A 57,671-nucleotide genomic window follows, 5' to 3' on the forward strand; every position below is an offset into this window, starting at 1 on the left:
GGGGAATTCCGGAGATGAGACATTGGAGTATCCCGGCTATTATCAGAATGTATTGGGAGTGGCTTCAACTGATGCTGCCGATAAAAAATCGGGGTTCTCGAGTTATAATTATCGTGTCCGGATCTGTGCCCCCGGCAGCTCAATTTATTCCACTTATACCGGCACAAACGGATATTCCACTTTAAGCGGCACATCCATGTCAACTCCATGTGTTGCAGGCGCTGCAGCAGTTGTCCGTTCATATTTTCCCGGCTATAGTGCTTTACAAGCCGCTGCTAGATTGTGTGTTACCGCAGATGATATTTACGCTCTTAATTCCACTACTTTAAAAAACAAGCTTGGTTCCGGACGTGTAAACCTGTACCGTGCATTAAGTGATCCCGCGATGCCCTCTGTATCGATGACCACCAGGAATATCACCGATGGAAATGATGACGCTATTGTTGCCAATGATACGGTTAGTGTAACCGGCATTTACACTAACTTTTTGGCTCCCACAACCAATCTTACCGCAACCCTTTCAATTGTTGCCGGAACAGGGGCTGTAACCCTGCTAACCACCGGCCCGATAACCCTGGGAGCAATCCCAACTTTAGGAACCGCGAACAACAACAGCATCCCCTTTAAGATCCGGATCAAACCAACAGCCGGATTAAACACTGCCGTTACCTGCAAGATAACTTATAACGATGGCACATACACATCATTTGAAACATTTGAGATCGTAGTGAATGTTGATTACCTGAATGTAACGGTGAATGACATTGCCACATCTGTTACCAGCAAAGGCATGGACGGCTGGAACAACAGCCCTCCCTCACAGGGACTGGGCTTCAAATACGGCGGAACCAACCTGATGTATGATGCCGGATTTATGATCGGGGTTCCTGATTCAGCCGTATCTGATGTGATCAGGGGAATGGCAGGCACTCCGGACAAAGATTTTAACTCTGTGGTCAATATTAAGCGAATAATAACAGGGGCCATTTCCGATTTCGACACAGAAGGCCTGATGAATGATGCAGCCGCGTTTAAACCATTAAATGTACTTATACGTCATAAGTCATATGCGTGGTCAACCCCGGCAGATAAGAAATATATAATGTATAAATACATTATTAAAAACAACGGAAGTTCTACCCTGAGTAACATGTATGCCGGCATTGCTGCCGACTGGGATATACAGGGTGTCGGAGGCGACAGCAACAAAACTTCGTTTGACGCTGGTACGAAAATGGGCTACACGTATTATACCAAAGCAAACGGTTATTACGCAGGCATAAAATTACTGAGCAAAACAGCTCCGGTAAATGCATACGCCTTCGATAACATTGACGGTGGCACAGGCATCAACCCCAATGCGGGCTTTAGCAATAAGGAAAAGTACATCGGGTTATCGACCATGCGCACGGATGCAGGCTTGATCAAACCTCCCGGGAATGATGTATTGAGCCTGGTAAGCACAGGTCCGATCACCCTACCCATCGGCGACAGTGTTGAAGTGGCTTTTGCACTGATAGCCGGTGATAACCTGGCGGATCTGAAAACCAGCGCCATCAATGCGCAAATAAAGTACGATCTGTTCACTTCTGTTCCTTCAACTCATCCATCGGATTCTTACTCTTTACGATCATATCCTAACCCTTCGTCAGGAAATACAACTATTGAAGTTAATTTGCCACAATCCGGGCGCATGGAACTTAAATTGTATAATATGATTGGCCAGGATATCACTATTATAGCGGCGGGCGAATTTACATCGGGCAGGCACCAGTTCAATTTAGATGCATCGAGGCTTAACAGCGGAGTTTATTATTACCGGCTTATTGCGGGTGATAATAAAATTGTACGTAAACTTGTTGTTTCAAAATAACAGATAATAGAAAAATTAAATTTATTTTATTTAAAAAAGCAAAAATCATCTTCTATGAATAAACACTACAAGTTTGCTACGGCTGCGGCGTTTGCAGCGGTCTTCATATTTACCGGCGCTGCCGCTCAGTACAACCTGAAGTCAACAACCCCACGCTACGAAATTGCTGCCGATGCCCGTGATGGCCAGGACTACATGAGCAAAGCCATCATTTTTAAAATGAAGCCTCAATACCGCTCCCTGTGCACAACTGAGGACGTTAATTACGCTCCGCTTAAAGCGCTTATGCAGCAAATGGGTGTTCAATGGTTCGGCAAAATATACCCCAACGAAGAACAGCCTATCCGGCCATATAATGGAAGAGGCGAAAAACTGGTTGACCTTTCATTAATGTATGAATATGTTTATACAGGCGAATTGTCATTACAACAGGCACTGGATAAAGTTGCCTCTTTGGGTGTTTTTGAATATACCCAACCATCCTGATCTGAAAAATAACATCAAGCATAATTATGCTGACCCGATCGGTGGAGGTGATAACGACGGAGACGGGTATATAGATAATTTCAGCGGATGGGATGTGGGAACATCTGTTTTTGGGGGAAGTAATGGAGACAATGATCCTACCTGGCAGGGTGATGCACATGGCGTACATGTTAGCGGTATCGCCGCTGCTTCAACCGATAATAGTACGGGTATTGCAGGCGTTGGTTTTAAATGCAAATTCATGCCTGTTAAAATTGCTGATGCTACAGGTAAACTTACTTATTCCTATACAGGTATACAATATGCTGCTGCTCATGGCTGCAAAGTGATTAGTTGTTCATGGGGCGGTACAGGAGGCGGTCAATACGGACAGGACATTATTAATTTTGCAACTTTCAATAACAATGCGTTGGTTATTGCAGCTGCCGGAAATGACGGAGATGAAAGAATATATTACCCTGCGTATTATATGAATGTGATGGGTGTGGCCAACACCACATCAACCGACGTCAAGAACAGCACATCAAATTATAATTACCGTGTTCGCATTTGCGCCCCTGGAACTTCCATTTATTCCACATATAGTGGCACCTCATATACTTCACTTACCGGCACCTCAATGTCAGCTCCTTGTGTTGCAGGTGCCGCCGCAGTTGTCCGTTCACATTTTCCAACTTATTCGGCATTACAAACTGCTGCCCGTTTATGCGTTACAGCCGATAATATTTATTCTCCAATCAATTCATCTACTTTAAATAATAAGCTTGGATCAGGACGCGTAAACCTATACCGTGCCGTGAATGATCCGGCCATGCCTTCAATATTAATGACCACCCGGAATATGACCGATGGGAATGATGACGCTTTTGTAATAAACGATACAGTTAAGGTAACGGGTATTTACACTAATTATTTAGCTCCTACTACAAACCTTACCGCTACAATGACGATAGTCGCAGGCACAGGAGCTGTTACCTTGCTCACTACCGGAGCTATCCCATTGGGCGTAATTTCAACTATGGGAACCGGAAATAACAACAGCACTCCTTTCAAGATCCGAATTAAACCCACTGCCGGATTAAACACTACAATTACATGTAAAATAACCTATAACGACGGTACATACACGTCATTTGAAACATTTGATATTGTTGTGAATGTTGATTACCTGAATGTATATGAAAATGATATTTCAACATCGGTAACCAGCAAAGGAATGCAGGGCTGGAACAACAGTCCTCCTACACAAGGCCTGGGTTTTAAATATAATGGAGTTAACCTTATGTACGATGGCGGATTTTTGATCGGCGTGCCCGACTCTTCTGTATCTGACGTACTCAGGGGCATGGCAGGTACCCCTGACAAAGATTTTAATTCAGTAGTTAATATTAAGCGCGTAATGACAGGTGCTATTTCCGACTTTGATACAGAAGGCCTGATGAATGATGCAGCGGCGTTAAAACCGTTAAATGTACTTATACGTCATAAATCATTTGCCTGGTCAACCCCGGCAGATAAGAAATACATCATGTATAAGTATATCATTAAGAATAACGGAACATCTACTTTAAGTAATTTATTTGCAGGCATTGGTGCCGATTGGGATATACAGGGTGTTGGAGGTGACAGCAACAAAACATCATATGATGCAGGTACCCGAATGGCCTATACTTATTATACGAAGGCGAGTGGGTATTATGCGGGTATAAAATTATTGAGCCATACTGCCCCTGTAAATGCCTATGCCTTTGACAATATTGATGGAGGAACAGGCATCAATCCGAACGCCGGATTCAGCAATCTCGAAAAATACGCCGGTCTTTCAACCATGCGCACAGATGCCGGTTTAATTAAACCTCCAGGGAATGATGTATTGAGTATGGTAAGTACAGGACCAATTACCTTACCTGTCGGCGACAGTGTTGAAGTGGCTTTTGCACTGCTTGCGGGCGATAACCTGGCGGATATAAAAACCAGCGCGAATAATGCTCAAATAAAGTATGATCTGTTTACTTCAGCTCCTTCAACCCAGGCATCGGATTCATACTCTTTACGATCGTATCCGAATCCTTCATCAGGGAACACAACTATTGACGTTAATTTGCCACAATCCGGGCGTATGGAACTTAAATTGTATAATATGATCGGTCAGGATATCGTCACTATCGCAGTAGGTGAATTTACATCGGGCAGGCACCAGTTCAATTTAGATGTTTCCAGGCTTAACAGCGGAATTTATTATTACCAGCTTATCGCGGGAGATAATAAAATTGTACGCAAATTAGTGGTTTCAAAGTAGAATTGACCAATAATGATTTAAGTCTTATTCTACAGACCATCGTAGTAGTTTTTATTGATATCCAATCCTATGTACTCATTGGATATTTATGACCCAAAGGCCCGTTTCCCCTTTTTTGATTGAACCTGTCAAAGCCCTTCTCATTTCGGAGAAGAGCTTTGACAGGTATCTTTAATACCTCCCATATAGGTTCATCTACAAACTTATTCATTTATTGACCCCTAATGATCTATAATAATTGATTAGTTTATTGGAAGATGGATGGCGAAATTTGGTACACAAATACCTTTAACACCATTTCAAAAACCATCTCTCATGAATAAATACCACCAAATTAATATGGTTGCTGCGTTTGCAGCAATATCAATGTTTACCGACGTTACTGCTCAGTATAATATTAAGTCCGCCACCCCCCGTTTTGAACTTCCCGTCAATATGCGTGATGGTGAAGATTATATAAGCAAAACGATCATTTTTAAAATGAAACCACAATACCGCTCCCTATGCACGATCGAGGACATTAATTATACTCCGTTAAAGTCAGTTATGATGCAAATGGGTGTCCGGTCGTTCAGTAAAATATATCCAAATGAAGAGCCCCCGATCAGACCATATAATGCCATGGGTGAAAAACTGGTTGACCTTTCATTAATGTATGAATATGTTTATACAAGCGAATTATCGTTACAACAGGCACTGGATAAAATCGCAGCATTGGGCGTTTTTGAATATGTCGAGCCTCATGTTATTCCGAAGTTATTATACAATGTAAATGACCCATCAGCCTCAAGCCAGTATCACATCGCAAAGATCAGCGCGCCCCAGGCATGGAATATATCAAAAGGTGATACAAATGTGGTTATTGGAATTGTTGATACCGGAACAGAGCCTAACCATCCCGATCTGAAAAACAACATAAAACACAATTATGCCGATAAAATTGACGGGATTGATAATGACGCAGACGGATATATTGATAATTTTAGCGGATGGGATATAGGTATGGGCGATAATGATCCCACGTGGCAAAGCGAGCCGCATGGCGTGCATGTTAGCGGTATAGCCGCTGCCTCAACCGATAATAGTACGGGTATTGCAGGTGTTGGATTTAAATGCAAATTTTTACCCGTTAAAGTGTCTGACGCGTCAGGAAAATTGACAGGTACCTACATTGGCATACAATATGCCGCCGCACATGGCTGTAAGGTAATCAGCTGTTCCTGGGGAGGGACTGGTGGTCAATACGGACAGGACATTGTAAATTACGCAACCATAAATAAGGACGCTTTGGTAGTGGCGGCTGCCGGAAATACCGGAGATGAAGCATTACTTTATCCTGCATATTATCCGAATGCACTGGGTGTAGCCGGAACTACATCAAGCGACACTAAAGCAGCTTTTTCAAGTTATAATTATCGTGTTCGTATCTGTGCCCCCGGTGCCTCTATTTATTCCACCTACAGTGGCGGCTCATACGTTTCAATGAGTGGAACATCCATGTCCACGCCATGCATTGCGGGTGCGGCTGCAGTTGTTCGTTCGTATTTTCCAGGCTATTCGGCGTTACAAACTGCCGCACGCCTATGTGTTACTGCCGATGATATTTACGCGCTTAATTCTTCCGCATTAAAAAATAAACTTGGCTCGGGGCGTGTAAATCTATATCGTGCATTAAATGATCCGGCAATGCCTTCGATATCAATGACTACCCGAAAAATGACAGATGGAAATGATGATGCCTTTGTGATAAATGACACGGTTAGCGTAACCGGCATTTACACCAATTTTTTGGCTCCTACAAACAATCTTACCGCCACTCTGTCAATTGTGGCCGGAACAGGTGCCGTTACACTACTAACTGCCGGACCTGTAAATTTGGGAGCAATTCCAACTTTGGGAACCGGAAACAATAACGGTCTTCCTTTCAAAATCAAGATAAAACCAACTTCCGGATTAAATACGGTAGTTACATGTAAAATAACTTACAGTGACGGCATATACACTTCATTTGAAACATTCGACATTGTGGTAAATGTTGATTATCTGAACGTATATGAAAATGATATATCTACATCTATTACCAGTAAAGGCATGAACGGCTGGAATAACAGTCCTCCGACTCAGGGTTTGGGGTTTAAATATAATGGAGTTAACCTCATGTATGATGCCGGCTTAATGATCGGAGTTCCGGATTCAGCTGTATCGGATGTGATACGTGGAATGACCGGTATCAGCGATAAAGATTTCAAATCGAGGGTTAATATAAAAAGAATAACAACGGGTGCTTTATCTGATTTTGATACGGATGGCTATATGAGCGATAGCCTGGCCCTTAAACCATTGTGGGTGGGTATCCATCATAAATCGTATGCATGGTCAACCCCGGCAGATAGGAAATATATAATGTATAAATACATTATTAAAAACAACGGAGTTTCTACTTTGAACAACCTTTTTGCCGGAATCGCGGCCGATTGGGATATACAAGGTGCGGGGGGTGATAGCAACAGAACATCTTATGATAATGTTAACAGGATGGGCTACACTTACTATACGAAAGCCAATGGCTATTATGCCGGTATAAAATTATTAAGCTATTCGGCTCCTGCCAGTGCCTATGCGTTTGACAATATTGATGGTGGAACCGGGATAAACCCTAACGCGGGTTTCAGTAACCTCAAAAAATATACAGGGCTTTCAACCATGCGTACCGATGCAGGCCTGATTAAACCGCCAGGAAATGATGTAATGAGTCTGGTAAGCACCGGGCCTATCATGTTACCTCCAGGCGATAGTGTTGAAGTGGCTTTTGCACTGCTTGCGGGGGACAATTTAGCTGACCTGAAAACCAGCGCGAATAATGCTCAAATAAAGTATGATCTGTTGACCGCCGCCCCTGATTTGAGATCAATAAAGGAATATAACTTGCGGTCATATCCTACCCCTGCTTCGGGTACTACAACTATTGACATTAATTTGCCAAAGGCCGGGCGTGTGGAACTTAAATTGTATAATATGATCGGTCAGGATATCGCCACTATCGCAGCAGGTGAATTTACATCGGGCAAACACCAGTTCAATTTAGATGTTTCCAGGCTTAACAGCGGGGTTTATTATTACCAGCTTATTGCAGGCGACACTAAAATTGTACGTAAAATGGTGGTATCAAAGTAAGATAAACCATAATATTTAATGCAGGCGCCCAAAATCAGTTGAGCGCCTTTTTTACCGGATATCGTTTAACCCTATACAGGAGGTTTTGCAGCTTGCTCAAAAATCATTACGTTTGCGTATAAATAACAAAACTGATCATGGATTTAAGCGGTATTATTTCGATTGCAGGAATGAGCGGGCTATACAAAGTAGTTGCTCAAACAAAAAACGGGTTGATCGTTGAATCGATCGTTGAAAAAAAACGGGTTCCCACTTATTCTACCCAGCGTATAAGCGCATTGGAAGATATCAGCATTTTTACCACAGGTGAAGATATGCCCCTTAAAGATGTCCTGAAAAAAATTTCGGATAAATTAACAGGAGGATTTGCCCTTGATCATAAAGCGGCTGATGACGCATTGAAAGCTTTTTTTGCTGAGGCTGTGCCCGAATATGACAAAGAGAGGGTATATATTTCCGATATCCGAAAAGTGATTAATTGGTACAATGTTCTTCAAAAGAATGATCTTCTTAAAGAAAAGGCAAATAGCAATGATGCTGATCCCGAAAAAACAAAAGTAAAAATTGCAGCCGAGGAAAAAGCGAAAACATACAGCAAACCTGTAGTTAAAGACTCTATGTCCAAACCCCTGAAAACGGCAGCACCAAAGAAAACCCAAACCACAAGAAAAACCGGTGCCGCATAGCCCGTTTTCGTACCGCTATTTATCTATAGATGAATCACCCGGACACAGTCCCTATCAAACTCAGGCGCCAGTTACTGCCTCAGCAATTCAAGGTTGAAACCTGGGAACAACTTGCACCTTATTTTAAAGAGTTAAAAGAACGACCTGTTCATGCTGTTGACGAACTCGAAAAATGGCTGTTGGACCTCAGTGAAATCACAGCCATCCTGAGTGAAGAGAGAGCCTGGCGTTATATCCGTATGACCTGCGATACAGCAAATAAAAAATACAGGGAAGCCTACACCTTTTTCTGTGAAGAAATATCGCCTCACATTGAATTATATTCCGATTCATTTAATAAAAAGCTGATGGATTCCCCCTACCGGGATCAGTTGGATAAAGAGAAGTACAGGATATATTTAAGAGACGTTCAAAACGACCTGGAATTATTCCGGGAACGAAACATCCCCCTATATACCCAGCTTGACATTGAAGAACAAAAGTATGCTGCATGGTCGGGTGAGATGACAATTAACTTTGACGGGAAAGAACTCACTTTACAACAAGCAGTAGTTCACTTAAAGAACAATGACCGTCCAAAGCGCGAAAGAGTATACTTGCTTATACATCAGCGAAGGATGCAGGATCGCGAAAGGATGGATGAATTATTTAACGGGCTTATAAAACTGCGGCAGCAGATAGCAACGAATACCGGCTTTGACAACTTCCGCGATTATATGTTCAAAGCGATGGGGCGCTTTGATTATACCATACAGGATTGTTTCGGCTTTCATGATGTCATCAGAACCGAGGTAGTTCCTTTGATCGCTCAGATGGACGAACAACGCAAGAGAAAACTGAACCTTAACAGCCTCCGTCCATGGGACCTGGACGTGGATCCCGGGCAGTTGGAACCTCTTCATCCGTTCAATGACGCTGCAGACCTGATAAACAAGTCCATTCAATGTTTTTATAAAGTGCGCCCGTTTTACGGCCAATGTCTTGAAACAATGAAAGACCTCGGCCGGCTTGACCTGGATTCACGCAAAGGCAAGGCTCCAGGCGGTTACAACTATTCGCTGAACGAAACAGGTGTGCCTTTTATTTTTATGAACGCGGCCGGCGTTCACCGTGACCTGGTAACAATGGTACACGAAGGCGGCCATGCGATACATGCATTTTTAACCAATCACCTCGAACTTAACTCATTTAAAGATTATCCGTCCGAAGTGGCCGAACTCGCTTCCATGTCTATGGAACTTATATCGATGGAACACTGGGATGTTTTCTTTAACAATGTGAATGATTTAAAACGTGCCCGCAGGGAACAGCTTGAAAAGGTTATCCGCATGCTCCCCTGGATAGCTGTAGTTGACAAGTTTCAACATTGGATATATACAAACAAAGATCATACAACGGAGGAGCGCACAGCTGCCTGGGAGTCCTTACTTAAGGACATGAGCAGCTCCGTAGTTGACTGGACCGGCATTGAAGAATATCGCGCGCACAGTTGGAAAGCGCAACTGCATATATTTGATTCGCCCTTCTATTATATTGAATATGGCATGGCACAATTGGGTGCGGTAGCTATGTGGAAAAATTACAAAACCAACCCTGAGAAAGCCCTTGATGGCTATGAAGCGGCTTTAAAACTAGGTTATACCCGGTCAATACCTGAAATTTACGCGGCCGCGGGGATCAAATTCGATTTCTCAAAACAATATGTACACGAGCTGCTTGAATTTGTGAAGCAGGAACTCAAAAATTATACAGAGTAGAATTTTACAATCCCGTTCAACAAACAGCTATTTCTATGATCAGACGTCCTCAACCCGCCGATCATCCGGCCTATTACGAAGCTTATATAAAACTGGTGAAAGAAGATGATGCATTAAAAGCCCTTGACAATGGTATATTTAAAATGCCTGCTCTTTTATCCGAAATTGATGAAGAAAAAGAAGACTACGCGTATGCACCTGGCAAATGGACCATTAAAGAAGTAATAGGACACATTATTGATACCGAACGCATAATGGCCTACCGTGCGCTTTGCTTTGCACGTGACGATGCCCAGGAGCTGCCAGGTTTTGATGAGAACAACTATGTGAAAAATGCCAACTTTTCAAAACAACGGCTCATTGACATGGGACATGAGTTCAGTGTGCTGCGTAAATCAAACATCTATCTTTTCAAAAGTTTTGATGAAGGTGAGCTAGACAGGAAAGGTATCGCGAATAAAAACAAAATGAATGTACGTTCTCTCATCTACGTTATTGCCGGCCACCAATTGCATCACATGAATGTAATCAGGGAGAGGTATTTAGAATAAGGTGGATATTCTGTTCACGCTAATAAAAAAAGGATAAGAGTTGTTCTTATCCTTTTCATCCAAAAAAAACACTATTTACTCTATTATCAGTTTCTGATTATATATCTGTTCGGCTGAACAAAACTTTATTAAATATATACCCTTACTGAGCCCTGTTGCCTGAACAGGTAATGTACTCATCTTTTTAACCGAATTGTTATAAACCAAATGCCCGGCAAGGTCATAGATCTCAAGTATTCCGGAAGTTTCCTTGCTGAACTCCATTGTAAAGAATCCCCTGGCCGGGTTTGGGTAAATACTGAACAGATCGTTGCTTAAATGATCGTAAACACCAGTACTGTTGGCTACCTGAAAAGTTGGCCCTTTTACAAATATTGAATCATACTTATCGCAACACATAAAATAACTATCGTAGGTACCAATGGCCAAACTATTAGAAAATGTTTTTGTCCCGTTACCGGAATTAGGAACATAGTTCCAGGTTTCATAATTAGCCCCCTGGGGCGTAATCCCTTGGTTGTATATACCGATCCAGTCTGTTGTGGATACCGCATTTGTATAGGTAAATACAATCTGTACACCCGGAGCATAAACCGATTTGTCGCATGTAAGCGTTTTCTGAGCCGTTGCACTCAAAAAAGGGGAGGTCAGCAATAAGCTAAATAGTAGATTTTTTTTCATTTGTAGCTGGTTTTATGTGTTCAAATACCGATAACAAGGCATATTGTTTCTATTTGCTCTAACGTTATCTAAAACAAATATAATCTGTTTGCTTGAATGAAGCAACCTCAGTAAAATAGTATTGCGGGGTATTTATAAAAAAACAGGTGTTTCAGAAATCACCTTTTTCTTACCTGCTGTTGGCGTTGCTTAGCCATTTCCTCAAGGCGTTTCTGGAAACTGCTTTGCTTAACAGGCTTACGCTTATTCTCCTGTATTTTAGCATGCAGTGCTTTTTCATCAACAAATTTGCGCATCACATACGTTTGTCCGAAAGTGATCATGTTGGCCAGAAAGTAATAATAACTTAAGCCTGCGGAATAATTATTGAACACCCCTAAGAAAATAACCGGCATGGCATACATCATAAATTTCATTCCGGGCATTTGTTCAGTTGAACCCATCAACTGGCTGTTGGAGTATGTATAGAGTATTGTAGATACCGTCATGAGCAATGTAAATAAACTAACGTGATCGCCATAAAATGGTATTTTGAAAGCAAGATCATATATAGAGTCGTAAGTTGAAAGATCGGTGGCCCATAAAAAACTTTGCTGGCGCAATTCGATCGCGGATGGAAAAAAGCTGAAAAGAGCTGCCAGGATAGGCAACTGAAGAAGCACAGGTATGCAGCCTGCCAAAGGGTTCACCCCTGCCTGTTTATATAAAGTCATGGTAGCCTGCTGCTTTTTCATGGGATCGTCCGTTCCGAATTTTTTATTTATCTCATCTATCTCCGGTTTAAGTATCCGCATCTTGGCAGATGACAGGTATGTCTTGAAAGCGATAGGGAACAAAATTATTTTAATGAAAATGGTAAGCAGCAAAATAATGATCCCGTAGTTCATGTTAAACTGACTCAGGAAATTAAAAGTTGGGATAACGATCCATTTATTCACAAACGCGAAAATGCTCCAGCCCAGGTAAATTTGCTTCTCCAGGTCATGGCCATAGCTTTTAAGGGTTTTATAATGATTAGGACCAAAATAAAACTGCATATCAAAACCTTCAGCGGGCATATGGTTGAATGGAATACTCAGGTCGGCTGTGAAGGTTTTTATCCGGGTAGTTGATGCAGCGTCACCAAGTGTTTCAATATCTGTTGGCTTTTCAAACCCCTTTTCAGCCATCAGCACCGAGGTGAAAAATTGCTGCTTGAAACCCACCCACTCTATCTTTGCCTCAAGTGATTTCTTCTCATCCGCAGTCTGGTTAATATAATCCACTTCATCATCAAGGTATTTAAAGTAAATGGTAGATGCATTCCGTTGCGTTTCAGGGTCTTTTTCCTGCGAAGGTGTTTTCATACTCCACTTCAGGTTGACTTCTGAAGCATTCGCGGCCACAATGTCATTCATACCTTTAAAATTCACATCATACTTTAACAGGTAACTATTTCCTTTCAGGCTATATACATACTCAATGTATTTCAACTTATCATCCGAATACAGCCTCAGCACAAGCGAACCGGAGTCCCGCCCGCTTACAATTACCGGCTTTGTTTCAGGGGTAAAATAAAAATCGTTCGTCGAAAAGAGATGAGAGTTCGCTGTATTAAATTCCAGTGCCTGGATAGTAGAGTCTTCCGTGAAAAGCACAAGCGGCTTACCTGCAGAGGTTTTATACTTCTTTAAAACCACACTCGCAACATATCCACCATGTGTTGATACTGTGGCCTTCAATAATTCATTCTCTATTGTCAGTTCCTTTTTTTCGCCCTGAGAAGCAGCTGCAAAAACGCCGTAGCGTTGTTTGATCTGAAGAGCTTCTAAAGAATCGGGGTTGATTACGACACTGTCTACAGTTGCCATACTGATCGTAGCAGGGGCTAAAGTCTTTATAGAATCCTTACCGGAAGCTATCTTTGCAGCCAGGTCTTTTTGCCTAGCCTCTTCCTTACTCTGCACAAGTTCAATTGAATCGCGTAATTTTTTCTGGCGTTCAAGCTCTTCTTTTGATGGCTGGCTCATAAGCATCCAACCCAGCATTATTCCAGTAATAAGTACCAGCCCAATAATCGAATTTCTATCCATTGTATTATTCTAAATTTCTTTTACCTGTTTTCAAAACCGCATTCCACCCTTAACAACGAACAGCTAAACGGTATATTCCTTGGTTGGCAAAGATACTTGTTTATACTAAATGCCATCGGGTCGATTAAAATATTAATACGACAGGCCGGGGTTGCCTTATTGCTATGAATTCCATAAATAAATGCAGAGCTAGTGTACCAGTGAAGCCACATGAACAGCGGCCTTTACAAAGTTCACGAACAAAGGATGGGGATTCTCAACAGTACTTTTGTATTCAGGATGGAACTGCACACCCACAAACCACGGGTGGTCTTTTAATTCAACGATTTCAACTAAACCCGCATTGGGATTGATACCACTGGCTACCATACCTGCCCGTTCAAAATCACCCAAATATTCATTGTTAAATTCGTAACGGTGACGATGGCGTTCTGATATCTCAGCGGTTTTGTATGCCTCGAGAACTTTCGTGCCCTCAATTATTTTGCAGGTATAGGCTCCAAGGCGCATTGTGCCGCCTTTATTGGTTATCTTTTTCTGCGCTTCCAACAGGTCTATAACCGGGTGAGCTGTTTCGGGATTCATTTCCGTAGAGTGAGCACCTTTCAAACCCATTACATTACGGGCAAATTCAATGACGGCGCATTGCATTCCCAGGCAAATACCTAAAAACGGGATTTTATTTTCACGGGCAAATTTAATAGCATTGATCTTTCCCTCAATACCACGGTTGCCAAAGCCGGGAGCAACAAGAATGCCTGTTAATCCGTTAAGTTTGGAACCTACATTTTCCTCAGTAATTGTTTCGGAATGTATCCATTCCAATTTCACTTTACACTCATTGGCCACACCGGCATGAATAAAAGACTCGGCAATTGATTTATACGAATCTTTCAGTTCAATATACTTTCCAACCAAACCTATACGCACCTCTGTTTTAGGGGTTTTAAGAGCGGCGAGGAAATGTTTCCAGCTTTCTAATTTAGCTTCTCCTTTAACAGGAAGACCCAGCTTTTCGAGCACAACAATATCCAGCTTTTCGGCTTCCATGAACAATGGAACTTCATAAATTGTGCTGGCATCAATGGCTTCAATAACAGCGCGAGCTTCCACATTACAGAAAAGGGCGATCTTATTTTTTAGCTCTTTGCTTATTTTATGTTCGGCGCGACACACCAGGATATCGGGCTGAACCCCATATTCAAGCATTAACTTAACTGAATGCTGAGTAGGTTTTGTTTTTAATTCACCTGTGGTTGACAGGTATGGAATAAGTGTAAGATGAATAACTATGCAATCTTTTCCAAGCTCCCATTTTAACTGACGGATCGCCTCTATATAAGGAAGCGATTCAATGTCGCCGACTGTGCCACCTATTTCGGTGATGACTATTTCATACTTCCCTGTTTTCCCTAAAGCGCGGATACGGTCCTTGATCTCATCGGTAATATGCGGAATGACCTGTACTGTTTTTCCTAAAAAGTCACCGCGTCTTTCTTTTTCAATTACTGTCTGGTATATTTTACCTGTTGTAACATTATTTGCCTGTGATGTAGGCGTATTTAAAAACCGCTCATAATGTCCGAGATCAAGATCTGTCTCTGCCCCATCATCTGTAACAAAGCACTCGCCGTGCTCATAGGGATTGAGGGTTCCCGGATCAACATTTATGTAAGGATCAAGCTTTTGTATAGTCACAGTGTGGCCGCGTGCCTGGAGTAATTTTGCCAGCGAAGCCGACACAATTCCTTTACCTAAAGAGGATGTCACACCACCTGTTACAAAAATGTATTTGGTGCCTGCTGACATAGTAGAAATAAGTTTAAAGGAGTTTCACAAAAATACGAATATTTTTGGGGGACTGTAATAAAAATACAGGGGGTTTTACCGGCAGCTAAATAGTTTATTATCAACAAACTAAGCAGCCATGTTAATATTTGCCCAATATTTGAAGCTGCTCTACCCTTCAGTATTATACCGATCCGGTGATCGTCTCCAGCAATTGCTTCAGTTCGGGATACACATCAAACTCGTTACTTCTCAAGGCTAATTCATCTTGTATTTTCTGTTTATCCTTTACAGAAAAAGAGCGAAGTCGATTTCCCTGTCTGGAAAATCGACTTCTGCACATACAGCTTCTTGGTCCAAAAAATAAGTGAGGACTTCAGACACTTTAATTCAAAATAAGTCTGCTACTATTGGTAATAACAACTTCATGCACAAATAATACCGATGTGATATCTGTAATGGTCCAATTTCATTGGCCCAAACAGCTATCCGATCGGCATTATACCAATATTGATTGGACTAAAAGTTAAATCAAATTGGTATAATATTCTGCCCTATAAGCCAGAAAAATTATTAATGGTTATGGGGATGGTTATGCCCATCGTGATTATGACCATCATGATTCAACTCTTTTTTCTCCGCCTGATTTTCTTTTTTGTCGTTTTTAAGCTCCTGTTTGGCATTTTTAACTGCTTCTTTATCTTCTTTCATCTCCGCTTTATGCTCGGCTTTCATTTCTTTTCTATTCTGATTGATCTCTTTTTTTTCCGCCTTTACTCCTTTGCCATAGTTGTTTGGCTGCTGACTTTGACCATTCGCGGGCTGAGCTGCAGGGGCTGCCGGTTGAGCCACAGGAGCCGGCTGAGCAGAACCAGGATTTGGCTGAGCAGGAACAGCGCTTGGTTGAATATTGGGTTGAGCAGGAACAGGAGTCGGCTGAACTTCAGGCCGGGCAGGAACAGGAGTTGGTTGCTCATTAGACTGAGTCGCAGGCTGCACTACCGGAGCAGAACTGCGCTGAGCAAACATTACTGATGTTACAACAACCGTAGCTGTTAATAGAATGATCTTTTTCATGTTTATGGATTTTGGTTTGTAAAAATAATTCAAATATAATGCCAATTGCATCAAGCTAAAGTTATGAAATAAATTGTGATCTGGCAGCAGCAATTTACGTTATACCCTGCTTAAAACGTAAGATTTGCACTTATACTTGGCAATATGGGGAGTTGATTCACCCGTTTGTACAGAACCCTGTCAAAATAAAAAATATTCTCGCGGTTATAAATATTAGTGGCTCCCGCGCTAATTTCCATGGTTGAACGTTCACTTAATTCAAACCTGCGCTTAATATTCATATCGAAACGATGGTAGGCCGGAAGTCGTTTGGAATTTATGTCGCCATACAAGAGACCAAGTTCACCTCCGGTTGTGGTATAATTAGTATTGATGCCACCTGAAAAATTAAGCTTTTCGTAAAATCCACCGGTTGGTGTAAAAGGAAAACCCGATCCGAAATTCCAGCGCGCGTCAATTTCCCAATTCAGATTTTTGCCAAAAGTATACGAGGCCACCAGGTTAACATTATGTCGCCTGTCGAAAACAGGATTATATGTTATAGTGCCATCCCAGCGGTCAACATAGGTAAGTGAGTATACAGCCCAAAAATAGAAACGCTTGTAATCATATTTTAGCGTAACATCAATACCCTGGGCTTTACCTGTTTCAATTATGAAATCTTTTTTCATGTTATCAGGCTTGGTCACATTATCGGGATCCGAGTTATCTTCATAAAGCTTATTGCGGTTAAGATTGGTAAGCTGTGTGAAATTTTTACGGTACGCTTCAATATTAAGTTCTAAATGTTTGAACAGATCAAATTCAAACCCGGCTATCATGTGGTTGGCCTTTTGTAAACGTGAACTAACGTCTCTCACATCTCCATCCTTCTCTGTAAACTGTGCCTGGAGATTATCCGGCCCGCTCAAAAATCCATAAAACAGGTTTACCACATCTCTGTCGGACGTAGCACTGATCAGGTTTTGCGAGTACCAGCCGCCCGCAAATTTAAACCGCAACCTGTCGGCTATGTTATACTTACCATCAATACGCGGTTCGGGCGAGAACTCGGATAGCGAGGCATAATATTGTGTTCTCAAACTGGGTTCGAGAACAAGTTTTTCGTTTTTCGAAAGGAATTTATAACTCAGGTATCCTCCGAGTTCGGTTGTATTTTCCTGCTGGGTAATTTCCCTATTAACTGAATTGAAAAAATTAAAATTCGTTGTAAAGCCGACCACTTCTATGCCATACCTGAATGAATTTTTCCGGTTAAGAAAATAGGTAAGATCGATACCCATATTAAAGCCGCCTATATTACTGCTACGTGCATGATCGTCGGACGCGCTGGTCAGATCAACCGTGTAATTTGAATAGGCGAAATTACCCTGGATAAGTATGGGCGAGGCACTCGGCACCAATACAAAATTACTTCCCACTCCACCCGTCACCCATTTAAAATCCGAAACGGTCTGGTACTTCACATGGTCATCGAAATGAAACCCGAATACATTCAGCTTGCTTCCGTTAGCAGAACTCAGGGATATTTTTCCATATAGGTCATTAAAGCTGAATGGGAGACCATTCGGGTCGATGTATGAATACAAAAATTTGGATGTGGTTGGCAGGTAGGATGTTTTTGCCGACAATACAAATGAAGAACTCCCTCCCTCTTCCGTTTTAGCCTTAAAAATTGGGCCTTCCAGAAGCATGCGACCCACAAAAGGACTGGCGGACACTTTTCCGCTGTAACGTTTTTTATTGCCATCACGTGTTGTGAAATCCATAATGGATGAAATACGCCCGCCAAATGGCGCGCCAAAACCACCGGTGTAAACATCGGCATGACGAATAATATCCATATCAAATACCGAAAAAAGTCCGATAGAGTGAAACGGATTGTAAATGATCATTCCGTCCATTAAAACTTTATTCTGAACCGGTGAACCTCCGCGAATATACAATTGCCCCCCCTGGTCGCCCGTAAAAATAACACCCGGCAATACCTGCAGGTACTGAGCGATATCAGGTTCACCTCCAACAGACGGGATCTTGTTTATTTCTTTAGGAGTAATTGTATTCACAGACACTCTGGCATCTGTTTTCTTAGCCTCTGTTTCAGCTGACACTTCAACGGTGGTAAGCTGCACACTCGACTTAACGAGATAAAGCTTTTTTGATAATATATCATTGGCTTTAACCGATATTGTTTCCCGGATAGTATCAAAGCCAATTGAAGTAACCATCAGGATGTAATTTCCGGGAGGGACCTTGGAGATAGAATAATAACCATTTACATCCGAAGTAGCCCCAAGCGTTGTACCCCTTAAATAAACTGTAGTAAATATGGCAGGTTCTCCATTGTCCCTGGTATAAACAAAACCGCGGATGCTGGCCGTTTGGGCAAGAGCTTCAACTGAAAAAATAATCGCAATTAAAAGGGTAATATTCTTAACAAAACGCATCATCCCGAATTAGGCGTGAAAAGTACTAATTAAAGTTCTATTTTTTTCGTTTTTCGGGCATATTCATTTAAGTGGTTGGAATTGGGGGATCAGCGGTTGGAAATGGAGAAATGATAAAAAACAGACTCTTTGAATTAAAAAGTCTGTTTTCACATTCATGATCCTTTAATACTATTAATATTTATTCACGGGTATATGTTTTAGCGAAAGTATTACCAGTGTTTTTCCTTATCTCTTTCACAATATGCTTTGTATATTTTCGGCTATAGTCAAATTTATCTTTAATGCCATTATAAGAGATCAATGCGATAGGAAAATCCATGTAATAAGTGTCGATTCCCTTTTTTTGCTTTACGAGGTCAAAGTCGAGGTCGTACTCATATACATAACCATCATCAAGATCCGCATCAGATGGCATAAAAGTAGAAACACTTACCAGTTTACTAAAGTACCCCTCTTTCGACACCTCAATTGTATAATGTTCATTTACGTTGAGAGATATTTTTTTCCTTGAAATATTATTGATCTCAAAAACAACTTCATTGCCAAGATATACTTTAAGAGTAATGTCGCTAAGCGAATGAGTTTTTTCACTTGCTTTAACAATTACATCAAGACATTTGACATTACGCATTACCACCATTTTTGAAGTATCAGTACCCGAATTACCTGCGAATCCGATTGCTGCTGAAAGTGTCATTAGTATAAATGCACTCACTAATTTTTTTGCTGAAGTTTTCATGGCCTTTTGATTTTGTATCTATAGAACAAATATCGGACGTCCATTAACAGATAACTGCTTAACAATTTACCTTACATTACCCATGTAAGATTATGGGTGATTTTGTATATATGTTTGAAAATTTAACGGGAATAGCGGGGTGTGTATTCTATGAGGGAAACTACACGATGGTTCTAAAATACAAACATCTGTTTATGAAGGCTTTAGAAAAATATTGAGAGTAAACGCTGAGTATAATTATATCAATCTTTTCTTCGCAAAATCCCTACCCGATCCGGATTTTAAATCCTTCTCAAATTCAAACGCTTTGTATTTATCTGAAATTAAGGTATGTGATCAATTGAACAGGAAGGCGGGAAGAAGTATAGTGAACCTGACCCTTACTATGTCTTTCTGAAAAAGAGCTTCGGCGGGCGAAGGTGGAGCTGCTGGGATTTGAACCCAGGTCCAACAGACAATCGAAGAGCTTTCTACATGCTTATCCTGCTGGCGACCTATGGAGTGAAGATGCCTGAGGTATCCGAATAAGTCTCTTAATAATTAGAGTTTCTCATTAAGCGTTTCATTTAAAAACTCTGCACAAGACAAGTATTTAAATTGGGCAGTTGGTACTACAGATCTGACTTTTGTAGCCATAGCTCTTCTGTAAACAAACTCATCATCATTATACGGATGGATATTTACTATCAATTCTGTATTATCCCTATATAGTTCCCGAAGCCTAAGTAGATTATAATTTAACATATCCCAACTGAATCCCAGAGTGAAAACTTCTACATGTGGCCTCCAATGCAGCCAATTAAATACTTTGTCTTCAACTTCATCAGTCATTCTGTTTTTATACATTATTTTGATAGCATCTTTATTAGCTAGAATTTTTTTCCAATCGTTATTATCTTCCCCATAATCAAAAAATTTAGAAGGATTCTGCCATTTTAGGTCTCCTACTTTTCCATAAACATGAACAATAGATTTATTTATAAACGCACTAATTTGGTGTTGGCGTTCTTTAAATCTGTCGTGTGTATATAGTAAGTGTTCAATATTACGATCATAGTTGAATGTAATAATGTTTAATCGCCTTTCATTAGGAGTTAAACATATTCCCTTTTCATCTATAATTTTGGCAAGAGTGTCTATCCAGGTTTCTCCATTTATCGGCCTTTTTTTAATAGCTCCCTCATAACCTAAAATATTGAACAAGATTGAGAAGTATCCGATTGTTTCAAATTTGGTTCTGACAGCAATAAATTCTGGATAAGTATCGGTCTCATTTAAAAACTCATCAATACTTGCGGGCTTTACTCTACGCCTGTACTCATCTAAATGATGAACAAAGTCCCAGCATACGGAAGTATTAATACCCTCCTCTTTAAGTTCTAACAATAAGTTTGATAGATAACGATCATGAGGTGATGTTCTATCAGTAACCCTATCGGAAATATGCTGTATCAGGTGAGAACCCAATCCAAATTCAGGATGCAAATCATGAGATGCTCCTGCTCCAATAATCAAAACAATTGGTTTTGCTTCCATAGAAATAAAAATACAACATTTATTTTCTATATATAAACAACAAAAACCCCCATTTCTGAGGGTTTCTGTGTATTCAGTGGAGTCGCTGGGATTTGAACCCAGGTCCAACAGACAATCGAAGAGCTTTCTACATGCTTATCCTGCTTTTGGTTTTCGATATGCTTTGGCAAACGGGCGGGCCATCAGCATACTTAGCTTCTTTAGTTTCGCTGCAAATCGAAGCGCTTTGCAACTATCCTCACATTTTCCGTGCTTCAACAGGGACGCAGTAAGGAGGAGCTTCCCGTGAAACATTGCTAATTAATACTTGGTATTAAGCAGCAAGAGCGTACGTATTAGCGTCGCTTAGAATTTGAGAATTGGGATTAACGGGTCACGTTCACAACACCCGGCATGCTTACAAATCAATTTCACCTGCTGTCAAAAAGCCTGTCGACCCCATATGTTTGTAATACTTTACTAAGTTATGGATAATTAGCAAAAACTGTACCTTTATTAAGTTAAATTGGTTTCAGGTTTCAGGTTAATAATCCTCTAAAACCTGAACCTAAAACTATTGCACATGAAATTTGGCATCCTACGCGAAGGCAAAACACCCCCAGATAAGCGCGTACCCTTTACTCCATTACAATGCAAGGAATTATTAAAAGAATACCCGGAGCTCGAAATATATATTCAACCAAGTCCGATACGCTGCTATACGGATGACGAATACCGGTCTTTGGGACTGACATTGCAGGAAGACATCAGCCATTGTGACATTCTGATAGGTATCAAAGAAGTGCCTGTTGATGCCTTAATTCCAGGAAAAAAATATTTGTTTTTTTCGCATACCATTAAGAAGCAGCCGCACAACCAAAAGCTCATGAAGGGGCTTATTGCCAAAAAAATCACGATGGTTGATTACGAATGTCTTACCGACATAAACCATAACCGCATCATAGGATTTGGACGTTATGCCGGAATTGTTGGTGCCTACAATGGCATTTTAGGTTATGGAAAAAAATATAATTTATTTGATATCAAGCCTGCAAACCTTTGCCATGACAGGGCTGAAATGGAAGAGGAATTAAAGAAGGTTCGTTTGTCGAATATTAAAATATTACTTACGGGCGGCGGACGTGTGGCGAATGGCGCTATAGAAACACTTGGTGCTTTAAAAATAAGAAAGGTAACACCCTTCGAATTTTCGCATTGCCTGTATCGCGAACCTGTATACTGCCAGCTGCACTCAAAAGATTATTTTGAAGCGAAAGATGGCTCGGCATGGAACTCCAGGGATTTTTATTCTCACCCGGAAAATTATATGCCGAAATTTTTGCCCTACGCGAAAAATTGCGATCTGCTTGTAGTGGCTCATTTCTGGGATCCACGATCGGCACATTTTTTTACAAAGGAAGATATGAAGTCGCCCGACTTCCGCATCAGTGTTATTGCCGACATTACCTGCGACATTGAAGGCTCCATACCAAGTACAATACGCGCAAGCTCAATACCGGAACCATTTTATGGTTACAACCCGGCAACAGAAAAAGAAGACGCTCCATTCAGCGCAAACACCATTACTATAATGGCAGTTGATAATTTACCCTGCGAATTGCCGCGCGATTCATCGGAGGATTTTGGCAAAGAACTTACAGAAAGGGTTATCCCGGCCCTGTTTGGAAAGGACACAACAGGACTTATTGCAAGAGCTACAATTTGTGAGAATGGCAAGTTAACTTCTCAATATAATTATTTAACGGAGTACGCCTTTTGAATTATTGAGTTGAGCTATAGATTTGTTGATTTCAAAATTCCTCGATTCAACAAATCTATAATTCTTCATTTTTTCTAATTACTCCTGATCGCCTCTACAGGATCCAGTCGCGACGCGGTATAGGAAGGCACAAAGCCGGATATCACACCGATAACCCCTGATATAATGAGTCCCATCATAATATTTCCAAAAGATAAACTGATATCCATTATATCCATATATCCAACAATGAGGGTTCCGGCATATACCACCACAAGGCCTACTATCCCGCCGATCACGCTGAGCACAACGGCTTCCGTTAAAAACTGCATCAATATAAAATATCGCTTCGCGCCCAATGCCTTTTGAATCCCGATTATAGGAGTACGTTCCTTTACAGATACAAACATAATGTTCGCTATTCCGAAACCGCCAACCAATATTGAAAAGCCTCCTATTATCCAACCCACAACTCCAACAATATCAAACAAACTATCAAACTGTTTTGATATGAGGCTGCTTTGGTTCAGCGCGAAATCATCGTCCGCTTTGGGCTTTAACTTACGCACCGCGCGCATGATCCCGCGGAGCTCATCTATCAACTGATCATTACTCACTCCTGCTTTAGCTTTCACCATAATAGAGGGGTCAATATTATCACTATTGATATCAATTATGCTTCGCACAAAATTGATCGGCAAAATAACCTGGTTATCCGTTGTGCCAAAAATATTGATGCCTTCTCCCTGCTTTTTAATAATACCAATGATCATAACATTCCGTCCGGCAATTTTCACCTCTTTACCCATTGCATTACCGCCCGGGAACAATCCCTCTGCAATAGCAGCTCCTACCACTGCTATGTTCCGGCCCCCGGCCGATTCGATATCAGTAAAATACCGGCCCTGTTCCAGGTCGAGGAATTTAACTCTGTCGTAATCATGCGAAACGGCCACTATTTCGGCATTTGCGACACTGCTGCTCTGGTACTTCACCGTTCTCCGGCCCGATATAGTAAGGGTAGCAGCATCCGTACACTTCGATTTCCGTTGTATGAACCCGAGTTCGTTCACGCGAGGCAAAGGCCGGTTGATGTATTTCCACCAGGGGTAATTGGGACCAAACGTCCAGGGCCACTTTTGGACAAAAACAACATTATCGCCAAGTGATGAAACACTTTTTCTGAGTCCTGTTTCAAGGGAGTCGACTACAGTAAATACGCTGATTATAGCGAATATCCCTATAGTGATCCCCAGCAGCGACAAGAACGTACGAAGCTTGTTTACCACCAATGCGTGGATCGCGAAAAGAACACTCTCCTTGAAAATAGTTAAGAATAACATTTGAACAAAAGTACCAAAATCAGTAAAGGAGATTTTAAAAATCGGATGAATGAATCTTTAAATTGAAAAGCAAAAAACAGTTGTTAAACTTTCCCAATATTCCATGCTTACGGCTTTCCTTTTTGCTCAACATTATGAACAATCAATAGTTATCAACAATGCTCATTATCTTGATTTTAGCTCTAAAAAACGCATAATTTTGTTTATCAATAATCGGACACATGAGTGGATTAAAAAAGATCAAAAACGCGTTAATTTCCGTCTATTACAAAGATAATTTAGAACCGATCATTCATAAGCTGAGTGAACTTGGAGTGAAAATTTTCAGTACAGGAGGTACACAGGAGTTTATTGAAAAGTTAGGTGTTACTGTTACACCCGTTGAAAACCTTACCAGCTACCCATCTATTTTGGGTGGTCGTGTTAAAACATTACACCCGAAAATTTTCGGCGGCATACTTGGCCGGCGCGAATTACAAAGCGACCTGCTACAGCTTGAAGAATACGAAATACCTGAACTCGACCTGGTGATCGTTGACCTCTACCCTTTTGAGGAAACTGTCGCTAAAACAAACGACGAAGCCACGATCATTGAGAAGATTGACATTGGCGGCATCTCTCTTATCCGTGCAGCCGCTAAAAATTTTAAAGATGTTGTTATTGTTTCATCACGTGATCAATATACGCACCTGTTGAAATTATTGAACGACCACAAAGGTTCAACCACGCTTCCCGATCGGAAACAATTGGCTGCACAGGCATTCAACACTTCCTCGCATTACGACACAAACATTTTTAATTATTTCAACACAACTGAAAAGCTGAATGTTTTTAAACAAAGCATTACAGCTTCCAAAATACTCCGCTACGGCGAGAACCCGCACCAACAAGGTGTTTTCTATGGCAAGATGGATGAACTGTTTGAAGTTTTGAACGGAAAAGAACTTTCGTACAACAACCTGCTGGATGTTGACGCTGCTGTTCACCTAATTGCTGAATATACAGATACAACTTTCGCCATACTTAAACACAACAATGCCTGCGGACTTGCTTCCCGTCCGAAATTAGTTGATGCCTGGAAAGACGCGCTGGCGGGAGATCCCGTATCGGCCTTTGGGGGAGTGCTTGTAACAAACGTAAAGCTTGATGCTGAAACGGCAAGCGAAATAAATAAACTCTTTTTTGAAGTTATCATCGCGCCCGATTATGATGCTAAAGCAATTGAACTGCTGAAGCAAAAACCAAACCGCATTATTTTAAAACAAAAACAAGTGAAACTGGCGGTCAAAACATTCCGCACTTTATTGAATGGGGTTATTGAACAGGACAAAGATCTGAAAACCGAAACTGTTTCCGACATGAAAGTGGTGACAAAACAAAGCCCAACTGACACTGAAAAAACCGACCTTGAATTCGCGAACAAACTGGTGAAACATACCAAATCAAATACAATTGTACTGGCAAAAAACAAACAGCTTTGCGCAAGTGGTGTAGGACAAACATCGCGGGTTGACGCTTTGAAACAGGCTATACAAAAGGCTACTGATTTTAAATTCGATCTGAAAGGCGCGGTAATGGCATCTGATGCATTTTTTCCATTCCCCGATTGCGTGGAGATCGCCGGCAAAGCGGGTATCACAGCTGTTATTCAGCCCGGAGGATCAATAAAAGATAAAGACTCTATTGCCTATTGCGATGCACATGATATCGCTATGGTAATGACTGGAACAAGACACTTTAAACATTGATGAATTACAAATAAAAATTATAATTAACAGGTTACGATTTATTAAATCCTAAATCGCAAATCCTTAATCCTAAATAAAAACATGGCCTTTAATTTTTTAACCGAAGAAATAGCGATTGACCTTGGCACCGCGAACACCATTATTATTCACAATGATAAAGTGGTGGTTGATGAGCCTTCGATCGTGGCAATTGACCGTAATAGCGGAAAAGTGATAGCTGTCGGCCGCCAGGCGCAACAAATGCATGGTAAGACCCATGAGAATATAAAAACGATACGCCCGCTGAAAGACGGGGTAATTGCCGACTTCCACGCCGCTGAAGAAATGATCCGTGGAATGATAAAAATGATCCACCCCGGCAGACGCTTGTTTACACCTTCTTTACGGATGGTGATTTGCATTCCATCGGGCATCACAGAGGTAGAAAAACGGGCGGTACGTGACTCTGCCGAGCACGCAGGCGCAAAAGAAGTTTACCTGATACATGAACCAATGGCAGCCGCTATCGGTATCGGCATTGATGTTGAAGAACCTATGGGTAACATGATCATTGACATAGGTGGCGGCACCAGTGAGATCGCCGTTATTGCGCTTGGAGGTATTGTGTGTGATAAATCGATACGCACCGCAGGTGATGAATTCACAAGCGACATTGAGGAATATATGCGCAGACAGCATAATATTTTAATCGGCGAACGCTCCGCTGAACGTGTAAAAATTGAAGTCGGAGCCGCTATGACTGAGATTGATAATCCTCCACCAGACTACGCTGTACATGGACGGGATCTGATGACCGGTATTCCAAAAGAAATTTATGTTTCATACGTTGAAATCGCACATGCCCTCGACAAATCGATCTCAAAAGTTGAAGAAGCTATTTTGAACGCCCTTGAGATGACGCCTCCTGAGCTTTCGGCCGACATTTATCGTACCGGCATATACCTGGCAGGCGGAGGATCCATGCTGCGCGGCCTGGATAAACGAATTTCATTAAAAACAAAGCTGCCTGTACATGTTGCGGAAGACCCGCTTCGTGCGGTAGCCCGTGGAACAGGTATCGCATTGAAAAACATTGACAAGTTCAAGTTCCTCATCCGTTCATAATTAAATTTGATCCTGTGCTGTATGCACCACTATATTTAAACCATGCGCAACCTCGTATTATTTTTATGGAAAAATAATTTTACGCTGTTGTTTGTTTCCCTTGAGGTCATCTGTGTGTTTTTTCTTGTTCAGAATAATGCATACCACCGAACCAGTTTTATCAATTCAACAAATAAAATAAGCGGGGGTATCTTTCAGATGTATGCCGATGTTAATGACTACTTTAATCTGAAATATACGAATGAACAATTGTCGCGTGAAAATGCATTACTTCATACGCTCTCAACATCTTCTTTCATCAACACTTCCGCGAATCACTATACGGTGAATGACAGTTCCCGTAAGCAAAAATATGAATACATCAGCGCGCGCGTGGTTAACAATTCTACCAATCGCCGGAACAACTATTTAACCCTCGACCGGGGAACTTTACAAGGTATAAAACCCGATATGGCGGTAGTATCTACCGACGGGGTGGTTGGTGTAGTAATAAGCGTATCGCAAAACTTCAGTTCAGTAATGTCGCTCCTTCACAAAGATTCAAGAATAAGCGCAATGCTTAAAAAGGACGGCAGCTTCGGGCCTCTTGCATGGGAAGGTGATGATTACAATTACGCTACATTAACGGATATTCCTAATCATGTGAAGTTGAAAGCAGGTGATACAATTGTAACCAGTCCGTATGGCTCAACTTACCCCAAAAATATTCTGATCGGCACAATAGACAAATTTGAGATCAGATCTGGTGAGCCTTTTTTTACGATCAGGGTCAAATTGTCTACCCAATTCAAAAAATTATCATATGTGTATATCGTTAACAACACTATGAAAGCTGAGCAAGACAGCCTTGAGGCTGTATCACAAAAAGATAAGAAAGACTAACAGTGCTAAACGAGATCACAAGAAATACCATTCGCTTTATCCTGTTGTTGCTAACACAGGCACTCATCATTAAAAATGTTGAGCTGGGGCGTTTCATAAATCCGTTTGTTTATGTACTCTTCATTATCTCCCTTCCATTCGAAACACCCAAGCCATTGTTATTGATATTGGGCTTTATCATGGGACTTGCGGTTGATATGTTCTATGACACACCCGGAATGCACACGGCAGCCTCAGTTTTTATGGCCTTTTCCAGGCCCGTTGTTTTTAAATTTTTTGCGCCGCGTGAAGGATACGAGGTCGGAATGCAGCCAACAATACGATACATGGGTACTCCGTGGTTCATTTCCTGCGCAGGAGTCCTGATCATATTGCATCACCTTGTATTATTTTACATTGAGGTTTTTCGTTTAACTGAATTCTTTTCTACATTTTTCAGGGTCATCATGAGCAGCCTGTTTACATTGGGATTATGCATACTGATCCAATACTTCTCAACCAAGAGCAGGAAAGGTGAATGAATAACCAGCTGGCAGATAGAAAATATATTGTTATCGGTATTATTGTTTTTATTGGTATTGTATACATTTTCCGGTTATTCTACCTGCAGATCATTGATGAAAGCCTGAAACTCGATGCCAAGAACCAGGCCTTCCGCTATGTCACACAATATCCTCCGCGCGGCTATATATTTGACCGCAAAGGAAAATTGCTTGTCTTTAACGAGGCGGCATACGACCTGATGGTCTTACCCAAACAGGTCAAAAATATCGACACTGCTCTGTTATGCAGAATCATTGGGATAGACAGGGAATCCTTTATGCGAAGAATGAAGAAAGCAGTGGAAAAGCCAAACTCCCCGCGCAAGCCTTCCATTTTTGAAAAGCAGATATCGGCCGAAACCTATGCCGCTTTGCAGGAAAAACTGTACCGCTTCAAAGGGTTCTTTGTGCAGTCACGTACCCTGAGAAAATATCCGTATCCCACAGCCGCGCATCTCCTCGGATATGTTGGTGAGGTAGACAAAGCGATTACTGATGCAAACCCTTATTACAAGGATGGTGACTATATTGGTATCAGCGGCATTGAAAAATCATACGAAGAAGAGCTCCGCGGTAAAAAAGGCGTTAAGATAATGATGGTGGATGTACACAACCGCGAAAAAGGAAGTTTTATGAATGGTATATACGACACCCTTTCCATTCCCGGCAAAGGGCTCACCTGTACACTCGACCGTGAGTTGCAGCGATACGGCGAACTGCTTATGCAAAATAAATTCGGCAGTGCTGTTGCAATTGAGCCTTCCACCGGCGAAATACTGGCGCTTGTTACCAGTCCTACTTATGATCCAAACCTGCTGGTCGGCCGTACACGCTCGAAAAATTATGCTAAACTTGCACTTGACACAATTGCTGTCCCACTGTATAACCGCGCATTAATGGCCTCCTACCCACCCGGTTCAACATTTAAACTGATCGATGCCCTGATCGCCCAACAGGAAGGTGTGCTTAACCCGGAAACACGTTATCCATGCGCAAGAGGTTATCCTCCCCTGGGTGGCAAACCAAAGTGTCACCCACACAGTTCGCCTCTGGCCTTATACGAATCTATTTCTCATTCCTGCAATTCTTATTATTCTTATGTATTCAAAAGCATTGTTGATAATGATAAATACCATTCAACTACGGAAGGCTTTGAAGCCTGGCGCAATTATGCGCTTAGCTTTGGGGTGGGCCGCAAGCTGAACACCGACTTACCAAACGAACTACGTGGACTTGTGCCAACAGTAAAATATTACGATAAGGTTTTCGGGAAAGGCTCATGGAAATCATCAACTGTTATTTCGCTGGGAATTGGACAGGCGGAATTATTGATAACACCTCTTCAGAATGCAAATGTGGTAGCGACAATCGCCAACCGTGGATTTTATTATATTCCGCACATCATTAAAGCCATCAATAACAATCCTGACCACCCTAAGCTTCAACGCTTCAAACAAAAACAATTTCCTTTGGTAACCGACACAGCCTATTTCAATAATGTAGTCAAGGGAATGGCATTCACAGTTGAAAGCGGCACAGGAGCTTCTGTTAAAATAAAGGATATTACCATGTGCGGCAAAACCGGTACTGCTCAAAACCCGCATGGAAAGGACCATTCGGTATTTGTAGCCTTCGCGCCAAAGGATAACCCAAAGATCGCTGTCGCCGTATTGGTTGAGAACGCGGGCTTTGGGGCGGCATGGGCCGCCCCCATTGCCAGTCTGATGATCGAAAAATATATCAGGGGATACATAACGCGACCCGATATGGAAAAGAGAATGTTTGAAGGAAATCTGATCGAAAATGTAATGCAAACAAATAAAAAGAAGAATTGATCGTGTAAATTACGAACCATCAGATATGCCAACCAGAAGTACAAACAGACTTTTCGCAAACGTGGACTGGATAACAGTCGGGATTTACCTTGCGCTCATTTTAATGGGTTGGGGAAATATTTATGCCGCTGTTTACAATGAGGATCACGCAAACATTTTTGACATAAGCCAGAAGTATGGAAAACAAATGCTTTGGATCTGCACCGCCTTTGTCATTGCAATCATTATCCTCATCATTGACTCAGAGTTTTATACGGCCTTTTCATTTCCTGTTTACGCTATCTCTATTCTCTCTCTTTTACTGGTATTGGTCATTGGCAAAGAAGTGAAAGGAAGTAAATCATGGATATACTTTGGTAATACAGGTGTTCAACCCGCTGAATTTGCCAAATTTGCGGTCAATCTCGCGCTGGCAAAATTCCTCAGCCGGATGAACATCAAAATGACCGATCTGTCGACCAAGATCTATTCAACAATAATAATTCTCTTGCCCATGCTGATAATAATATTGCAGCACGAAACAGGTGTTGCGCTTGTTTATGCTGCTTATATTTTTGTTTTATACCGGGAAGGCTTGTCGGGTAACTTTTTGTTGCTTGGCGTTTCCGCCATCATACTCTTTATTGTTTCATTGCTTTTCAATAAATATTATGTTATTGCGGCATTAGCGGTTCTGGCTATTATTGCGTTCTTATTAGTGAAGAAAAAAAGAAATAATATCCTGGTAATTATTGTAAGCCTTATCATTACCAGCGGCATTGTGCTGGGTACCGATTTCGCTTTCCGTAAACTGGAAGGCTATCAAAAAACACGCATCAATGTTTTTCTTGGAAAAGAGATGGACAAAAACAAAACCGGCTATAATGTAAACCAGGCTAAAATTGCAATTGGCTCAGGCGGCTTTTTGGGAAAAGGCTACCTGGAAGGAACGCAAACCAAATTTGATTTTGTACCGGAACAGGATACCGACTTTATATTTTGCACGGTCGGGGAAGAATGGGGGTTCCTTGGGTCGACCGCCATAATAGGATTATTCATTACGTTAATCATACGTATTATTTTTATGGCAGAGCGGCAACGTTCACCATTCAGCCGTATTTACGGATATGGAGTCGCCTCTATCTTCTTTTTTCACCTGATGATAAACGTAGGGATGACAATAGGTTTGGCGCCGGTAATAGGAATACCACTTCCCTTTTTCAGTTACGGCGGATCTTCGTTATGGTCGTTCACGATCCTCCTGTTCATTTTTATCAAACTGGACTCACACCGCTTACAAGTGTTCCGCTAAGAAATACGCTGAATGAGATCAGCCAGCCGGTTGGAGTAACCCGCTTCATTGTCATACCAGCCCATAACCTTAACCATATTACCTACAACCGAAGTAAATTCGGAATCATACACACAGGAATGAGGGTTCCCTACAATATCTATTGAAACAATAGGTTCATCGCAATAGGCAAGTATTCCTTTAAGGCTGCTCTCGGAGATTTTTTTAAACGCCGCATTTATTTCATTAACGCTTGTTGGTTTTGCCAATACACAGGTAATATCGGTTATGGAACCATTAGGAACCGGCACGCGAATGCCACAGCCTCCTACTTTCCCTTCAAGATGGGGAAAAATTTTGGTCACCGCCTTGGCGGCACCTGTTGAAGTAGGAATAATGGAAAGTGCTGCCGCACGGGCCCTGCGCAGGTCTTTGTGCGGCGCATCATGCAAACGCTGATCACCGGTGTAGGAATGAATCGTTGTAACATAACAATCTTCTATTGTCCACAGATCATCCAGTATTTTTATCATAGGCGCGGCGCAATTCGTGGTGCACGAAGCGTTTGAGAACAACACATCACTCTTTTCAATCAGGTTGTCATTCACGCCCAGCACGATGGTTTTCACATCACTATCGGTTGAAGGGGCCGAAATGACAACCTTTTTCGCGCCAGCCTGCAAATGTTTTGACGCACTTGCCCTATCGAGATTATGGCCGGTGGCCTCGATCACCACATCCACTCCGTGTTTTTTCCAGGGTAAAACGGATGGATCTTTTTCGGCATATACGTTTATTTTGTTCCCGTTAACTATTATATACTGGCCTTCACTTCCGATCACAGCATCAATGATCCCATGCACAGAATCATACTTAAGCAGGTGCGCAAGCGTTTTACTGTCTGCCAGATCGTTTATAGCGACAACTTCAATTGAGGGCCTTTTCATCAATGCCCTGAAAGTTGTGCGGCCAATGCGGCCAAAACCGTTTATTGCAACTTTAATTTTTGTCATTTTGCAGAACTATTTATTTATCAAAGGTAGTCAGAGTCTGTTTATGTTTGATATTTTTTCTACTCTTCATTTCGCCCTCCTAAATCGCAATGTCATTAAGTTAAGCCCTTCGGACTTATCTCAACAAACCATTACTTTTAATTTAACGACTTGGCCTAAATCGCCCAATGGAAATTCGCATTTAGGCAATTTAGGGGGCAAAGCAAAAGGGCATCCTTATAATTAAGAATGCCCTTCACCGTTAAACTTCAAAACAACTAATCCAACAAAATAAACTTTTTTACAGCAATATTTTTATTATCAATATTCAGGCGGATGAAATACATTCCCTTAGCTACACTTTGCTTACTTATTTTATACGCATAATCCCCATCATCCTGCATTTGATCTACCAGCGTTTTTACTTTGTTTCCTAAAATGTCATAAAGGCTTAACTCAACATCCTGCTTTTGATCGATGTGATAAGTGATGGTAGCTGATTCATTGGCCGGATTCGGGTATACCGAAAGTGAATTAACAGAATTCTCATTTTCAATAACTCCAACTTTGCGATCCGCACTGATATTTATATCATCAATATATAAATTGTTTGAATAAGGGCTACTGTTATATTGAAATTTAAACCGGATATTACCTTTCGCAATTGACGGAGACAATAGCACACTCTTTATCTTCCACAATGATGCATTATTGGGTACGTAGGACGTGCTGACACTTCCGCCAGTAAGGAACGACGCACCACTCAGAGTTGTATCTAATGTCCAGTTTTTCCCACAATTAGAGGAGAAATATATTTTAAGAGATTCTGTTATGTCAGCCGATTTAAAGGCCTTTGTCGCATAAGAATACCAGAAATTAAGGTATATCGGATTAACTCCTGTTAAATCAATTGAAGGAGTTATAAATTCATCTACATCGCCGGAACCACTGCTGAAAGGGAAATTAGGATACCCACTCGGGAAGAATGAATTAAGCATAATTGATTTTGAACCTGAATGTGAAGCTGTGTTTGTCAATTGCCAGCTGGAAGAGTTGTTGATATCAACCGGCTGATTAATAACAAACCAATCTGAATCAAACTCGGCGGCATTTTCAAAATCTTCAACAATTGTACCTGTGCGCTGGCTTGCAACAGGATCACTGATAAATACCTGTTTGGTAACTGTTTTTGTATCCGATCCATTTGTATTTGAAACAGTAAGACTGACTGTTTGCCAGCCTGTAGTGTTAAATACAACACTTTCATTTTGCAGGGTTGAAGTGGATGGAGTTGCGTTACTAAATGTCCATGTACGGTTATCAACCTGGCCATTCCAGGATACATCATAAAAAAGGAAATTAACCCCGCTGCAGCCATAATTTCCGAACGAATAAAAATCGGCTATGGGGGCACAGGTCGTAGTAACAGAACCATCAACCCCTGTAGCAGCTAAGTTGGCAGGTGTCCACAAATTACTTCTTCCGGCCACAGAGCTGTTTAATGTTGCTTCCATTGCAGCCTGTTGGCCAAGTGTAAACATTTTTCCGCAATAGGAGTAATCCATATAATTTTCTACATTTTCTTTTATCCCTATAGTACAAATATCCGTAATAGATGGACAAGTTGTAAATCCTTTTGTTATAGGAGTGTCACTGATTCCATCATCACCACATGTCACACCTGCCGTTTCTCCGGAGGAGTTCCAGGGATGAAATAAACTTAACCAGTGCCCTATTTCGTGGGTTAATGTTCTTGATTTATAAGCACTTGAAGTACCAATGCTTCCAACATAATCACTTAGCGACATAACTCCATCTAATGGGCCGTAAAAACCATCCGAAGAAGTCGGAAACTGAGCATATGCAGCAGCACCTGGCCTATCTTTAAGCACAGCGGCGGTCCATATGTTAAGGTATTTTTCTTTAGGCCATGCATTAAGTTTCGCGGCACTACCTCCAGCATAAGTTTGCAACGATTGAATCCGCTCTATCCCATTTGTACATTTTCCATCAGGATCTTTTTTCGCAAGGCGGAACTCAAATTGGCAATTTGCAATTAACGGCTTAAATTCAGCTTGAACAGTGGCTGTATCAGCATTCAGCTTTTGAAAATCACGGTTAATAACGGCTATCGCGTCATTGATCTGCGCGTCAGAAATATTCTCAGCCCCATAATTGTGAATAACATGGAATACAACCGGAATTATATATTTAGCAACAGAAGATGTTTTGGCAGCAGCGCGTTTCTGAGCAAAATCAGCCTGATATTTCTGAAACTCTTCCATTTGCTTCAGGAGCTCCGGGTGTTCCTTTATTTGCTTCTCAAGTAATTCAGAAGTACCGCATGGATTAATATTCTGAGAATGTACAATGCCAACATTTAAACAAAATGCAACACTTACAGCAGCAAAAAGCAACTTTGATTTCATGTGTATTATGTTTTAATAAGTTTTAAATACGTCAGGTAACTTCATGCCTTATTTCTAAGGGTTTTAAAAATACAAATTAATTTAAGATTACAACAAATCTGGCCTTGTTTTTAATGCAAATTATTTAACGGTTGGTTTAAGCCCATGAATTGCGAAAACGTTGAGTAAACGGAGAAAAGTCTCTGTTTTTAAAACACATGCCTTTCAGCATGGTAAGAAGAGCGCACGAGCGGGCCGCTTTCAACATATATAAAACCCTTTTCATGAGCAATCTGCCCGAGGCGAGCAAAGATATCGGGGTGAACGAACTCAGTAACAGGCAAATGCTTTTTGGTAGGTTGAAGGTATTGTCCGAGGGTTAAGACATTGCAATCAACACTTCTCAGGTCATTCATCGTTTCAATTACTTCGGTTTCAGTTTCACCCAAACCAAGCATAACACCACATTTTGTACGCAACCCGGCTTCTTTGGCTCTTTGCAACACCTCCAGGCTCCTGTCGTATTTTGCCTGTACCCTCACCTGCCTTGTCAACCGCCTTACTGTTTCCAAATTATGAGATAATATATCCGGTTTGGCATCAAGCACCACCTGAAGATTCTCCCAGTTTCCCCTGAAATCAGGTATTAATGTTTCAAATTTTGTTTCGGGACTAACCTTACGGATGGCATAGATGGTCTCAGCCCAAATATGAGCACCACCATCCTCCAGGTCATCGCGATCAACCGAGGTAATTACACAGTGTTTTACATTCATTAACCGCACCGATTCCGCAACCCTGGCGGGTTCATTTTTATCGACGGGCAAGGGTTTTCCTGTTGCTACTGAACAAAATCCACAGGAGCGGGTACATATATTTCCCAGTATCATAAAAGTAGCCGTACCCGCACCCCAGCATTCGCCCATATTCGGGCAGTTGCCACTCTCACAAATAGTATGCAGCTTGTGTGTTTCAACTATTTTACGAACATGCAGATATTCTTTGCCGATCGGGAGTTTCACTCTCAGCCAATCGGGCTTTTTGCGGGCAGGGACTTCCTGAACAGAGGTATTGTCAACTAATTCGGCCATCGGTCATTAAAACCATTTTTTACCGTATATGAGACTGATGTATATGGAAGGGAACAGCTGGTAGTTATTTGTATATGCCATTATAGGCACTACTTTAGGATAAGCGTCAAGCGTGATTCCTGTTTCTATGACTTTAATATCATTACGCAGATCGGCATACTCAAAACTGAGTGCAAATTTAGCATATCCGCCCGGGAAGAATTTCGTCTCATCGAATCCTTTAAAGTAAGGGGCGCGGCCATATATCTTATCGAATGTATGTTCATTCGGATCATATTTTTCCGTTGACAAATTAAACTCACTGTTAATATTTGTCTGGTGGAGTATTTCAAGATAAACGGGCTTGGCTAAAGCAATAGAAGCTCCGAGATAAGTAGAGTAGCGTATCTCAACGCTTTTTCGCTCCGCTTTGCGGAACAGCACATTCTGAAAACCAATACCAAAACGGGGAATGATAATTGAATTAAGTTTCCCATAGTAAAACCCTTTTGAGTTTTCAAAATAGGGATTAACGCTCTTTATTTCTTTAGGATGACTCATATTCACAAGCTCCACTTCCAATACGCGTTTACGTGTACCGGTTACGTGTTTTGCCCTGCGATAGGTCATTCCAAACCCATTGGAATGGGCCAGCAAACCAAACACCGCTTCATTGCGATACATCACATTGATATCTACCCCGCTTTGAACCAATGTTGTTGCATCCTGGGCAAAAATAAAGCCGGAAACAAACAGCGAGACAGAAGTAATTATGATTTTCCGAAACATCGGTATACCTTTACAATTAGACTAACAAATATATTAAAATAACACCTCAATACCCAATTAATACCATGCAAACTTCTGTCATAAAATACCTCGGCAACCTCAGGACTGAAGCCATCCACAGGCAATCGGGCAAGCAGCTGATCACGGATGCTCCGACCGATAACCAGGGTAAAGGAGAAGCGTTTTCACCCACAGATCTTTTGAGCACTTCGCTGGGATGCTGTATGTTAACAATTATGGGAATTATAGCCAACCGTCATGCCATTGACATGACCGGTACACAGGTTGAAATAACTAAGATCATGAAATCTGATCCAAGGCGGGTCGGTGAAATTATTGTAAAAATGATCTTGCCAAAAAACTACAGCTTGAAAGAAAAGGAATTACTTGAGAATGCAGCCCGTACCTGCCCTGTTGCGAAAAGCCTGCATCCCGATCTTAAACAAACCTTAGACTTTGTTTATCCGGGATAAATTTAACGGATCGGAAATGCCAAAAAACAAACGACCATGATCCGTATAGAATCATGGTCGTTTACAATAAGTTTATTATCTCTCAGGAATTTTTCACCAAAGCCTGATCATTAATATTTGGTGCTTTAGTATAAGCCGGGCATTTTTCGTGTGTTTTACAAGAGCTTAAGAAAACAATGAATAACACCGCAATAGCTGCAATAACAGTTATCTTTTTCATATATATCTTTTGTTTAATTTTTAAAGTTAATGATTATTTACAAACAGCATGCCACATTCACTTCCAATCAATAATCCATCAGTTGTATGGGCATTTTATTTGTATAAAGAATTGGACTTTATATATGAAATTCAATTAATGTACTTTGCAAATATTGTGAAATATATTTAAAAACACAATAGCCTGCACTTTATTTTTTAATATTTTTATGTTCCTCATATACATAACAATACTTTATTATTTGAAACTAATTAATTACCTATGACGAACACCGTTACAATAAGTCCTTCCATCGACGAAAGCTGGAAAATTGCCCTGCAAAATCAATTTGAGGCCCCTTATTTTTCAGATTTAAAACGGTTTTTAGTTGAAGAAAAGAAGAAAAACATAGTTTATCCTCCCGGACCAAAGATATTTTCGGCATTTAACCATACACCATTTGATAAAGTAAAGGTTGTTATTATCGGTCAGGATCCTTATCACGGCGCCGGGCAAGCGAATGGACTTTGCTTTTCTGTGAGCCCTGGTATTAAACAACCTCCATCTTTGGTCAATATTTTTAAAGAAATTAATTCAGATCTGGGTATACCAATTCCGGAAAGCGGTAATCTTGAACCCTGGGCCGACCAGGGAGTATTATTGCTCAATGCCACTTTAACTGTCCGTGCCAATAACCCCGGATCTCATCAGAACAAAGGCTGGGAAATTTTTACTGATGCTGTTATCAAATACCTATCGGAGAACAAAAAAGGACTGGTGTTTTTATTGTGGGGCAGGTTCGCACAGGCAAAAGAAGTTTTAATTGACAGCGCTAAACATTATATTTTAAAAGCCGCCCATCCTTCTCCCTTTTCGGCATATAATGGTTTTTTCGGATGCAAACATTTTTCAAAAACAAATGAACTGTTGCGGAAACAAGACCTGGCTGAAATTAATTGGAATCCCTCTCCGGCCCTTTAACTTGAGACATGAGTATTTAACTACATGAACAAAAAAAAGCAAAAAGAAAAAGTACAGCAACATTCTTCGGCAACAATTCCGGAATTGGCAAGTAACTCTTTTAACCTTACACGGGTTCTTGGGTTTTTCCTTTTTGCATTTACATTCATTCTATACACTAATACCATCAACCATGATTACGCTCTTGATGATGTAGCCTGCATTCAGCAAAATAAATTTACAAAGATGGGCTTCGCCGGAATACCAAGCATGCTTAAAACATTTTACTGGCAGGGCTATTGGGATCAGAATTCGGGTGTATACAGGCCATTGTCGATGATAACGTTCGCTATAGAATACCAGTTCTTTAAGGACAATCCGCATATCAGTCATTTTATCAGCGTTATGCTTTACGCGTTGACAATTGTATTGTTGTTTCATGTTTTACGCCGCTTGTTCACCGACCGATCAGTGATATTTCCATTTGCAATAACTCTTTTGTTTGCGACACACCCCACTCATACAGAAGTAGTGGCGAATATTAAAAGCCGGGACGAGTTGCTGTGTTTTATTTTTTTCCTGCTCACATTGTCAAACATTCTTCTCTATGTTCAAAAAAACCTGAACAAAAATTTAATATTGGCACTTGTTTGCTTTTTCCTGTCATTGTTTTCAAAAGAAGGAGCATTGGTATACTTAGGCATCATACCGCTTACACTTTATTTTTTCATGACAGCCGACAATAAAAAGATAATCCGCATAACAGCTCAGCTTGGCGCTGTGGCGCTTGCATTTATCGTGCTTCACGAATATGTTATTTCACACGGTCCCCCGACACACACCTACTCCTATCATGATAACGCGCTCGTGGCCGCACCAAACCTGGCAAGCCGCTTGGCTACCGCGATATTGATCTTAGGGCACTATCTAAAGCTGCTGTTCATACCACATCCGCTATCGTATGATTACTCATTCAACCAGTTTCCGGCCACGGGATTCAGTAACCCTATTGTATTACTTAGTTTACTTATTCATGTCGGACTTTTTATTTATGCGTTAAAGTCGTTCAAGCGGAAAAATATGTATGCCTACATTATACTATTTTATTTAACCGGTATGTCAATGGTATCGAATGTTTTCATGCTTATCGGCGCTACAATGGCCGACCGGATGCTTTATGCTCCATCTCTTGCATTCAGCATTGGGGTTGCCTGGTTCATTTTAAATTACACCAAAAGTGATCTCCGGGAAAAACCATTTTCATCAATCGCAGATTTTTATAAAAGCTATTCAAAACCATTACTAACGATCCTTGTTATAGTATTAGCTTTCTCGGCTAAAGTTTTTACACGCAATGCCGACTGGGAAAATAACTTTACGCTATTTGCAAAAGATGTAACAGCGTCGTCCGGCAGTTCGCGTACACATTATAACTACGGAACAGAACTGATGTTCAGAAAAGCCTTTACAGAAACTGATTCGTTAAAAAAGATGGACGTACTGGATGAAGTGATAAAGGAGTTGGAAATATCCGCGCATATTGACTCTATTGACCCCGGTACATATCTTAATTTAAGCACAGCTTATTACCAGCGAAAAAATTATCCGAAAGCGATCGAGACCGCTTTGCTCGCCACGCGATACAATCCCAGCGATGGCAAAGCCTATTCAACACTTGGCAACTCCTATTACCGTACCGGCAATTACGACCTGGCTATTGAAAGCCTGAGATCTGCAATTGCCAAAGGATTTGGCGAACAGGAAGCCTATAACACAATTGGTGTTTCATACTTCGGCAAAAAAGATTACGTGAACGCTATCGAAGCGTTTAAAAAATCGACTGAAATAAACCCGAAAGACATTACAGCGCTGAACAATTTAGGGAGCGCTTACGGGTTAACCGGGAATTACAACATGGCCATTGAAACTTTCCGCAAAAGCTACGCGGTTGATTCATTGAATAAAACAACTCTTTATTACCTCGCAATTACTTATCAGAATGTGAAGGATACAGCGAATGCGAGAGTGTTTACGGTGAAATACAAGAAATAACAGCAATTTGTTAAAAATCCGGAATATAAACCGGCGAATTACAATCCATATCTTTTTTGCTTTTGCCGAATACACGTTTTACGCCTACGCGTAACTCAAAGGCATTGTTTTTAATGTGAAGTCCGCCAACACTGTATGCCTTCATAATATCGGGATTATAAAAAGCTTCGGTAAAAAATTTATACGGACCGTAGGCAACAAACTCATTTCCCACCCCTATCGCCAAACTAACATGTAAGGGTTTAAAAGCCCCTGTTACACGGGGATTATCGCTCCCACCCGACAATTTATACTCCAAGCGCGGGCCGATCAAAAAGTATGGTATTATGCTTACTAATTCGGTGCGAAACTTTAAATAATTATTAAAACAGATATAATTCAGTTTGGTACTGTAATTTGCCGCACTTGTTTTTTCAGCACTCCCCTTTTGGTTAAACTGAAACTCAGACACCCATCTAAAATAATCATCACTGAAAAACTCTGCCAGTACACTGCCATTAAACCCCAATATATACTTCTTTCTTTCGCTGGTCTTCAAGTTGTCGTCGGTCCAGCGTTCATTACCGTAAGTTACGCCGACTGTAACGCCAAGCGCATTGAAGAACTGAGCGTGCAAGGGAATTAAAAATGTAGAATTAAAAATTAAAAATGAGAGAAGTATCAGGATTTTCAATTTGCGTTTCATATTTATTCTGATAACAAGTTCCTAACATAATAAAAATCAGTGTCATTCCGGGCATAGCGAGCAATCGGGTTGTGCGTAAGCTTATCTCCCCCCTCAAATGCCAGATTCCTCGCCATGCTCGGAATGACACAAATCCTGGAACAATAAATTCCTGCCAATTATCACGCGCTCACCGCTTCTATATCCTTATTCACCTTTTTCACCAATCCCTGCAACACTTTTCCGGGGCCAACCTCAACAAAAGAAGTGGCACCATCGGCGATCATTTGCTGTATTGTCTGAGTCCATTTTACAGGAGCGGTTAATTGAGATATTAAATTTTTCTTTATTTGTTCCGGATCTGAAACTGCATTCGCAGTCACGTTCTGATAAACCGGACAAATGGGCTTACTAAATAAAGTCGAGTTGATCGCGGCCTCCAGCTCAATGCGCGCCGGTTCCATTAAGGGCGAGTGGAATGCACCGCCTACAGGCAACAGCAACGCACGTTTTGCACCTGCTGCCTTTAATTTTTCACAGGCAATAGTTACACCATTTGTGGTGCCTGATATTACAAGCTGCCCGGGGCAATTGTAATTGGCAGCTACAACAACTTCCCCGCTTGCAGTTATTTCAGCGCAGATCGTCTCAACAACTTTATCATCGAGGTTTAAAATAGCAGCCATGGTTGAGGGTTTCGCTTCGCAGGCTTTTTGCATAGCCATCGCACGCTTTGACACCAATACCAGCGCATCTTCAAACGTAAGTGTTTGATTAGCCATCAACGCCGAAAATTCTCCCAGGGAGTGCCCCGCCACCATATCGGGCATAAATGATACGCCCAATGCTTTTGCCAATATTACAGAATGTAGAAAAATGGCAGGCTGCGTCACTTTCGTTTGCTTCAGCTCCTCCTCAGTTCCTCCAAATAAAATATCGGTGATGCGAAAATCAAGAATGCTATTGGCTTTTTCAAACAGTTCTTTTGCCTGAATTGATGTTTCATAAAGCTCTTTGCCCATTCCGGGAAACTGTGAGCCTTGTCCGGGGAAGATGTATGCTTTCATTTTCGTTTGTTTCAGGTTTCAGGTTGAGTTTAACCTGAAACTATTTTCAATGTAACTTAGATGATATCAATGTGATAAACTCCTTTCGTGTCGTCTCCTTCAAAAATTCCCCGGTAAATGCCGATGTAGTTGTTACCGAATTTTGCTTTTGCACACCCCGCATTTGCATACACAGATGCGTGGCTTCAATTACAACAGCTACGCCAATAGGATTAAGGGTCGCATGTATACAATCCCGTATTTCAACCGTAAGACGTTCCTGCACCTGAAGTCTGCGTGCAAACGCATCAACTACCCGTGGTATTTTGCTCAATCCAACAATGTGCCCGTTTGGAATATAGGCTATATGCGCCTTACCTATGAATGGCAATAAATGATGTTCACAAAGCGAATACACCTCAATATCCTTTACAATCACCATTTGTTTATACTCATCTTTGAACATTGCCGATCGCAGGATCGCCGCCGGATCAATACAATGACCGTGAGTTAAATATTGTAATGCCTTTGCAACACGGTAAGGCGTCTTTTCAAGGCCTTCACGTTTTGTATCTTCACCCAGCTTCTCCAGGATATCTTTATAATATTCCGCGATTTGTTCGGTTACACCGGAATTGTATTCTTCTGTTTTTTTATAGTTAGCCATGTAATTGGTTGTCCGTTCTCAGTTGTTAGTTGTTGGTATTGAACTGACTATTTACTTTTAAAATATGACATAAGGAGTTCGTATAGCTTTTTTTCTTCGCCGGGTGAACCAGAATAAAATGATGTCGCCGGTGTTTTTATCGAATCTTCATAATACTCAAAATAGCTGCTTGCCGTATTATCAAGCGTTATTATCACTTTTAATACAGCCACATCCCCCATCTTTATCATCATATCGCCTTTATCAGGCAATTTATTCAACAAAGAAATGATCTCTCCCAAAACTTCCTTATCATTTATTTCCCTGACCAGTGGAGGTATTCCATCCCTTGAGTCAGATATTTTTTTATAAAAGTGAAGAGTTATTTTTTCACATTTGTTTATTTTAAATGTTTCTATGTATTTCATGTTAGCTTCCTTTGTTTTGTATTGATTTACATTCACTCCCTGTGCATAATGATCGGGATTAAATAATAACAAGCTAATAAATAAGGTAAAATATTGTATAGCACTGTTACACATAGACCATTTATTGTGAAAGAAGTCCGAACTAATTGCCAAAATATTCAACATAATTATTCTCCGTTTCCACCAATTTCACACAATGTAATTTACAACCAAGTTTATTGATATGCGGCTCCAGTTGCTTCCAGATTTCGATGGCAACGACTTCCGTGGTAGCCATTTTTCCTTTCATAAAATCAACGTCAAGATTAATATTTTTATGATCCAGCTTATCCACTACATATTTTTTGATAACCGAACTTATGTCTATTAAATTAGCGCAATAACCGGTTTCAGGGTCAACAGGTCCCTTAACTGTTGTAAGTAATTCATAATTATGCCCATGCCAGTTGGGGTTGGCACACTTTCCGAATTTTTCCAGATTTTTTTCGTCATTCCAATCGGGCCGGAATAATTTATGCGCCGCGCTAAAGCGTTCTCTTCGTGTTATATAAACCATTTCAATAAAATATATAATGCAAACCTACAAGATTTTTTCCCAAATAAACATAAACAAAGATTAAAAATCATCTGGGTTCCTCCTCACCATTAAAATAGTCAATTCGTCCGGGAGAAATATAACTTTATTGTTACCCTCTAAAAACAAATTTGAATGACCGGATCAAAATAATGAAACAATGTATCAAAATCTGCATCATTCCAATATTCCATCATAGATTTTTGCAAATAGGCGTATTATTATAGCTTTGTATTGCTTAACTTAAACTACATATGAATATTTTAATTGCATCGGCAACATTCACAGAGATCGAGCATTTATTGGATAAGGTTGAGGTTTATCAGAATTACAATAACACTATTCTTGAGGCCGGTTATAACACTGTTGATATTAAATTTTATGTAAGCGGCGTGGGCATGTCGGCCATGGGTTATGCAATGGGAAAGGCGCTGAACGACGGTTATGACATGGCTTTGAACATTGGCATTGCCGGTTCCTTTTCAAAAAAAACCGAACTTGGACAAGTAGTAAATGTTACACACGATATTTTTTCTGAACTGGGAGCCGAGGACGGGGATAAATTTTTAACACTTCATGAGCTGAACCTGATCGGCACCAATGAAGTCAATAACAACTCTACCCTTAAAAATAAAGTGATCGACCAACTTCCAAAGGCAAAAGGCATAACTGTGAACACTGTTCATGGTAACGAGCAAAGTATAAAAAAAATAGTTCAACGCCTCAATCCGGATATTGAAAGCATGGAAGGTGCCGCCTTTATGTTCGCCTGCAAAAAAGAAAGTTTACCTTTTGCACAGATCAGATCCATTTCAAATTATGTTGACCGAAGAAATAAAAACAACTGGAACATACCTCTTGCACTCGAAAATTTAAGCAGCGCTATCATTAAAGTGCTGGATGCCTTCTGATAAATGAGCACACTACTAACTTTAGGCTTCTCACCCTGTCCTAACGATTGCTTTATATTTGACGCAATGATCCATGGGAAAATTGACACAGAGGACCTTGTGTTCGATGTAACAATGACTGATGTAGAAAACCTGAACAAAAAGGCTTTTGAAGGGACCATTGATATCACCAAACTTAGCTATCATGCGTATGCTTATTTAACTGATAAATACGCTTTATTAAATTCAGGTAGTGCTTTAGGAAAGGGCTGCGGGCCGCTATTAATTTCCAAATTCCAGGTCTCAAATCTCAAATCTCAAATCTCAAATCTCAAAATAGCTATTCCGGGAAAATATACCACTGCCAATTTATTATTCAGTCTTGCCTACCCAAATGCGAAAAATAAAGTTGAAATGGTCTTTTCTGAAATTGAAGATGCTGTCTTAAATGGCAGGGTTGATGCGGGTGTTATTATTCACGAAAACCGCTTTACTTATGAAGCAAAAGGATTAAAAAAGATCATTGACCTGGGAGAATATTGGGAACAACATACACAATACCCTATTCCGTTAGGAGGTATTGTGGTGAACCGTCGCATAGACAAACCTATTCAACAAAAAATAAATCGTGTATTAAGAAAGAGTATTGAATATGCATTTGCAAATCCCGCAGATAGTCGGGCTTTTGTGAAAGCCAATGCCCAGGAAATGAGCGATGAAGTGATCCAAAAACACATTGACCTTTATGTAAATAATTATACCATTGAACTTGGTAAGGAAGGGAAAAAAGCAATTCATTTACTTTTTGAAGAAATAAAGAAACTCGGCATTGTTCCAAATACAAATCTCATTCCTCATTTCATTATTGAATAATCTTAAAATTCTCACGGTATCACGCTGTATATGTTGATTTTTAGTCGGGCACCTTTGCCACAAAAACACTAACCTGCCTGCCAAAGTAAGGGGGAGCAGCGCCTCGGCAGGCAGGAACACGAAAGCCCGCAAAAAATTTAGTGAAATTTCGCGCTTTCGTGTTTTGGTGGCGAAAAAACAGAATTCAATTTGTAATTTAGCGCAAATTCTTATCCAATGATAGTTGTTACAGGTGCGGCAGGTTTTATAGGTAGTTGCCTGGTAGGCAAACTAAATGCCGAAGGGTATAAGGACATTGTAATAGTTGATGATTTTTCGGCTAAGCAAAAAATGCCAAACCTTGAAGGCAAAACCTTTTCACACAAGATACACCGCGATGATTTTCCAAAATGGTTGCGGGATAATCACCGTTTCACACAATTCATATTTCACATTGGTGCGCGAACCGACACTACGGAATTTAATAAAGAAATTTTTGACCGGCTGAATTTAAATTATACCAAAGAGCTTTGGAACATTTGTGTTGAATTCGGTTTACCCTTTGTATACGCTTCATCAGCCGCTACCTACGGATTGGGAGAACTTGGCTATAATGATGATCATGATGTGGTTGAGAAACTAAAACCATTAAATCCATACGGAGAATCGAAAAACGAATTTGACAAATGGGCATTGAAACAACCGTCCAAACCATACTTTTGGGCGGGCCTGAAATTTTTTAATGTGTACGGTCCGAACGAATACCACAAGGCCCGCATGGCTTCAGTAGTATTTCACGCGTTTAACCAGATAAAAGATAAAGGATCTGTAAAACTATTCAGGTCGCACAATCCCAAATATAAAGATGGCGAACAACTGCGCGATTTTGTATATGTGAAAGATGTGGTGGAAGTGTGCATGTTTTTGATGCAGCACCGTAAGGACTCCGGCCTTTATAATTTAGGCTCCGGCAAAGCGAGGACTTTCCTTGACCTGGTCAATAACACTTATCATGCGCTTAACAAACAACCAAAAATTGAATTCATTGATACTCCTGTTGACATACGCGACAAATACCAATACTTTACCGAGGCCAATATGAATAAGCTGAGGTCGATCGGCTACAGCAAAAATTTTCACTCGCTTGAAGAAGGGATAAAGGATTATGTGGTAAATTATCTTGCCGATGGCAAGTATGCCTGATCACGGTGCGGTGAGGTTAACATTTACGCTGCACCCGCTCTTGTCTGTCACTTTTACGTTATATGCTCCCGGACACAGCCCATTCCGGTACCGTTTGTCGTACCCATCGGGCCATTGGTAGCTGTAGGGCTCTGTTCCATCTTTGCCGGTTACCATTATCCATTCTTTGCAGCCGTTCGTTTTGCAATCGGGACAATTGGAAGTACCTTTTACAAATTGGGCATTTAAGTTACATGTTGAGCAAAGCGATATAACTACATTAATAAGCTTCTCCGCGCTATCGCAAGCTGTTTTGGCCTTGAGGGTTACTGTATAAGTGCCGGGCGATGGGTATACAATACCGGTGGGATTTTGCGCAGTTGAATTTGAAGGGGTGGCTCCGGGGAAACTCCATAAATAACTTGCCGTGTTACTTTCGCAGCTAACGGAAAAATTACCGGTAAAATTCAATGGCGTATTATTGCACAGGCTGCCGGTGGGCACTGTGGCCGACAAGGCAGTGGTTTTATCAAAGCCACAGCTGCTTTTATACAACTGCGCTACAAAAGCATCCAAACCTCCTCTATAAACTGTTTGATGCGCGCCCGGTGTAACAGGGTAGGAACCTCCGGTATACCCTGTCATATAAACGTAGCAGCCGTGTAGAGCAATACTGCAATATTCATCATCAGACGTTCCAGGTCCTCCCACATAAGAAGAACAGACTATTTTACCATCGGGTTTGAAATGCGCGACAAAACTATCTTCGGAAATTCCACCGGCCAGATTTTTTTGCCAGGCACAGGAAGTTATAGGGAAATTCAGGCTGTAAGTATCGCCCGACACAAACACATCATTGTTGTCAGGATCCACAACGAGTGATAAACCGTAATCAACGGAGGCTCCCCCTAAATATGTGGCCCATACGCGGAGGCCAGAGGAAGTAAATTTTACTAGAAAAGCATCTTCCCCACCACCAAGTACATTTTGAAAACCACCTGAAGCAATACCTGTTACACTATTTGTCCGGCCAGACAGATATATTATATTTCCGGCTCCATCAACATCTGTGCTATGGCCACTATCATCGCCTGTTCCTCCATAGTAAGTCGCCCAAACTCTATTACCCCCCGGATCGAATTTGACTAGGAAGGCATCCGATAGACCACGAAGTACATTCTGGAAGCCACCTGAAGCAATACCTGTTACACTAGCTGTCAGTCCTGCCAGATACACATTGCCGGTCACATCTATAGCAACACTCCTTCCATCGTCGTATCCGGATCCTCCATAGTATGTAGCCCATATCCTTGCACCCCCCGGATCGAATTTAACTAGAAAAGCATCTCCATCACCATCGCCATATAAATTCTGAAAGCCACCCGAAGCAATATTGGTTGAGCCTCTTGTTAAGCCTGCCAGATACACGTTTCCAGCTCCATCAGCGGTAACGCCATAACCATAATCAAAGCCAATTCCTCCATAGTAAGTTGCCCAAATTCTACTACCCCCCGAATTAAACTTAACCAGAAAGGCATCATAATTACCACCAAATACATTCTGAAAGCCACCTGAAGCAATACCAACTATACTACCCGCACCCGCAGATCCTGTAAGATAGGCATTGCCAACTCTATCAACTGCAACACTATAGCCTGCATCGGCTCCGGCTCCCCCGTAGTAGGTTGCCCAGATTCTACTGCCTCCCGAATTAAACTTGACCAGAAAGGCATCATAACTACCACCAAATACATTCTGAAAGCCCAATGAAGTTATTTGGGATGTGCTGCCGGTCTGCCCAGTTACATACACATTGCCAGTTTCGTCAGTGGTAATGTCTGCTCCCATATCGAAACCTGTTCCACCATAATAAGTAACCCAGGGATCGATGATTAAAGGGTGTTCCGGGCTCCAGGTTCCAAGTTCAAAAGTTACAAGCCCTTCTCCGACTCTCCCCTTCGGGGAGAGAGTTAAATTGTAGTTAGCTTTTACATCAATAATTTTTCCATTTATGTTTTGGTAAACTTTGGGCAGGGTTTCGGTAAATTCGTTTACGCCGGTTTTAATTACCAAAGTTCCTTCATGATTTATGCTTATGTGATCGGCACCTTTCCATCGGAACTTTATTTGATGAGGGTCGGCTCCGGGGTGTACGATGATGTCGTACTTCAACCCTCCCTCTTTTCCTCCAAAGTATTTTATGTCGATACCTTTGTAAATATTGCTTTGTGTTACGCTGTTATAGGAGTAAACATTTGTTATTCCCTGCGGGCAGTGCGCGTAATAATAATTAGTATATCCTTCGGCCTGCTCATTGCCTGTCGCTTCCGAATACAGGTTGGCTCTTTCGAAATCCATATCCAGTCGATGAACTTTCAGCAATGCTTTACTTAGTAACTCCTCTTTTAGTTTTTGCTTTTTGTCTTCGGATATTTTTTCGGCCTTCTCTTTTTCCTCCACTTCCTCTTCTATCCCATGCATCACTTCGGCCATATTGCTTTGCACATAACTTATTCCTGTTTTACGTATGTATACGTCCGCTCCTTCAGTTGCTCCTTTGAATAATATGTCGGGGCGCAGTTTACCTTTCATATCGGCTATTTGTCCTTTATTGGGGGTAAAGCTCATGCCCGAACCCCGAAGTGAGTGCGGGTTATCTGTTGCCAGCGGAACGGCTTGTGAATTTTGCGCGCGAAAATCAGTGCTTGCAAAAATAATTAAGACAGTGCTTGTGCAAAATTGGATTAACCAATCTGCGCTGAAAGTGCGGAGGTTTGAAAACGCGAGAATAAAACTCTCACCCGATGTCATGAAAAATATTTGACGTTTCAATATAACCCTCCCATTTTAAACAGTTGCTTAGTGTTGTATAATAATCATTTTCCGCATATCGCCTGCAAGTTCATCAATCAGTTTTAGGATATACATCCCCGATTGGACATTGGTTAAGTTAAGGGTAGATTTGCCGTCGATAATATCGCCGTTGCATAACACTTTACCATCGATAGTGAACACTTCATATTTAGCGTTTTGACCAACATCTTTCATTGTTAACTCACATATACCTGTCGATGGATTCGGGAACACGTTGAACAATGACAAATTATTATTCGTAATCTTCGAAATAGATGTAACGGCATCCGTAGTAATGGTGACTGTGTCTGAAATAACGTTAACTCCACAATTACTTGTGGTAATGCAACGATATAAGTGAGTACCAACAGAAAGACCATTAATCACTAAGTTTTCCGTTGCCTGAGTATTGTTATAAGCTGCTCCTGTAGGAATGTTGTCGTCCACGTCAATCCATGTTCCGGATAGCTGGTATTGCCATTTGTACGTAGCAACGTTGGTTGCTTCGACAGAAACATAAGCTTTGGCGCCAACTGGAATACTAGACGATACCGGTTGTGTAATAATTGATGGAGGCGCATTAATTTTTGCTATCACATCCACTCTTGCACTCGTGTTTCCAAATACGGTTTGGCTAACATAATAATGTTGGTTATTTACTAAAACAGTAGCTAAATTGGTATACTGGTTTCCATTGGTTAACGAATCCCACCATTTAATTTCAGTTCCGTTTGCCATTAAATCGGCAATAGTGGCTCCTGTGCATAGGTATTGTTTAAAACTGGCTGTAGGTAATCCAATACGATGAAAGACGTTCATGTTTTTATCATACGCAACAGTATAAGTTGATGTTCCTTGGACTTCTTTTAAATTAAAGCAGCCTGAAGCTATTTGCGATGATTTAATTGTTGAAACAAACACATTTGTACTGGTATTCACTTCAACCAATCCGCGGTTATTTACAATATTAATGTTCCCTGATAGACAAAAAAGTCTCACATTGTCCGAATTGCTAATAGACAGCGGAAGTGCCTGGCCATCGGAAGCGTTGGCTTCCGACTTTAAATAGTATATTTCAACATCGGATGAATTTTTAATCTCGAATTGTATAGTGCTGTAAATTCTTTCTGAATTATATGCATAGAAACGAATTGGTTCTTTTGTATTATCAATTTTGACGGCTCTGTAATTCGCATTTCCCGTAATTTTTTTTATTGCATTATTTTCGGCAGTAAAGCCGTAAAAATGACCTCCTGCAGTGCTGCCTGAAAGTTTTAACAAATGATGATCTATCGATCCAATAGTTGTAGAAGAAAGGGTGGCGCCAATCATTACGTCCCGAATCATTGAATTACGGCCTGCTAACCAGGTAATACGACTCATATCCTGGTATATATCGGGGTCTGTTTCGAGCATAAGAAACGACATACTTGTTGTAGCACCTGCATCGGCAACTGTAGTAATCATTGTTTTGTTTGTTGGAGAATTCCAAGAACTGGTAACAGGTCTAATTACAGTGTAGGTTTTCCCTGCACCTAACAATTGGGTATTGCTTCCTAAAACAAGGGGTTGGCTAATGTAGTATGTTCCTTTAGGTAGAAAAACTTTATTGTAAGAGTTTATCACATCTTGTAATTTCTGATAATCGTCGGAAGCATCATTAGCTTTAATAACTCCACCAAAAGCAGCCATCTTTGCAACATCATTTACAACATCAATAAAATCGGGATCATTTGCATTCTCAATTGATATAAAATCAGATGAATCCCAGACAATGTGCTTACCGGTGATTGTGGCAGCTACCGGTTGGGGCACATTATCTGTTTTCGCCAGGTGGTAGGTATTGGCTCCTATGGTTTGTCCGTCAATCAGGCAGGCTCCATTTGTACCGGTATACCGATAATCTAAAACCTGGGTCCAATTAATCGGAATTAATGCTGATCCTGTACTGCCGGAAACAATGAAATTACATTTTTTAAAATACACATTTTTGATGTACAGATTATTTGCCGGAACAGGAAGTGCGTATGATGCGGTTGATCCGGTATATTCAATAATTCCATCGACAAGACTAATACCACCAGCTGTTGGCCATGATGTGATAACCGGGTCGGTGTTTGCTTTTTTAAAACTGAAGCCGGTTATTAGTATTGGGCGTTGAGTTCTTTGCGAGGGATTAATTCTGATTATTTCGGCAGTCTGATCAGTACAGGTTATACCAACCAATGTAACAAACCTCGATTCATCATCATAAAGATCCCATGCATGCTGTCCCCCAATCACCTCCACATTGTATGTTCCTCCTCCCTGGCCAGGAGCACCTAAAAACCCTGAGTAAGCATTAGTTGCTGTAACTTTAACATCTTCAATGGTTGATCCCTGTGCTCCTACGAAATCAAGTCCAACCGCCCCTGTGTTTGTGCTGCCATTCAAATCTAAGTCAATGTTTCTGAACACCAAATTAAACGCAATATTCGATCGATATATATTATCGGATTTAGAATAAGCGCTAATTAAAAACATTGGTTTGGGATTTGCAGGATCGTTGAAACCACTTGAATTCGCTTTTAAAGTAATCGTTGGACGCGGATTAGCTCCAACAATATAAACGGGCTCTCTTCTATCAGTAGTGTAGTCATTCACATTCGTATTCCATGTCATTGGCATTAAGCCTTCAATGGTGCTGTTAATGATGTAATTGCCGGATGGGAAGTAACAAACAAGCTTGTTTGCTTGTGCATCACTTACTGCCGTTTGAATTGCAGCGGTAGCTATAGTGATATCTGTATTGTGTACATCGTATAAACTCACGTCCAAATATCCTTTTTTGTAAAAGGCATTTGCACTTATTCCTGCGGGCAAAGTAGCATAAGAGTATAAACACGCAGAGACGAATAATAAAACGACAAATTTAAATTTGTGAATCATTGAATTAGATAGAGTTTCCATAGGTTTTGTTTTAATTAGGTTTTGTTTTTTTATAGTTGCCATGTTGTTGTTTTCATTGATGCGGTTTATCAGGGTGAGGTTAAGTTAAGGTTTACACTGCACCCGTTTTTATCAGTAACTTTTACATTGTATGCTCCCGGGCAAAGCCCGTTCCTGTATCGTTTGTTATACCCGTCGGGCCATTGGTAGCTGTAAGGTTCAGTACCATCTTTGCCGGTTACCATGAGCCATTCTTTGCAGCCGCAATTTACGCAGTTGGCAGTGCCTTTAGTGAATAGAGTGCTTAAGTTGCAATTGCTGCAGGGGGCACTTACTGTAAATTGTTTTGTTATGCTGTCTTTTTTGCAGAGCGTAGTTAGCACCAATTTAACGCTGTAAGTACCTGGACTGTTATAGCTTACAACAGGATTTATTTCAGTTGATGAAACTGGAATACCGCCTTGAAATATCCATTGGTATTTATAACCTGCAGTATCGCATGATGAGGCAATGGATGGAGTTAATGTTAAAGGACAATTACCCGTGCCAACAAAATCAACTCCAAGTGTTTTTCCCTCACAGATGTTAATGCAGAGCTGAACCACAAAGGCATCCCAGGCACCTCCGCCATAAATGGTTTGTGCAACCCCGGCTGTTACCGGGTAGCTTCCATCGGTCATTCCGGCTATGTATAGTGAGTTATCAAAAATAGCTATCATCCCATGAGAAGTTTCGAGTTCATCTTCCCCGGTTCCTCCCACATAAGTAGCACAAAGTTTTTCCCCAATGGGGCTATATTTCACTATTGTTTGGTCTTCCACCGGACGACTAGGGCCGTTAGTGTTTATAGCGGAACCTCCGTTAAAAACAGGTTGCCACGAGCAAGCGTCAATAAGGGTACCCGAAGCTACATCTTCGCCTTCAAAAAGTGCATAAATATAATTATCAGCGTCGCAAGCAATACTCCCATATTGAAAATTTGCTCCTCCTCCACAATAAGTTGCCCAAAGTCTTGCCCCTATAGGACTAAACTTTGCAACGAAGACATCTCCTCCTGTCGGAATAGCCTGCTGTACAATATTGGATGCTACTGCTCCAACAGGGAACGATACGCCGGGATTCCCAATAATCGCCACATTGCCATCATTATCAGTAATTATTCCATGGCTAAAATCGGATCCGCTTCCCCCGAAAAAAGTAGCCCAAAGTCTTGATCCGATTGGGCTAAATTTTGCAACAAAAAGATCAGTCATTCCTCCTCCAAAAGACGCTTGTTGCACTATATTTGTTCCAAATGCACCCGCCGGAAAACTTCCACCATATGTATCCCCTGTAATCAACACATTATCTGACTTGTCAACATCAAGAATAACATCACTTTCAACTTTATTTCCACCAAAAAAAGTAGCCCAAAGCCTTGATCCAGCGGGACTAAATTTTACAACGAAACCATCCAAAGCTCCCCCAAAAACAGCTTGCTGCACTACGTTTGCCCCCACAGAAGCTATCGGAAAACTTCCACCATATGTTTCCCCTGCAATCAGAATATTGCCGGAATTATCCGTTTGGATAGATGTGGCATTTTCACTTTTGTCACCTCCGTAAAAGGTGGCAAAAAATCTTGATCCAGCGGGAGTCAATTTGACAACAAAAGCGTCCATAGCTCCTCCAAAAAGCAATTGTTGAACTATATTTGCTCCAGTAGCCCCTAACGGAAACGACCCGCCCTGTGTATATCCGGCAATCAGCACATTGCCGGCATTATCAGTAGCGACAGAGCTGGAGCCATCGTTTTTATCACCTCCGTAGAAGGTGGCCCAAAGTCTGCCACCAGCAGCATTAAACTTAACTGTGAATGTATCCCAAAGTCCTCCAAAAGTTGTTTGTGCTACTGAGCCAGGACCAACCGGAAACGCTACATCATTTGAACGTCCTGAAATCAACACATTTCCGGTATCGTCGGTGGTGATGCCCTCAACGTACTCCGATATATTCCCTCCGTAATAGGTTGCCCAGGGATCAATAATCAATGGGAAATTGTGATCATATGTTTCGAGCCTGAAAGTCACTTCGTAATTACATGATTTAATAACTGAAACGTGAGTGTGGTTGATGTTTGTTCTGAAACCTGATGTTTCATTTCTCTTATTTAACTTATACTCCGCTTTTATATCCACAATTTTCCCATTTATATTCTGGTATACTTTGGGCATGTATTCGGTTATCGTGTTCAGTTCCGTTTTTATGATCAGCCGGCCTGACTCATCTATGTGTATGCTTTCGGCACCTTTGTAGCTTAGTTTTATCTGGGATGGATCGGCATGAGGGTGTACCACAAAGTCGTATTCAAGGCCGTTTTGTTTGTTCCCAAAATACTTTACATCAATGCCTTTGTAAATGTTTTTTTGTGTTACTGTATTATACGAATAAACATTGGTAATTCCCTGCGGACAATGACCGTAGTAGTAATTTGTATATCCTTCAACCTGCTCATACATTTCTATTTCCGTTAGTTGATTTATGTTAACAAAATCCACGTCTAACCGGTGTATTTGTATTTGCGCTTGCATTTCAAGCTCCTGTTTCAGCTTTTCCACTTCATGTTGTTGCAGTTGTCCGTTGTGCTCTTTTTCCTCCACTTCTTCCTCAATTTCGTGCATCACTTGGTTCATGTCGCTTAGCACGTAGCTTATACCTGTTTTGCGAAGGTATATGTCGGCTCCGGGTGTTTCACCCTTATACAATACATCGGGGCAGGGCTTGCCGTTCATGTCGGCTATTTGTCCTTTGTTAGGGGTAAAGCTCATGCCCGAGCCGCGGAGCGAGTTGGCGGTTGCCAGCGGAAGGGCTTGGGGATTTTGCGCGCGAAAATAAGTGCTTCCAAAAATAATTAAGATCGCGCTTGTGCAAAATTGGATTAACCACTCTGCGCTGAAAGTGCGGAGGTTTGAAAACGCGAGAATAAAATTCTCACCCGATGTCATGAAAAATATTTGACGTTTCAATATAACCCTCCCATTTTAAACAACTTCTTAGTTTGACCCTTTACTCCTATATGTTTCCGGAGGGTCCGGAGTTTCTAAGGAGCGCGTATATCTCGATTTGGCCACCAAAGAATTCAAAATATAATTTTCTGTTCTTATATCAAATCGTTCAACATCTACTTCCCAACGATAATCATCTTCAAAGGATATAAGTACTCTCCTTCCACTATGCAACTCATTTTTTAACTCTTCAATGTTTAAATCATAAAGCCTATATTCAGCTGGCAAGGATAGTGTCGCATCTCCAATAATTGGATTATCAGTTATTCTTTTTCCTTTAACTTCTATCCAACGTCCTTGAGTATTTTGCGAATTAATGAACTGTGATAAACACATTAGAACCAGGAAAATAACCGATCCAGGCAAACGAGTGACAGCTATTGCTTTCGTCTTCATAATATCCGGTTTCTAAATTGGTTGCAGTACAATATTAGGAAATCACATCATGCGCTGCTTACCTATTTTAATATATGTTCAATTGTCCAAAGCTTCAAAAAAACGGGAATTCATTTGTTTTTTGATGATATGTTTTATATACTTGGATAGATTACGAATAGTCCATGACCCCTTCTCCCGAACTGTTTCAATTAGTAAAATCATTAAACAAAAATGAAAAGCGGTACTTCAGGCTCTTCGCCAACAGGCATGTTATAGGTAAACAAAATACTTACCTGATTCTTTTTGACGCTATTTGCAGACAAAAGGAGTATGATGAGACTGCTATAAAAAAGATATTTCATGGCAAGCGGATGGGAAAGAACCTGTCGACGGAAAAAAGCAGGTTATTTAATTTAATACTCAAAAGTTTAGCCGAGTTTCATTCAAACATCACTATCGAAGCCATATTGGGTGAGCATATTCGCCGGGTAGAAATACTTGTTGAAAAGCAGCTGTTATCTCATGCGCTCAAACTTATCAAAAAGGCAAAAAATATAGCGGCGGAACACGGTAAGTACCCTTACTTTTTAGAACTGACAAGATGGGAAAGGCGAATTATTAATTTTGATCAACAGCAAGCAGATTTTGACCAAAAAAATAAAATTCTTTTTGACGAAACGTGCTTATGGATCGATAAATACAAGCAGTTTGTCGAACTTGAAAACCTCCATAATAAGATGTTGGGGTTGCAGCGAGTCTATGGCACCGTACTGAAACATGAAAACGAAAAAAGAATTTTATCCAGAATAAAAAAGCAAATCACTGAAATTGATGCCGACCAACTTGACAGAGCACAAAAAATATTCTATTATACCTCCGCATCAGTATGCTTCCGTTATACCGGGAATCCCAAAAAATCTCTCTTTTTTCTGGTGAAGTTTCTCTCGTTATACAAAACACTCCCCACTGATATAATGGATATGTACAATTACATCTCCGGCCTAAATAACATTATAATTTTACTATTAGAAATGAGGAAGTTTCCTGAGGCCTTAATGTACTTGCAAAAAATAAAAGAGGCGGAGGCAAGTAAACTTATCAACAAATCAGGTAGCCTAAAAATATTATTTCTAAAATCAATCATACAAGAGTTGATGATTCAATTACTTACCGGAAAATTCGATGAAGGCGTTCGTACATTCAAATTTATAAGCGAAAAGTATGAACTAAACGAAGCTGTTTTAGGGACTTCTTTTAATTTTACGGTTTGGTATTGCTGTGCATGTATACATTTTGGTGCTGGTGAGTACAGGCAGTCATTAATCATATTAAATAAAATCATAAATCATCCTGAACAAGAAATACGAAAGGACATACAAGCATTTTCCAGAATAGTCCGACTTCTAGTTCTTTTCGAACTGCAGAATGAGTTGAATCTTCATTATTATATAAGATCCACTGCCTATTATCTTTTAAAAAGACAGCGCGTATTTAAGTTGGAATCGTACATACTGGATTTTCTTCGTAAGAAACTTCCTAAGTTAAAAACAACGAAAGAGTTTAAAGAAGCTTTCATTACTCTTAGAATTGAGCTTCTATCCCTTAATAAAAA

At 40.9% G+C, this 57,671-nt stretch carries 43 protein-coding genes and 1 other RNA gene (1 of these 44 running past the window's edge); 21 read left to right on the plus strand and 23 right to left on the minus strand.

Annotation, left to right across the window (positions count from 1 at the left end; genetic code table 11):
* The 7 genes from HYU69_02960 to HYU69_02990 all read left to right on the plus strand — a co-directional run.
* On the plus strand, window positions 1–1,873 hold a 1,873-nt coding region (locus HYU69_02960; protein ID MBI2269297.1), incomplete at its 5' end, for a S8 family peptidase.
* 54 nt (window positions 1,874–1,927) lie between these two features.
* Complete coding sequence (locus HYU69_02965) at window positions 1,928–2,359, plus strand: hypothetical protein (protein ID MBI2269298.1); 432 nt, start codon at window positions 1,928–1,930, stop codon at window positions 2,357–2,359.
* Window positions 2,337–4,658: a S8 family peptidase gene (locus HYU69_02970; protein ID MBI2269299.1), complete on the plus strand. Its 2,322-nt coding sequence runs from the start codon at window positions 2,337–2,339 to the stop codon at window positions 4,656–4,658. The genes HYU69_02965 and HYU69_02970 overlap by 23 nt, the downstream gene beginning before the upstream one ends.
* A gap of 315 nt (window positions 4,659–4,973) precedes the next feature.
* Window positions 4,974–7,832 (plus strand): S8 family peptidase, encoded by a 2,859-nt coding sequence (locus tag HYU69_02975; GenBank protein ID MBI2269300.1) that lies wholly within the window; start codon window positions 4,974–4,976, stop codon window positions 7,830–7,832.
* Window positions 7,833–7,969: 137 nt separating this feature from the next.
* Window positions 7,970–8,518, plus strand: a complete 549-nt coding sequence (locus HYU69_02980) for a DUF5606 domain-containing protein (GenBank protein ID MBI2269301.1) — start codon at window positions 7,970–7,972, stop codon at window positions 8,516–8,518.
* 29 nt (window positions 8,519–8,547) lie between these two features.
* Window positions 8,548–10,275, plus strand: a complete 1,728-nt coding sequence (locus HYU69_02985; protein MBI2269302.1) for a M3 family oligoendopeptidase — start codon at window positions 8,548–8,550, stop codon at window positions 10,273–10,275.
* A 38-nt stretch (window positions 10,276–10,313) separates the two neighbouring features.
* Window positions 10,314–10,826: a DinB family protein gene (locus tag HYU69_02990; protein ID MBI2269303.1), complete on the plus strand. Its 513-nt coding sequence runs from the start codon at window positions 10,314–10,316 to the stop codon at window positions 10,824–10,826.
* Between the two features lie 75 nt (window positions 10,827–10,901).
* Here the strand turns inward: HYU69_02990 and HYU69_02995 are convergent, their stop codons facing one another.
* The 8 genes from HYU69_02995 to ssrA form a co-directional block, all read right to left on the minus strand.
* A complete protein-coding gene (locus HYU69_02995) occupies window positions 10,902–11,507 on the minus strand; it encodes a T9SS type A sorting domain-containing protein (GenBank protein MBI2269304.1) in 606 nt (201 codons plus the stop codon).
* Window positions 11,508–11,665: 158 nt separating this feature from the next.
* On the minus strand, window positions 11,666–13,579 hold the full coding sequence (yidC, locus tag HYU69_03000) for a membrane protein insertase YidC (protein ID MBI2269305.1): 1,914 nt from the start codon (window positions 13,577–13,579) through the stop codon (window positions 11,666–11,668).
* Between the two features lie 189 nt (window positions 13,580–13,768).
* Entirely contained in the window at window positions 13,769–15,388 is a 1,620-nt protein-coding gene (locus HYU69_03005; protein MBI2269306.1) for a CTP synthase, read from the minus strand.
* Window positions 15,389–15,940: 552 nt separating this feature from the next.
* Window positions 15,941–16,444 carry a hypothetical protein gene (locus HYU69_03010; protein MBI2269307.1) on the minus strand — a complete coding sequence of 168 codons (504 nt, stop codon included), beginning with the start codon at window positions 16,442–16,444 and terminating at the stop codon, window positions 15,941–15,943.
* 110 nt (window positions 16,445–16,554) lie between these two features.
* Complete coding sequence (locus HYU69_03015; protein MBI2269308.1) at window positions 16,555–18,894, minus strand: carboxypeptidase-like regulatory domain-containing protein; 2,340 nt, start codon at window positions 18,892–18,894, stop codon at window positions 16,555–16,557.
* A 178-nt stretch (window positions 18,895–19,072) separates the two neighbouring features.
* Window positions 19,073–19,633, minus strand: coding sequence for a hypothetical protein (locus tag HYU69_03020; protein MBI2269309.1), 561 nt, complete (start codon window positions 19,631–19,633; stop codon window positions 19,073–19,075).
* 540 nt (window positions 19,634–20,173) lie between these two features.
* A complete protein-coding gene (locus tag HYU69_03025; GenBank protein MBI2269310.1) occupies window positions 20,174–21,169 on the minus strand; it encodes a hypothetical protein in 996 nt (331 codons plus the stop codon).
* Between the two features lie 74 nt (window positions 21,170–21,243).
* Window positions 21,244–21,609, minus strand: a transfer-messenger RNA (tmRNA) gene (ssrA, locus tag HYU69_03030).
* Window positions 21,610–21,731: 122 nt separating this feature from the next.
* Between ssrA and HYU69_03035 the strand changes: the two genes are divergently transcribed.
* Window positions 21,732–22,928 (plus strand): alanine dehydrogenase, encoded by a 1,197-nt coding sequence (locus HYU69_03035; GenBank protein ID MBI2269311.1) that lies wholly within the window; start codon window positions 21,732–21,734, stop codon window positions 22,926–22,928.
* 74 nt (window positions 22,929–23,002) lie between these two features.
* On the opposite strand, the gene HYU69_03040 is transcribed toward HYU69_03035, so the two are convergent.
* Window positions 23,003–24,250 (minus strand): ABC transporter permease, encoded by a 1,248-nt coding sequence (locus tag HYU69_03040; GenBank protein MBI2269312.1) that lies wholly within the window; start codon window positions 24,248–24,250, stop codon window positions 23,003–23,005.
* A 221-nt stretch (window positions 24,251–24,471) separates the two neighbouring features.
* On the opposite strand from HYU69_03040, the gene purH reads away from it, so the two are divergent.
* The 6 genes from purH (at window position 24,472) to rodA (ending at window position 31,652) form a co-directional block, all read left to right on the plus strand.
* On the plus strand, window positions 24,472–25,998 hold the full coding sequence (gene purH, locus HYU69_03045; GenBank protein ID MBI2269313.1) for a bifunctional phosphoribosylaminoimidazolecarboxamide formyltransferase/IMP cyclohydrolase: 1,527 nt from the start codon (window positions 24,472–24,474) through the stop codon (window positions 25,996–25,998).
* Between the two features lie 81 nt (window positions 25,999–26,079).
* Window positions 26,080–27,102, plus strand: coding sequence for a rod shape-determining protein (locus tag HYU69_03050; GenBank protein MBI2269314.1), 1,023 nt, complete (start codon window positions 26,080–26,082; stop codon window positions 27,100–27,102).
* A gap of 42 nt (window positions 27,103–27,144) precedes the next feature.
* On the plus strand, window positions 27,145–27,984 hold the full coding sequence (mreC, locus tag HYU69_03055; GenBank protein ID MBI2269315.1) for a rod shape-determining protein MreC: 840 nt from the start codon (window positions 27,145–27,147) through the stop codon (window positions 27,982–27,984).
* A gap of 2 nt (window positions 27,985–27,986) precedes the next feature.
* The gene (gene mreD, locus HYU69_03060; GenBank protein MBI2269316.1) at window positions 27,987–28,505 is read left to right on the plus strand and encodes a rod shape-determining protein MreD; all 519 of its coding nucleotides are present in this window, start codon (window positions 27,987–27,989) and stop codon (window positions 28,503–28,505) included.
* Window positions 28,502–30,361 carry a penicillin-binding protein 2 gene (gene mrdA, locus HYU69_03065; GenBank protein MBI2269317.1) on the plus strand — a complete coding sequence of 620 codons (1,860 nt, stop codon included), beginning with the start codon at window positions 28,502–28,504 and terminating at the stop codon, window positions 30,359–30,361. The genes mreD and mrdA overlap by 4 nt, the downstream gene beginning before the upstream one ends.
* A gap of 25 nt (window positions 30,362–30,386) precedes the next feature.
* Window positions 30,387–31,652: a rod shape-determining protein RodA gene (rodA, locus tag HYU69_03070; GenBank protein ID MBI2269318.1), complete on the plus strand. Its 1,266-nt coding sequence runs from the start codon at window positions 30,387–30,389 to the stop codon at window positions 31,650–31,652.
* On the opposite strand, the gene gap is transcribed toward rodA, so the two are convergent.
* The 4 genes from gap to HYU69_03090 form a co-directional block, all read right to left on the minus strand.
* Window positions 31,649–32,644, minus strand: coding sequence for a type I glyceraldehyde-3-phosphate dehydrogenase (gene gap / locus HYU69_03075; protein ID MBI2269319.1), 996 nt, complete (start codon window positions 32,642–32,644; stop codon window positions 31,649–31,651). The genes rodA and gap overlap by 4 nt on opposite strands.
* Window positions 32,645–32,901: 257 nt before the next feature.
* Entirely contained in the window at window positions 32,902–35,052 is a 2,151-nt protein-coding gene (locus tag HYU69_03080) for a T9SS type A sorting domain-containing protein (GenBank protein MBI2269320.1), read from the minus strand.
* A 188-nt stretch (window positions 35,053–35,240) separates the two neighbouring features.
* A complete protein-coding gene (gene lipA, locus HYU69_03085) occupies window positions 35,241–36,122 on the minus strand; it encodes a lipoyl synthase (protein MBI2269321.1) in 882 nt (293 codons plus the stop codon).
* A gap of 6 nt (window positions 36,123–36,128) precedes the next feature.
* Window positions 36,129–36,890, minus strand: a complete 762-nt coding sequence (locus HYU69_03090) for a hypothetical protein (protein MBI2269322.1) — start codon at window positions 36,888–36,890, stop codon at window positions 36,129–36,131.
* A gap of 65 nt (window positions 36,891–36,955) precedes the next feature.
* Here HYU69_03090 and HYU69_03095 point away from each other — a divergent pair, with 65 nt between their 5' ends.
* Entirely contained in the window at window positions 36,956–37,363 is a 408-nt protein-coding gene (locus tag HYU69_03095) for an OsmC family protein (protein ID MBI2269323.1), read from the plus strand.
* A gap of 82 nt (window positions 37,364–37,445) precedes the next feature.
* Here the strand turns inward: HYU69_03095 and HYU69_03100 are convergent, their stop codons facing one another.
* The gene (locus tag HYU69_03100) at window positions 37,446–37,583 is read right to left on the minus strand and encodes a hypothetical protein (protein MBI2269324.1); all 138 of its coding nucleotides are present in this window, start codon (window positions 37,581–37,583) and stop codon (window positions 37,446–37,448) included.
* Window positions 37,584–37,844: 261 nt separating this feature from the next.
* Here HYU69_03100 and ung point away from each other — a divergent pair, with 261 nt between their 5' ends.
* Together ung and HYU69_03110 are read left to right on the plus strand one after the other, a co-directional pair.
* Window positions 37,845–38,543, plus strand: a complete 699-nt coding sequence (gene ung / locus HYU69_03105; GenBank protein MBI2269325.1) for a uracil-DNA glycosylase — start codon at window positions 37,845–37,847, stop codon at window positions 38,541–38,543.
* Window positions 38,544–38,567: 24 nt separating this feature from the next.
* A complete protein-coding gene (locus HYU69_03110) occupies window positions 38,568–40,574 on the plus strand; it encodes a tetratricopeptide repeat protein (GenBank protein MBI2269326.1) in 2,007 nt (668 codons plus the stop codon).
* Between the two features lie 10 nt (window positions 40,575–40,584).
* Here the strand turns inward: HYU69_03110 and HYU69_03115 are convergent, their stop codons facing one another.
* From HYU69_03115 to HYU69_03135, 5 genes are all read right to left on the minus strand, one after another.
* Window positions 40,585–41,259, minus strand: coding sequence for an outer membrane beta-barrel protein (locus HYU69_03115; protein MBI2269327.1), 675 nt, complete (start codon window positions 41,257–41,259; stop codon window positions 40,585–40,587).
* Window positions 41,260–41,420: 161 nt separating this feature from the next.
* Window positions 41,421–42,305, minus strand: a complete 885-nt coding sequence (gene fabD, locus HYU69_03120; GenBank protein ID MBI2269328.1) for an ACP S-malonyltransferase — start codon at window positions 42,303–42,305, stop codon at window positions 41,421–41,423.
* 46 nt (window positions 42,306–42,351) lie between these two features.
* Window positions 42,352–42,951 (minus strand): GTP cyclohydrolase I FolE, encoded by a 600-nt coding sequence (gene folE / locus HYU69_03125; GenBank protein MBI2269329.1) that lies wholly within the window; start codon window positions 42,949–42,951, stop codon window positions 42,352–42,354.
* Window positions 42,952–42,998: 47 nt separating this feature from the next.
* Window positions 42,999–43,358, minus strand: coding sequence for a hypothetical protein (locus HYU69_03130; GenBank protein MBI2269330.1), 360 nt, complete (start codon window positions 43,356–43,358; stop codon window positions 42,999–43,001).
* Window positions 43,359–43,500: 142 nt separating this feature from the next.
* On the minus strand, window positions 43,501–43,914 hold the full coding sequence (locus HYU69_03135) for a 6-carboxytetrahydropterin synthase (GenBank protein MBI2269331.1): 414 nt from the start codon (window positions 43,912–43,914) through the stop codon (window positions 43,501–43,503).
* Window positions 43,915–44,186: 272 nt separating this feature from the next.
* Between HYU69_03135 and mqnB the strand changes: the two genes are divergently transcribed.
* The 3 genes from mqnB (at window position 44,187) to rfaD (ending at window position 46,877) form a co-directional block, all read left to right on the plus strand.
* A complete protein-coding gene (gene mqnB / locus HYU69_03140; protein MBI2269332.1) occupies window positions 44,187–44,843 on the plus strand; it encodes a futalosine hydrolase in 657 nt (218 codons plus the stop codon).
* 3 nt (window positions 44,844–44,846) lie between these two features.
* Complete coding sequence (locus HYU69_03145) at window positions 44,847–45,695, plus strand: 1,4-dihydroxy-6-naphthoate synthase (protein MBI2269333.1); 849 nt, start codon at window positions 44,847–44,849, stop codon at window positions 45,693–45,695.
* Between the two features lie 216 nt (window positions 45,696–45,911).
* The gene (rfaD, locus tag HYU69_03150) at window positions 45,912–46,877 is read left to right on the plus strand and encodes an ADP-glyceromanno-heptose 6-epimerase (protein ID MBI2269334.1); all 966 of its coding nucleotides are present in this window, start codon (window positions 45,912–45,914) and stop codon (window positions 46,875–46,877) included.
* Here rfaD and HYU69_03155 read toward each other — a convergent pair whose 3' ends face one another.
* From HYU69_03155 to HYU69_03170, 4 genes are all read right to left on the minus strand, one after another.
* Window positions 46,878–49,667, minus strand: a complete 2,790-nt coding sequence (locus tag HYU69_03155) for an SBBP repeat-containing protein (protein ID MBI2269335.1) — start codon at window positions 49,665–49,667, stop codon at window positions 46,878–46,880.
* Window positions 49,668–49,715: 48 nt separating this feature from the next.
* A complete protein-coding gene (locus HYU69_03160; GenBank protein ID MBI2269336.1) occupies window positions 49,716–52,658 on the minus strand; it encodes a T9SS type A sorting domain-containing protein in 2,943 nt (980 codons plus the stop codon).
* 68 nt (window positions 52,659–52,726) lie between these two features.
* A complete protein-coding gene (locus HYU69_03165; GenBank protein MBI2269337.1) occupies window positions 52,727–55,621 on the minus strand; it encodes a hypothetical protein in 2,895 nt (964 codons plus the stop codon).
* 48 nt (window positions 55,622–55,669) lie between these two features.
* Entirely contained in the window at window positions 55,670–56,077 is a 408-nt protein-coding gene (locus tag HYU69_03170; protein MBI2269338.1) for a hypothetical protein, read from the minus strand.
* A gap of 353 nt (window positions 56,078–56,430) precedes the next feature.
* On the opposite strand from HYU69_03170, the gene HYU69_03175 reads away from it, so the two are divergent.
* Window positions 56,431–57,671, plus strand: the 5' portion of a protein-coding gene (locus HYU69_03175) for a hypothetical protein (GenBank protein MBI2269339.1). It continues 127 nt past the right edge of the window; only the first 1,241 of its 1,368 coding nucleotides appear in the window; its start codon is at window positions 56,431–56,433; its stop codon lies off the right edge, out of view.

The organism is Bacteroidota bacterium, from assembly GCA_016183775.1.
In the GTDB taxonomy this organism is placed as follows: domain Bacteria; phylum Bacteroidota; class Bacteroidia; order JABDFU01; family JABDFU01; genus JABDFU01.

Bases quoted from the DNA above. Each gene is read 5' to 3' on its own strand.
- HYU69_02980 (MBI2269301.1), top strand. From the start codon at position 7,970: ATGGATTTAAGCGGTATTATTTCGATTGCAGGAATGAGCGGGCTATAC.
- lipA (MBI2269321.1), bottom strand. From the start codon at position 36,122: ATGGCCGAATTAGTTGACAATACCTCTGTTCAGGAAGTCCCTGCCCGC.
- HYU69_03165 (MBI2269337.1), bottom strand. From the start codon at position 55,621: ATGACATCGGGTGAGAATTTTATTCTCGCGTTTTCAAACCTCCGCACT.
- HYU69_03160 (MBI2269336.1), bottom strand. From the start codon at position 52,658: ATGGAAACTCTATCTAATTCAATGATTCACAAATTTAAATTTGTCGTT.
- HYU69_03145 (MBI2269333.1), top strand. From the start codon at position 44,847: ATGAGCACACTACTAACTTTAGGCTTCTCACCCTGTCCTAACGATTGC.
- HYU69_03100 (MBI2269324.1), bottom strand. From the start codon at position 37,583: ATGAAAAAGATAACTGTTATTGCAGCTATTGCGGTGTTATTCATTGTT.
- HYU69_03015 (MBI2269308.1), bottom strand. From the start codon at position 18,894: ATGATGCGTTTTGTTAAGAATATTACCCTTTTAATTGCGATTATTTTT.
- fabD (MBI2269328.1), bottom strand. From the start codon at position 42,305: ATGAAAGCATACATCTTCCCCGGACAAGGCTCACAGTTTCCCGGAATG.
- HYU69_02975 (MBI2269300.1), top strand. From the start codon at position 4,974: ATGAATAAATACCACCAAATTAATATGGTTGCTGCGTTTGCAGCAATA.
- yidC (MBI2269305.1), bottom strand. From the start codon at position 13,579: ATGGATAGAAATTCGATTATTGGGCTGGTACTTATTACTGGAATAATG.
- HYU69_03110 (MBI2269326.1), top strand. From the start codon at position 38,568: ATGAACAAAAAAAAGCAAAAAGAAAAAGTACAGCAACATTCTTCGGCA.
- gap (MBI2269319.1), bottom strand. From the start codon at position 32,644: ATGACAAAAATTAAAGTTGCAATAAACGGTTTTGGCCGCATTGGCCGC.
- HYU69_03090 (MBI2269322.1), bottom strand. From the start codon at position 36,890: ATGTTTCGGAAAATCATAATTACTTCTGTCTCGCTGTTTGTTTCCGGC.
- HYU69_02995 (MBI2269304.1), bottom strand. From the start codon at position 11,507: ATGAAAAAAAATCTACTATTTAGCTTATTGCTGACCTCCCCTTTTTTG.
- HYU69_03035 (MBI2269311.1), top strand. From the start codon at position 21,732: ATGAAATTTGGCATCCTACGCGAAGGCAAAACACCCCCAGATAAGCGC.
- HYU69_02965 (MBI2269298.1), top strand. From the start codon at position 1,928: ATGAATAAACACTACAAGTTTGCTACGGCTGCGGCGTTTGCAGCGGTC.
- HYU69_03170 (MBI2269338.1), bottom strand. From the start codon at position 56,077: ATGAAGACGAAAGCAATAGCTGTCACTCGTTTGCCTGGATCGGTTATT.
- HYU69_03005 (MBI2269306.1), bottom strand. From the start codon at position 15,388: ATGTCAGCAGGCACCAAATACATTTTTGTAACAGGTGGTGTGACATCC.
- rodA (MBI2269318.1), top strand. From the start codon at position 30,387: ATGCCAACCAGAAGTACAAACAGACTTTTCGCAAACGTGGACTGGATA.
- folE (MBI2269329.1), bottom strand. From the start codon at position 42,951: ATGGCTAACTATAAAAAAACAGAAGAATACAATTCCGGTGTAACCGAA.
- HYU69_03155 (MBI2269335.1), bottom strand. From the start codon at position 49,667: ATGACATCGGGTGAGAGTTTTATTCTCGCGTTTTCAAACCTCCGCACT.
- HYU69_03130 (MBI2269330.1), bottom strand. From the start codon at position 43,358: ATGAAATACATAGAAACATTTAAAATAAACAAATGTGAAAAAATAACT.
- HYU69_02985 (MBI2269302.1), top strand. From the start codon at position 8,548: ATGAATCACCCGGACACAGTCCCTATCAAACTCAGGCGCCAGTTACTG.
- mqnB (MBI2269332.1), top strand. From the start codon at position 44,187: ATGAATATTTTAATTGCATCGGCAACATTCACAGAGATCGAGCATTTA.
- HYU69_03135 (MBI2269331.1), bottom strand. From the start codon at position 43,914: ATGGTTTATATAACACGAAGAGAACGCTTTAGCGCGGCGCATAAATTA.
- HYU69_03025 (MBI2269310.1), bottom strand. From the start codon at position 21,169: ATGGAAGCAAAACCAATTGTTTTGATTATTGGAGCAGGAGCATCTCAT.
- HYU69_03020 (MBI2269309.1), bottom strand. From the start codon at position 19,633: ATGAAAACTTCAGCAAAAAAATTAGTGAGTGCATTTATACTAATGACA.
- mrdA (MBI2269317.1), top strand. From the start codon at position 28,502: ATGAATAACCAGCTGGCAGATAGAAAATATATTGTTATCGGTATTATT.
- rfaD (MBI2269334.1), top strand. From the start codon at position 45,912: ATGATAGTTGTTACAGGTGCGGCAGGTTTTATAGGTAGTTGCCTGGTA.
- HYU69_03080 (MBI2269320.1), bottom strand. From the start codon at position 35,052: ATGAAATCAAAGTTGCTTTTTGCTGCTGTAAGTGTTGCATTTTGTTTA.
- mreC (MBI2269315.1), top strand. From the start codon at position 27,145: ATGCGCAACCTCGTATTATTTTTATGGAAAAATAATTTTACGCTGTTG.
- ung (MBI2269325.1), top strand. From the start codon at position 37,845: ATGACGAACACCGTTACAATAAGTCCTTCCATCGACGAAAGCTGGAAA.
- HYU69_03115 (MBI2269327.1), bottom strand. From the start codon at position 41,259: ATGAAACGCAAATTGAAAATCCTGATACTTCTCTCATTTTTAATTTTT.
- HYU69_03095 (MBI2269323.1), top strand. From the start codon at position 36,956: ATGCAAACTTCTGTCATAAAATACCTCGGCAACCTCAGGACTGAAGCC.
- HYU69_03050 (MBI2269314.1), top strand. From the start codon at position 26,080: ATGGCCTTTAATTTTTTAACCGAAGAAATAGCGATTGACCTTGGCACC.
- purH (MBI2269313.1), top strand. From the start codon at position 24,472: ATGAGTGGATTAAAAAAGATCAAAAACGCGTTAATTTCCGTCTATTAC.
- HYU69_03010 (MBI2269307.1), bottom strand. From the start codon at position 16,444: ATGAAAAAGATCATTCTATTAACAGCTACGGTTGTTGTAACATCAGTA.
- HYU69_03040 (MBI2269312.1), bottom strand. From the start codon at position 24,250: ATGTTATTCTTAACTATTTTCAAGGAGAGTGTTCTTTTCGCGATCCAC.